The 57,671-nt window shown below is 71.7% G+C and carries 46 protein-coding genes and 1 pseudogene (1 of these 47 running past the window's edge); 22 read left to right on the top strand and 25 right to left on the bottom strand.

Going from position 1 to position 57,671, the window contains the following annotated elements:
• Together DT019_RS30365 and DT019_RS30360 are read left to right on the top strand one after the other, a co-directional pair.
• Window positions 1–784, top strand: partial view of a sensor histidine kinase gene (locus DT019_RS30365; protein ID WP_223279838.1) — the 3' portion only. It extends 653 nt beyond the left edge of the window; the window shows 784 of its 1,437 coding nt (coding positions 654–1,437); the start codon falls outside the window, past its left edge; it ends in the stop codon at window positions 782–784.
• A gap of 231 nt (window positions 785–1,015) precedes the next feature.
• On the top strand, window positions 1,016–1,717 hold the full coding sequence (locus DT019_RS30360; RefSeq protein WP_114040164.1) for a hypothetical protein: 702 nt from the start codon (window positions 1,016–1,018) through the stop codon (window positions 1,715–1,717).
• 51 nt (window positions 1,718–1,768) lie between these two features.
• Here the strand turns inward: DT019_RS30360 and DT019_RS30355 are convergent, their stop codons facing one another.
• From DT019_RS30355 to DT019_RS30320, 8 genes are all read right to left on the bottom strand, one after another.
• Window positions 1,769–2,827 carry a class I SAM-dependent methyltransferase gene (locus DT019_RS30355; RefSeq protein ID WP_114040163.1) on the bottom strand — a complete coding sequence of 353 codons (1,059 nt, stop codon included), beginning with the start codon at window positions 2,825–2,827 and terminating at the stop codon, window positions 1,769–1,771.
• Between the two features lie 45 nt (window positions 2,828–2,872).
• A complete protein-coding gene (locus tag DT019_RS30350) occupies window positions 2,873–4,069 on the bottom strand; it encodes a glycosyltransferase (RefSeq protein WP_114040162.1) in 1,197 nt (398 codons plus the stop codon).
• A complete protein-coding gene (locus tag DT019_RS30345) occupies window positions 4,066–4,923 on the bottom strand; it encodes an alpha/beta fold hydrolase (RefSeq protein WP_114040161.1) in 858 nt (285 codons plus the stop codon). The genes DT019_RS30350 and DT019_RS30345 overlap by 4 nt, the downstream gene beginning before the upstream one ends.
• On the bottom strand, window positions 4,914–5,267 hold the full coding sequence (locus tag DT019_RS30340; RefSeq protein ID WP_114040160.1) for a phosphopantetheine-binding protein: 354 nt from the start codon (window positions 5,265–5,267) through the stop codon (window positions 4,914–4,916). The genes DT019_RS30345 and DT019_RS30340 overlap by 10 nt, the downstream gene beginning before the upstream one ends.
• Window positions 5,264–9,685: a beta-ketoacyl synthase N-terminal-like domain-containing protein gene (locus tag DT019_RS30335; RefSeq protein ID WP_411292753.1), complete on the bottom strand. Its 4,422-nt coding sequence runs from the start codon at window positions 9,683–9,685 to the stop codon at window positions 5,264–5,266. The genes DT019_RS30340 and DT019_RS30335 overlap by 4 nt, the downstream gene beginning before the upstream one ends.
• Window positions 9,686–9,752: 67 nt before the next feature.
• Window positions 9,753–16,595, bottom strand: coding sequence for a type I polyketide synthase (locus DT019_RS30330; RefSeq protein ID WP_114040251.1), 6,843 nt, complete (start codon window positions 16,593–16,595; stop codon window positions 9,753–9,755).
• Between the two features lie 557 nt (window positions 16,596–17,152).
• On the bottom strand, window positions 17,153–18,460 hold the full coding sequence (locus DT019_RS30325) for a lanthionine synthetase C family protein (RefSeq protein WP_114040159.1): 1,308 nt from the start codon (window positions 18,458–18,460) through the stop codon (window positions 17,153–17,155).
• A complete protein-coding gene (locus DT019_RS30320; RefSeq protein ID WP_189390069.1) occupies window positions 18,457–21,567 on the bottom strand; it encodes a lantibiotic dehydratase in 3,111 nt (1,036 codons plus the stop codon). Before DT019_RS30320 ends, DT019_RS30325 begins: the two co-directional genes overlap by 4 nt.
• 243 nt (window positions 21,568–21,810) lie before the next feature.
• On the opposite strand from DT019_RS30320, the gene DT019_RS39860 reads away from it, so the two are divergent.
• Together DT019_RS39860 and DT019_RS30315 are read left to right on the top strand one after the other, a co-directional pair.
• Window positions 21,811–21,951: a hypothetical protein gene (locus tag DT019_RS39860; RefSeq protein WP_189390067.1), complete on the top strand. Its 141-nt coding sequence runs from the start codon at window positions 21,811–21,813 to the stop codon at window positions 21,949–21,951.
• Between the two features lie 602 nt (window positions 21,952–22,553).
• The gene (locus DT019_RS30315; RefSeq protein ID WP_114040157.1) at window positions 22,554–23,216 is read left to right on the top strand and encodes a zinc ribbon domain-containing protein; all 663 of its coding nucleotides are present in this window, start codon (window positions 22,554–22,556) and stop codon (window positions 23,214–23,216) included.
• 40 nt (window positions 23,217–23,256) lie between these two features.
• Here the strand turns inward: DT019_RS30315 and DT019_RS30310 are convergent, their stop codons facing one another.
• From DT019_RS30310 to DT019_RS30285, 6 genes are all read right to left on the bottom strand, one after another.
• Entirely contained in the window at window positions 23,257–24,114 is an 858-nt protein-coding gene (locus DT019_RS30310; protein WP_114040156.1) for an ArsR/SmtB family transcription factor, read from the bottom strand.
• A 214-nt stretch (window positions 24,115–24,328) separates the two neighbouring features.
• On the bottom strand, window positions 24,329–26,836 hold the full coding sequence (locus tag DT019_RS30305) for an acyl-CoA reductase (protein ID WP_189390065.1): 2,508 nt from the start codon (window positions 26,834–26,836) through the stop codon (window positions 24,329–24,331).
• Complete coding sequence (locus DT019_RS30300; RefSeq protein ID WP_114040155.1) at window positions 26,833–27,990, bottom strand: acyl-protein synthase; 1,158 nt, start codon at window positions 27,988–27,990, stop codon at window positions 26,833–26,835. Before DT019_RS30300 ends, DT019_RS30305 begins: the two co-directional genes overlap by 4 nt.
• A complete protein-coding gene (locus tag DT019_RS30295; RefSeq protein WP_114040154.1) occupies window positions 27,987–29,123 on the bottom strand; it encodes a GNAT family N-acetyltransferase in 1,137 nt (378 codons plus the stop codon). Before DT019_RS30295 ends, DT019_RS30300 begins: the two co-directional genes overlap by 4 nt.
• The gene (locus DT019_RS30290) at window positions 29,120–30,430 is read right to left on the bottom strand and encodes an MFS transporter (protein ID WP_114040153.1); all 1,311 of its coding nucleotides are present in this window, start codon (window positions 30,428–30,430) and stop codon (window positions 29,120–29,122) included. Before DT019_RS30290 ends, DT019_RS30295 begins: the two co-directional genes overlap by 4 nt.
• On the bottom strand, window positions 30,427–31,698 hold the full coding sequence (locus tag DT019_RS30285; RefSeq protein ID WP_114040152.1) for a phenylacetate--CoA ligase family protein: 1,272 nt from the start codon (window positions 31,696–31,698) through the stop codon (window positions 30,427–30,429). The genes DT019_RS30290 and DT019_RS30285 overlap by 4 nt, the downstream gene beginning before the upstream one ends.
• A 503-nt stretch (window positions 31,699–32,201) precedes the next feature.
• On the opposite strand from DT019_RS30285, the gene DT019_RS30280 reads away from it, so the two are divergent.
• The 3 genes from DT019_RS30280 to DT019_RS30270 all read left to right on the top strand — a co-directional run bounded on the left by DT019_RS30280 (window position 32,202) and on the right by DT019_RS30270 (window position 33,995).
• Complete coding sequence (locus DT019_RS30280) at window positions 32,202–32,630, top strand: ASCH domain-containing protein (protein ID WP_114040151.1); 429 nt, start codon at window positions 32,202–32,204, stop codon at window positions 32,628–32,630.
• Between the two features lie 210 nt (window positions 32,631–32,840).
• Entirely contained in the window at window positions 32,841–33,398 is a 558-nt protein-coding gene (locus DT019_RS30275; RefSeq protein ID WP_114040150.1) for a hypothetical protein, read from the top strand.
• A gap of 162 nt (window positions 33,399–33,560) precedes the next feature.
• A complete protein-coding gene (locus tag DT019_RS30270) occupies window positions 33,561–33,995 on the top strand; it encodes a hypothetical protein (protein WP_114040149.1) in 435 nt (144 codons plus the stop codon).
• Window positions 33,996–34,178: 183 nt separating this feature from the next.
• Here the strand turns inward: DT019_RS30270 and DT019_RS30265 are convergent, their stop codons facing one another.
• Both DT019_RS30265 and DT019_RS30260 read right to left on the bottom strand, forming a co-directional pair.
• Window positions 34,179–34,400: a hypothetical protein gene (locus DT019_RS30265; protein WP_114040148.1), complete on the bottom strand. Its 222-nt coding sequence runs from the start codon at window positions 34,398–34,400 to the stop codon at window positions 34,179–34,181.
• A gap of 254 nt (window positions 34,401–34,654) precedes the next feature.
• Entirely contained in the window at window positions 34,655–35,575 is a 921-nt protein-coding gene (locus DT019_RS30260; protein WP_114040147.1) for an NADP-dependent oxidoreductase, read from the bottom strand.
• Between the two features lie 83 nt (window positions 35,576–35,658).
• On the opposite strand from DT019_RS30260, the gene DT019_RS30255 reads away from it, so the two are divergent.
• The 4 genes from DT019_RS30255 (at window position 35,659) to DT019_RS30240 (ending at window position 37,196) form a co-directional block, all read left to right on the top strand.
• Window positions 35,659–36,228: a TetR/AcrR family transcriptional regulator gene (locus DT019_RS30255; RefSeq protein WP_114040146.1), complete on the top strand. Its 570-nt coding sequence runs from the start codon at window positions 35,659–35,661 to the stop codon at window positions 36,226–36,228.
• 275 nt (window positions 36,229–36,503) lie between these two features.
• Window positions 36,504–36,737, top strand: a complete 234-nt coding sequence (locus tag DT019_RS30250) for a hypothetical protein (protein ID WP_114040145.1) — start codon at window positions 36,504–36,506, stop codon at window positions 36,735–36,737.
• On the top strand, window positions 36,734–36,961 hold the full coding sequence (locus DT019_RS30245) for a hypothetical protein (protein WP_114040144.1): 228 nt from the start codon (window positions 36,734–36,736) through the stop codon (window positions 36,959–36,961). The genes DT019_RS30250 and DT019_RS30245 overlap by 4 nt, the downstream gene beginning before the upstream one ends.
• Window position 36,962: 1 nt before the next feature.
• On the top strand, window positions 36,963–37,196 hold the full coding sequence (locus DT019_RS30240; RefSeq protein WP_114040143.1) for a hypothetical protein: 234 nt from the start codon (window positions 36,963–36,965) through the stop codon (window positions 37,194–37,196).
• Between the two features lie 434 nt (window positions 37,197–37,630).
• Here DT019_RS30240 and DT019_RS30235 read toward each other — a convergent pair.
• Window positions 37,631–38,287 (bottom strand): annotated as a pseudogene (locus DT019_RS30235) (response regulator); the annotation flags it as partial.
• A gap of 33 nt (window positions 38,288–38,320) precedes the next feature.
• Window positions 38,321–39,502 (bottom strand): sensor histidine kinase, encoded by a 1,182-nt coding sequence (locus DT019_RS30230; protein ID WP_114040141.1) that lies wholly within the window; start codon window positions 39,500–39,502, stop codon window positions 38,321–38,323.
• 254 nt (window positions 39,503–39,756) lie between these two features.
• Between DT019_RS30230 and DT019_RS30225 the strand changes: the two genes are divergently transcribed.
• The 6 genes from DT019_RS30225 to DT019_RS30200 all read left to right on the top strand — a co-directional run bounded on the left by DT019_RS30225 (window position 39,757) and on the right by DT019_RS30200 (window position 43,102).
• Window positions 39,757–40,173, top strand: a complete 417-nt coding sequence (locus tag DT019_RS30225; protein ID WP_114040140.1) for a DUF2690 domain-containing protein — start codon at window positions 39,757–39,759, stop codon at window positions 40,171–40,173.
• Window positions 40,174–40,252: 79 nt separating this feature from the next.
• Entirely contained in the window at window positions 40,253–40,651 is a 399-nt protein-coding gene (locus tag DT019_RS30220) for a hypothetical protein (RefSeq protein ID WP_114040139.1), read from the top strand.
• A 149-nt stretch (window positions 40,652–40,800) separates the two neighbouring features.
• Complete coding sequence (locus tag DT019_RS30215; protein WP_223279836.1) at window positions 40,801–41,538, top strand: peptidoglycan-binding protein; 738 nt, start codon at window positions 40,801–40,803, stop codon at window positions 41,536–41,538.
• Window positions 41,539–41,733: 195 nt separating this feature from the next.
• Window positions 41,734–42,249 carry a hypothetical protein gene (locus DT019_RS30210; RefSeq protein ID WP_114040138.1) on the top strand — a complete coding sequence of 172 codons (516 nt, stop codon included), beginning with the start codon at window positions 41,734–41,736 and terminating at the stop codon, window positions 42,247–42,249.
• Window positions 42,250–42,329: 80 nt separating this feature from the next.
• Complete coding sequence (locus DT019_RS30205; protein ID WP_114040137.1) at window positions 42,330–42,734, top strand: DUF2690 domain-containing protein; 405 nt, start codon at window positions 42,330–42,332, stop codon at window positions 42,732–42,734.
• Window positions 42,734–43,102 (top strand): hypothetical protein, encoded by a 369-nt coding sequence (locus DT019_RS30200; RefSeq protein ID WP_114040136.1) that lies wholly within the window; start codon window positions 42,734–42,736, stop codon window positions 43,100–43,102. Before DT019_RS30205 ends, DT019_RS30200 begins: the two co-directional genes overlap by 1 nt.
• 52 nt (window positions 43,103–43,154) lie before the next feature.
• Here DT019_RS30200 and DT019_RS30195 read toward each other — a convergent pair whose 3' ends face one another.
• The 3 genes from DT019_RS30195 to DT019_RS30185 form a co-directional block, all read right to left on the bottom strand.
• Window positions 43,155–44,105, bottom strand: a complete 951-nt coding sequence (locus tag DT019_RS30195; protein ID WP_223279835.1) for a hypothetical protein — start codon at window positions 44,103–44,105, stop codon at window positions 43,155–43,157.
• 215 nt (window positions 44,106–44,320) lie between these two features.
• Complete coding sequence (locus DT019_RS30190) at window positions 44,321–44,860, bottom strand: GNAT family N-acetyltransferase (protein ID WP_114040134.1); 540 nt, start codon at window positions 44,858–44,860, stop codon at window positions 44,321–44,323.
• A 118-nt stretch (window positions 44,861–44,978) separates the two neighbouring features.
• The gene (locus DT019_RS30185) at window positions 44,979–45,944 is read right to left on the bottom strand and encodes an Lrp/AsnC family transcriptional regulator (protein ID WP_114040133.1); all 966 of its coding nucleotides are present in this window, start codon (window positions 45,942–45,944) and stop codon (window positions 44,979–44,981) included.
• Between the two features lie 116 nt (window positions 45,945–46,060).
• Between DT019_RS30185 and DT019_RS30180 the strand changes: the two genes are divergently transcribed.
• Both DT019_RS30180 and DT019_RS30175 read left to right on the top strand, forming a co-directional pair.
• Entirely contained in the window at window positions 46,061–47,497 is a 1,437-nt protein-coding gene (locus DT019_RS30180; protein WP_114040132.1) for an FAD-dependent monooxygenase, read from the top strand.
• A 138-nt stretch (window positions 47,498–47,635) separates the two neighbouring features.
• Window positions 47,636–48,502: a tetratricopeptide repeat protein gene (locus tag DT019_RS30175; protein WP_114040131.1), complete on the top strand. Its 867-nt coding sequence runs from the start codon at window positions 47,636–47,638 to the stop codon at window positions 48,500–48,502.
• Window positions 48,503–48,702: 200 nt separating this feature from the next.
• Here DT019_RS30175 and DT019_RS30170 read toward each other — a convergent pair whose 3' ends face one another.
• The 3 genes from DT019_RS30170 to DT019_RS30160 all read right to left on the bottom strand — a co-directional run bounded on the left by DT019_RS30170 (window position 48,703) and on the right by DT019_RS30160 (window position 53,047).
• Window positions 48,703–50,415, bottom strand: coding sequence for a S53 family peptidase (locus tag DT019_RS30170; RefSeq protein WP_223279834.1), 1,713 nt, complete (start codon window positions 50,413–50,415; stop codon window positions 48,703–48,705).
• Between the two features lie 796 nt (window positions 50,416–51,211).
• Window positions 51,212–52,195 (bottom strand): phosphotransferase family protein, encoded by a 984-nt coding sequence (locus DT019_RS30165; protein WP_114040130.1) that lies wholly within the window; start codon window positions 52,193–52,195, stop codon window positions 51,212–51,214.
• 237 nt (window positions 52,196–52,432) lie between these two features.
• On the bottom strand, window positions 52,433–53,047 hold the full coding sequence (locus DT019_RS30160) for an isochorismatase family protein (protein ID WP_114040129.1): 615 nt from the start codon (window positions 53,045–53,047) through the stop codon (window positions 52,433–52,435).
• A gap of 144 nt (window positions 53,048–53,191) precedes the next feature.
• Here DT019_RS30160 and DT019_RS30155 point away from each other — a divergent pair, with 144 nt between their 5' ends.
• Window positions 53,192–53,689 carry a CGNR zinc finger domain-containing protein gene (locus tag DT019_RS30155; protein ID WP_114040128.1) on the top strand — a complete coding sequence of 166 codons (498 nt, stop codon included), beginning with the start codon at window positions 53,192–53,194 and terminating at the stop codon, window positions 53,687–53,689.
• 887 nt (window positions 53,690–54,576) lie between these two features.
• Window positions 54,577–55,344, top strand: coding sequence for a hypothetical protein (locus DT019_RS30145; protein ID WP_147267363.1), 768 nt, complete (start codon window positions 54,577–54,579; stop codon window positions 55,342–55,344).
• A 163-nt stretch (window positions 55,345–55,507) separates the two neighbouring features.
• On the opposite strand, the gene DT019_RS30140 is transcribed toward DT019_RS30145, so the two are convergent.
• Window positions 55,508–56,215 (bottom strand): hypothetical protein, encoded by a 708-nt coding sequence (locus DT019_RS30140; protein ID WP_223279848.1) that lies wholly within the window; start codon window positions 56,213–56,215, stop codon window positions 55,508–55,510.
• A 1,022-nt stretch (window positions 56,216–57,237) separates the two neighbouring features.
• Here DT019_RS30140 and DT019_RS39855 point away from each other — a divergent pair.
• Window positions 57,238–57,414, top strand: coding sequence for a DUF6381 family protein (locus tag DT019_RS39855; protein ID WP_189390063.1), 177 nt, complete (start codon window positions 57,238–57,240; stop codon window positions 57,412–57,414).
• Window positions 57,415–57,671 lie beyond the last annotated feature (257 nt).

The raw sequence follows: 57,671 nt of genomic DNA, 5'->3' as shown, positions 1-57,671 counted from the left end.
CGAGGTCGCCGAGATCAGCGACCGCGATCTGCGCCGCCGGGTACCCGTGCCACCGAGTCAGGACGAGATCGCCCGGCTCGCCGCCACGATGAACACCACCCTGGACCGTCTCGAAGCGTCCGTGGTCCGCCAGCGCCAGTTCATCGCCGACGCCTCGCACGAACTGCGCAGCCCGATCACCGTGCTCCGTACGCAACTCGAGGTGGCCCAGGCACATCCAGACCCCGCCCTGTGGGGCGAGCTCGTCAGCGGGGCCCTGGAGGACACCGTACGACTCCAGGACCTGGCCTCCGACCTGTTGCTGCTCGCCCGGCTCGACACCGAGCAGGCGCCCCCTTCCGACGCGGTCGACCTCACGGACGTCGTCCGGGAAGCGGCCCGTACACGCAAGCTGGACCGGGTCCCCGTGGACACCGACATCGCACCGCACGTCACCGTGCGCGGCAGCGCGCTGCGGCTGGCTCGGCTCGTCACCAACCTGCTCGACAACGCACAACGGCACGCCGATCACCGCGTCCTGCTCTCCCTGCGCGTGGACAAGGCCCGGGGCACCGCGGTGCTGGAAGTCGGCGACGACGGCCCCGGCATCCCGCCCGCCGACCGAGAGCGGGTCTTCGAGCGCTTCACACGGCTCGACGACGCCCGCAGCCGCGACCAGGGCGGCTCCGGCCTCGGCCTGGCCATCGCCCGCGACATCGCCACCCAACTGGGCGGCTCCCTCCACGTCGAGGACGCCGGACCGGGAGCCCACCTCCTGGCCCGCCTCCCCCTGGACACCTCCTGACCCGTTGCCCGGAGCCGCGACGGAGCGTGCGCCCTGCGCACCATGGGTCCTCCGGTCACACCTGCGCCCGATGACTTTCGGAGGTCGTACGGGGGCCGTCCGCCGAGGCCGACCCCAACTCACGGCGGTGACAAGGAGTTCGGGTCGGTGCCTGCCCCTGGGCGGAACCACCGACAGGGACGCCTGCGTCATCCAGGAGACGCATGGTGTTGTCGACGACAGGGGAGAGCAATGGCACTGTTCGGGCGAGGGAAGCGGCACAGCACGGTCTCCGGTGCGAGCTGCCCCGATCACCATCCGTGCAGCAAGCTCGCCGACATCCCCATACAGGAGCTGGACTCCCGGCTCCGGCTGGTGGTCACCCCGGTCGCCGATCTCGGCTCGGACTCGGTCACCGCTCAGCTCGGCGGGGGCCTGGCCGCGCTCCTGGTGGCGATGGGGGCGCCCGGCACCTCCGCCGCCGCCATTCCCGCCCACTTCACACCGCGCTGGAACACCACGCCCCCCGATCTGCTCGTCCGCGCGCTGGGCAACATGAAACGCGACCGCCTGGCGATCGAGGACGTGGCGGGCCAGAGCGGCGGGCCCTCCCTGTATGTCGTGACCGGCCAGGACGGCCTGCCGGGTGCGGCACACGTCCTGCGCCTGGAGGAGGTGCTGGGACAGAAGCTGCCGCACGGCGCGCTCGTCGCGATGCCGAGCAACAACCGCTTCTACGCCGTGCCGATCCTCGGCGGCGACGCCCTGGGCCTGCTCGATCCCCTGGTCTCCGCGGTCCGGGGCCTGGCGGAGCAAGGAGCTGTGCTGAGTCAGGATGTGTTCTGGCTGGACGGCGGCCGGCTGGACCCGCTCAACGCCTCGTTCAAGGACGGCGAGTTGCGCTTCTTCCCGTCGGACGCGTTCAAGCAGCTGCTGCCGCGGTTGCGTGGCTAGCGCGCCCGCTGACGCCCTCGACGGGACAGGGCGGGCCTGCGGCTTCGACGCTCACCCGTCGCGGCGGGCGATCACCCGGTAGGCGTTGGAGAAGCGGGTCCGCCGCGCCAGCGGGCTGATCAGCTGGTCGAGGACGTACACCGCGATCAGCACCGGCAGCGCCGCCCACACCAGCGCGAGGCGAAGGGCGCGGGCGGCGCGGCCCGGGCGACGGGGCCACCAGGGTGCGTCGTCGCGCGGCAGCAGCCGGTCGAACAGGAACCAGGTGGCGCACACCAGGTCGGCCGGGATGTGGGCGTCGCGGCGCTCGGCCACCTCGATGGTGAAGCCGAGCTCGCGCAGCCGTCGGCACAGATTGCCCATCGGGACCATGTTCAGGTGCTGGGGCTGGAACCAGGGCAGCCAGAGCCGGCCGAGCAGCCGTCCCGACAGCGACTCGGGGTCGGGCACCTCTATCAGGAGGTGGCCGCCGGGCTTCAACGCCGTGTGGGCGGCGGCGAGTTCGCGGTGCGGGTCGAGCGTGTGCTCCAGGTAGTGGAACATGCTGACCGCGTCGTATCGGCCCGCCATGTCGTCGGCGAGGTCCACGAACAGCCCCCGGTGGGCTTCCTGGACGCGGCCCTCCTTGGCGGCTCGCTCGACTCCCTCGCTCATGTCGAGCCCGTCGAAGTCGGTGTCGGGCAGCACCTCCTTGGCGGTGGCGCAGAAGTGGCCCAGTGAGGTGCCGACGTCCAGCCAGCGGCGGGGCAGGGCGACGCGCCGCAGGGCCCGGGCGCTGCGGCGGAACCGCTTCTTGCTGCCGTTGCCCTCGAACATCTTGGCGGTCGTCTCGGCGCCGAGCCCGTCGTAGAAGTCCCGGTAGTAGAAGTCCAGGCCCTGCTGGCTCAGCCTCGGGTTCTGGAAGATGTGGCCGCAGTCGCGGCACTGGTCGAGGACGAACTCGCCCGGCTTGCCCTGGATGAGGTCCGTGGTGCGGAACTTGCCGCGCAGCCGGGTGCCCCCGCACCAGGGGCAGTCGGTGCGGGCCGGCAGGAAGAAACGGCCCGTGCCGCGGGCCAGTTCGGCCCGGTACGAGGGCCGGAGCTGGGCGATCCGTTCACTGTCGGGCATGTGCGTGCCTCTCTGTGGGGGCTCGGTCGGGGCGGGGCGGGGGCGTCATCGCGGGCGCCCGGGGAGGGGCGCGGCGGCGGCCAGCTTTTCCAGATGTGTGGCGGCGACCGCCTCGCCGCCGGCGGCACGGAAGGCGTCCCGGACGCGGCGGGCGGCGTCCCGGTAACCCGGCTCGGTCACCACCGTGTCCAGAGCCGCGCCGATCTGCTCGCGGCCGGCCCGCGCGAACTTCACCCTCAACCCGGCCCCGGCGCCCACCACTTGGGCCGCCACGACCGGCTGGTCGTCCCTGATCGGGGCGACCACCAGGGGCACGCCGTGCCACAGCGCCTCGGTGACGGTGTTGTGTCCCGCGTGGCAGACGACCGCCGTCATCCGCTCCAGGACGGCGACCTGCGGCAGCTCGGCCCTGACCAGCACATCGGGCCCCGGGGGCTGCGACCCGAGCAGTCCGCCGGGGTCGCACACCACCGCCCGCAGCCGTCCGGCGCGCGAGCGGACCGCCGCGACGGTCTCGGCGAGGAAGCGGCCGCCCGCGTCGATGTTGGCCGTACCCAGCGTGACCAGGACCGACGGCGTCCCCGGCGCCAGGTCCAGCCACCGCCAGGGGAAGTCCCCGGCGGCGGAACGCCGGGCGGCCAGTGCCGGTCCGACGAAGCGCAGCTCCGTCTCCGGTGCGGTGTACGGGCCGGTCAGCTCGGGGGTGGTGAAGGCGAGGGTGAGCGCCGGTGAGAAACGCGGGTCGTGGGTGGCGGCCGGATCGCCGATGCGCTCCCGCAGCTCCCGCAGCAGTCCGATGAGCCAGCCGCGCACCCCCGGCATGGCGGCCATGCTCTCGGTGAGTTCGGCCGACGTGGTCGAGGAGGTCGCGAACGGCACGCCGAGCCGCTCCGCCACCAGGGCGCCCGCCACGGTCTGCTGGTCGGCCACCACCACGTCCGGCCCGAAGGCGGTGATCGCCGCCGCCACGCCGGGCGCCATCGCCTCGGCGAGCGGTCCGAGGAAGTCGGCCCACAGGAATTTCAGGGCCGCGAGGCCGCGCAGGTGGGGCGGCCGTCCCGCGAGGTGGTCGGGCCCGGCGCACACGTAGACCCGGGGCCGCTCCCCCACCAGCCGCTCGATGATCCCGGGCCGTCCCGCCCAGGCCACCTCGTGGCCGCGCGCGGTCAGTTCGGCGGCGACGGCGGCCGCCGGGTTGATGTGGCCGGTCAGCGGCGGCACGACGAACAGGAAGCGGCTCACCGGACCGGCCTCGGACCGCTGGGCTCAGGCGCGGTCGCGGCGTGCTCGCGTATCCAGTCCAGGGCGAGCCGCCCCACCTCGTCGGAGGCTTCGACCAGGACCGAGTGCTTCTGCCCGGGCACCACGGCGACCGAGCAGTGCGGCAGCAGTGACCGCAGCCGGGCGGATTCCGCGGCCACCAGGCCCTCCTGCCCGTTGACCAGGAGCACCGGGCAGCGGACTCCGCCGAGCTGTTCGTCGGTGAGCACCCGCCCGGTGGGCATGTCCTCGGCGATGGTGGTGGAGCGTACGAGCCGGGCGGCGGCCCGGCCGAGCCTGCGGATGTGCGCGTCGTGGCGGGCGTCTCCGGTGCGGGTCGAGGAGAGCGTCCCGTACTGCTCGGTGAACCACACCAGCGCCTCGTCGTCCCCCATGCCGCCGGCGTGACGCAGGGCGGACGTCATAGTGTGCGACCAGGCCCGGCTGGCGGGACCCGACTCGACCACGGTGACGGTGGCGACGCGTTCGGGCCGGTGCACGACGAAGTCGAGGGCGACCGTGCCGCCGAAGGAGTTGCCGACGAGGTGGACGGGGTGGGTGATGCCCAGTTCGTCGAGCAGCGCGTCGAGATCGGCGGTGAAGTGCTCCAGGGCGTACCCGCTGGGCGGGCGTTCGCTGCGGCCGTGTCCGCGCAGGTCGTACATGACGGCGTCGAACCCGGCCTCCGCGAACCGGGGGCCGAGAGTGAAGTAGTAGCTGGCGAGGCTGTCGATGAAGGCGCCGTGGACGAACACCGCGGTCGCACAGGGCCGTTGACGGGGCGGGCGCAGCCGCTGGACGTGCAGTCCGATGCCGTTCGCGCGGATCATGACCATGGGGCCGCTCCCGGTTGCGGGGCGGCGCCGAGCCGGTGCAGCACATGGTCGACGAGCCGTCCGACGGACAGCCCGATGACCTCGTCGATCTCCAGAGAGGCCACGAACTCGGCGAAGTTGACCTGGTCTCCGTACCGCTTCTGCAGGTGGCCGGACAGCACGACCAGGTCGATGCTCTCCAGTTCCAGGTCGTCGCCGAACAGGGTCTCGGGGCGGATGTCGGCCGGGTCGGGGGCGTAGTCCCCGAGCACCTCCACGATCAGCCCGGCGATCTCGGCCAGGACCCTCTCCCCGTCCGGTGGCGGAAGAGGGGCGGGGCCGGAGGGCCGTTCGCTGGTGGTCACTGAGTGCTCTCCTTGAGGATCGTCGCGGACGTGGTCCAGGCCACGACATGGGTGGGGTCGACGAGGGTGCAACGAACGTGGTGGCGGCGGCCGTCGACGGTGACGGTGAGGGCATCGGGAGCCGCCGCGGTGACCTCGAAGGCGTGCGGCCGCCCGCCGAACCCGGTGCCCTCCGCCTTGGCGGCCGCCTCCTTGGCCGCCCAGAACCGGGTGAACCACAGCGCCTCGCGATCCCCGGCTCCGGCGGCGACGAGCCTGCCGAGGAGGGCGAGTTCGCGGGGGCCGAGGGCGACGCGGTGGGTCTGGGGGGTGCGGTCGGCGACTTCTTCGATGTCGATGCCGACGCCGTTCGCGTACGGGCTGTGCCCCGGTGGACGGACGAGGGCGACCGCGAGGTCCCCGCGGTGGGCGAGGGAAAGGTCCAGCGGTGGGAGGGTGCGTCCGTGCAGCCCCACCGCCCGGGGCCGCCCCGACTCCTCGTTCACGATCTCGATCTCGGCCGGGAACACCGCGCCCTCGCCGCGCTCCCACAGCCATCGCCGGACCGCGTCCTTGGCGGCGATCCGGCCGAGCAGCCACTGGCGCCGTCCGCGCGGCGGGTGTGCCTCGTAGGCCTCGCGTTCGGCCCGGCCCAATTGCATGCGCATCAGCAGGTCGCGTGAGGCCAGGTCGGGCCACGCGTCGCGCAACAGGCACCAGCCGCCGGGCTGCGCCTCGGCGAGAGCGCGGTGTTCCGGGTAGCCGCCGGACCTGCGCGCGTCGAGCCCGGAGAACCGCCGGTCGCGCCAGCCCGAGAGTTCCGCCCACACCGTCCCGTCGGGCTGGGTGAGCCGGGCATCCGCGAGAAGGGTGTCCTCGGTGAGCGACGTGATGACGGCATGGCAGTCGAGTCGCGTGCCGGGGGGCGGGGGCGGCCCGTGGAAGACGACACGCTCGATGGCGACCGGGAAGATCACGGTCCGGGTGGGGTGGGTCGACATCAGCCAGTAGCCGAGGAGTTGGCCCACGTTGTCGAGGAGCGCGCCCGGCGCGGACGGCGTGGTGATGGTGCCCCGGACGTGGCCGGGCCCGATCCCGCGCAGCGCGGTGACGCCCCGGAAGGCGGGACCGTGGAACATCCACCGGTCCTCGTACAGCTGGGTCGCCGCGATGTCGGGCGCGCGTTCGTCGGCCGCGTCGAGGGGCGGCGCGGGCGACGGGGCCAGGTAGGCGGGGGCGAGCTCAATGGTCGCGTGGGCGTACGGCCCGAACGCGACCGTCCATCGGCCCAAGCCCTGCGGCCGGGCGGTGAGGGTCACCTCCACCTCCGGGATGGCGTTGACCCACTTCTCCAGCCGCAGGCCGTGCACCGCGACCGCGCGCTGTCCGGGCACCGCACGCTCGGCGGCGGCCATCAGGTGGTGCAGGACGGTGGTGGCGGGGACCACCGGATGCCGGTCGGCGGGGTCGGGCCAGCCGGGCCGCTGCGGGAAGAAGCAGTGGTCAAGGAGGTAGGGCATGGTGGCGGTGGAGACGTGCAGTCGGCCGCCGTGCTCGGCGCGCGGGGCGGCACGGTCGGGTTCGGCAGGCGCCGCCCCCGCAGGGACCGCCGCCGCCTTCGGAGCCCGCACCCCCTCCAATACGGCCGTGACGCTGTCCACCGTCTCCCGCATCAGCGCGTCCAGCTCCGCTGCGGCGGGGTGACTCCGGGTCAGCTCATCACTCAACAGGCCTGTGGGGCTGAGGCTTTGGGGCGATGCCTCTGCGCCGACGCGCAGCTCCTCACGTAACTCCTCCAGGCGGTGGGGAGCGAGAGGGATCAGCGCGGCCGTCAGGTCGAGGGGGATCGGGGCGGCGGAAGCGCGCGGCCGGTCCGGCCGGGCGGGCGTGAGCGCCAACCCCTCGGTCCACAGCCCGGTCTCCACCCGCAACAGTTGTGCGAGTCCGCCGCGTAGGGGTGAGTTGGCGGCGAGTGTGAGGTGGTCGCGGTCCTTGAGGGTGTCGTCGAGCAGCGAGGTCAGACGTCCTGTGCCCACCTGGACGAAGGCGCGGAAGCCCGCCGCGTACAGCGCGTCGACGAGCGGCCGGAACCGTACCGGCTCCAGGAGATGGCGCACGAACAGGGCGCGCACCTCGTCGGGGTCGGCGGGGAACGGGGCCGCCGTCGTACCGGACCAGACCGGCACCCGCTGCGGAAGGATCTCCGCCGCGTCCACACCCCGCTTCATGGGGCCCAGATAGGGGGCGAGCATCGGCGTGTGGAAGCCGGAGCGGAACGGAAGCAGTTGGCAGATCACGTGCTCGGCCCGGAGCTTCGCCGCGAACTCCTCGACGGGCTGTTCCGGGCCGCACACCATCGACTGGCTGGGCGAGTTGTCGTGCGAGAGGACGAGATCCGGCCAGTCGGCCAGCACCTCGCTCACCCGGGCCGCCGGGGCGCCGATCGCCGCGAACGCCAGCCCCGGCACCCGCAGCGAGTCGGGGTCGAAGGAGGCGAAGAAGTCGTCCGCCCTGTCGGCCGCGAACATGCCGCCCGCGATCATCGCCGCCCACTCTCCGACGCTGTGCCCGGCGACCCCGTCGGGCCGGACGCCGAGCGCGCGCAGGGCCTCGTCGAGGACCCGGCCGACGCGGAGCACGCCGAGGCCGTGCCGGGCGACATCGGTCGCCTCGGTGTACGCACGGCCCGGCAGCCGCAGCCCGTAGTGTTCGGCCACCTCGTCCACCCGAGGGGCGAACTCGGCCTCCAGGCCGGGGAAGACGAACGCCACCTTGCCCCCACCGGCCGGCCCGAGGAGCGGATACGGGGCGAACCACACATCGCTGCGGCCGCGCCACGGACGACCCTGGGCCACCGCCCGGCGTGCGAGTCCCAGCCGCTTGGCGGTCGGATCGACGATGCCGAGGCGGGCAGCCGGGATGCGGGAAAGGTCCTGCGGGTACGTGGCGGCGCCCCGTGCCCGTACCGCCGTGTCGTCCGCCTCCAGGAGCCGCGCCAGGCCCTCGGCGGTGCGGGCGCTCAGGCGCAGCACCCGCTCCGGTTCGCGCACGGCCGCCCGGCGCGGAGCGGCCACGGCGCCCGGGGCCTGCTCCAGGACCACGTGCGCGTTGATCCCGCCGAATCCGAACGCGTTGACGGCGGCCCGGCGCAGCGGCCCCTCCCAGGGGCGGGCGAGTGCCGCCGGGCGGAACCGGGTGCGGGCGAGCGCGGGGTGCGGCTCGTCGCAGTGCAGGGTCGGCAGCAGGGTCGCGTGGTGCACGGCGAGGGCGGCCTTCACCAGCCCGGCGACGCCCGCGGCGGGCATGCAGTGGCCGATCATCGATTTCACCGAGCCGATGACGGCCGGGTCTGCTGCGCCGGTGGCCGCCCCGAACACCTCGGCCAATGTGGCGAGTTCGGCCGCGTCGCCCGCGGGAGTGCCGGTGCCGTGCGCCTCCAGGAGGCCGAGGGAGCCGGGGGCGCGCGGGTCGAGGCCCGCTGCTCGCCAGGCCTGCCGGACCGCACGCGTCTGGCCGCCCGGATCGGGGTTCATCAGCCCGGCGGCGCGGCCGTCGCCCGCGACGCCGGTGCCCCGGATCACCGCGTACACCCGGTCGCCGTCACGTTCGGCGTCCGCGAGCCGCTTGAGGACGACGACACCCGTGCCCTCTCCGATGAGGATGCCGTCGGCCGCCGCGTGGAAGGGGCGGCTGCGCTGACTCGGCGAGAGGGCGCGCAGCTGGGTGAAGACGCTCCACAGGGTGATGTCGTGGCAGTGGTGCACCCCGCCCGCGAGCATCATGTCGCAGCGGCCCGCGGCCAGTTCGCCCACCGCCTGGTCGACGGCGATCAGTGAGGACGCGCAGGCCGCGTCCACGGTGTACGCGGGGCCCCGCAGGTCGAGCCGGTTGGCGATGCGGGACGCCGCGAGATTGGGGACGAGTCCAATGGCCGACTCCGGGTGCTCGGGCCCCAGCGTTTCGGTGAACGCGGCCCGGACCCGGTCGAGTTGGTCCGGGCCGAGGTGGGGCATGAGTTCGCCCAGGGTGCGCGTCAACTGGTGGGCGGTACGCACCCGTTGGTCGAGGCGGGCGAGGCCCGGAGTGAGGTATCCGCCCCGGCCCAGGACCACCCCGATCCGGCCGCGCTCGGGCAGCCGTTCCTCGCCTCCCGCGTCCGCGATCGCCCGGGCCGCGACGGAGAGCGCGATGAGCTGGTCGGGTTCGGTGCCCGCGACCGAGTGGGGCATGACGCCGTGGCGGGTGGCGTCGATCTCGGCGAGGCCGTCGACGAAGCCGCCGCGCCGGCAGTAGATCCGGTCGACGCCGCCCCGGGCGCCGGGCTGGTAGTAGACCGGGTCCCAGCGCCCCTCGGGCACCTCGCCGACGGCGTCCACACCGTCGACGAGGTTGCGCCAGTAGGCCTCCAGGTCCTTGGCGCCGGGCAACAGGACGGCCATGCCGACGATGGCGACCGGAATCTGACGCTCCCTCAGGTCTGCCGGGGACGGTGTCTGCTCGGCCACGTCACTGGTCCGATGCCGTGTAGACGACGGACGTGGCCGACTCGTCGCCCCAGGCCAGCTCCCGCAGCAGGGCCAGCGCGCCCTCCTCGCGGTCGATGAGGGCCACTCCGCGCCGGGCGTACTGGCGGGCGAGGTGCGGGGTGACCATGCCGCCGTGCGCTCCGGACGGCGCCCACGGCCCCCAGTGCACGGTCAGCGCCCGGCGACCGGTGCGCCGCGCCCATTGCTCGCCGACGTGCGCGAGCGCGTCGTTGGCGGCGGCGTAGTCGCTCTGCCCCCGGTTGCCGAGTACGGCCGAGACGCTGCCGAACAACACGGCCGACCGGGGGCCGTGGGGCAGTTGGGCCGCGGCGTCGAGCAGGGCGCGGGCGCCGTCCACCTTCGTCGCGTACACGCGCCGGAACGACTCGGGGTCCTTCTCTTCCATGAGCCGGTCCTCGATCACGCCCGCCGCGTACACCACCACATCGATGCGGCCCTGCTCCGCCTGGATCTCCTTGACGGCCTGAGCCACGGCCGCCGCGTCGCACATGTCGGCGACGCGGTACGCGGCGGGGCTGCCGAGCTGCTCCAACCGTTCGAGGGTGTGGGCGACTTCACGGCCCGCGAGGACGTTCTTGACCTCGCGCTCGATCGCCGCGGGGGTCGGCTCGCCCCGGGCGGAGAACAGTGCCCGCAGGGCGGTCGCGTCGGCGGCGCCCGCGAGCTCCGGGTCCTCGGGTCCGGCGGGCAGCGGAGTGCGGCCGAGGAGCTCGATCCGGCAACGGGAGGCCGCCGCGAGTGCCAGGGCGACGTCCGCGGTGATCCCGCGTGCCCCTCCGGCGAGCACGACCACGGAGTCCGGGTCGAGCCCGAGCGCGGCGGCTTCGGCCGCTCCGTCCCCGGCGGGCCCCGCCCCGGTGCGCGCCAGGCGGCCGAGGCCGCGCTCCACGAGCGTGTACCCGTACCGGCCCGCCTCGGTGCGCACGACGACGGGGACACGGTCCTCGGCGTACAGCTCCGCCAGCAGGAAGTCGGCCTGCCGGGCCGCGGTGGCCGCCGGATCGAGGTCGACGACGCGGGCGGCGATGGCACCGTACTCCCGCTCGATGGTCCGGAACAGCCCGTGCAGTCCCGCCCCCGCGTCCGCTCCGCCGCCGGGCACGGTCCTGCCGCAGATCAGCCAACGGGGTGCGAGGCGCAGGGTGGTGCGGAAGACCTCGAAGGCTCCGGGGAGCAGCGCCGCGCCGCCGTCGGTGGAGTCCTCAGCGGCCATGGCCCCCAGGTGGAAGACCCCGTCGAAGGGGCCGTCGGCCGCCTCGAGCCGCCGGTCGGTGTCGTACGTGACGGCCTGCGCGCCCCTGTCGACCAGCCGGGTCGTGAGCTCGTCGGCGGTGGCGCCGCCGCCGAGCAGGGCGAAGCGCCTGCCGTGCAGGTCCGCGTCCGGCGGGACGACCGGCAGGCCAAGGGGGATCGGCTCCAGAAGGCAGCGGCGCGGGGCCACGCCCTGGATGGGCTCGCTCTCGGGCCCGGACGGAGCCGGGTCGGCCGACTCGGGCACGGCGGTCGCCGTTTCCGGCCCGGCCGGACTCTCGTGCCGCGTGATCCATGCCGTGATCGCGGCTACCGTACGGGCCCGGGACAGCTCCTCCATCTCCACGTCGTCGAAGGTCCGGGTCCCCGCGAGACGGCGGGCCAGCTCTCCGACGATCTCGGTGCGCTTGATGGAGTCGATGCTCAGGTCCGCTTCGAGGTCCAGATCGGGTTCGATCATGTCGGCCGGGTAGCCGGTCCGTTCGCTGATGACGGCAAGCACGGCCTGTTCGATGTCGACGGCGACCGGCCGCGCGGGCAGGGCCTGCGAAGTCTCCTCGGCCACGGCCGCCGCCGGGGCTGTTTCCGCAGGCCGTGGGAGAGCGGGCACCTGTGGCGGGGAGGCGGCTCCGCCCGCGGCTCCCAAGTGGGTGAGCAGGACGTCCCGTTGGGCCGCGACCAGTTCGCGGGTCGTGCGCAGGAAGTCCGCGATGAGTTCGCCGTCGTCGTGCCGGGAGCCGCTGTCGGGTGTCACTGTGGTCGTCTCCAGACTGACCCGTCGGGCCGGTTTGAGGGCCCCGGGCAGCAGCTCGCCGGAGCGGGTGCGAACGAGGTGGCCGTCCACGGTCCAGCCGGGCGGCTCCGGTCGCTCCGTCATCGCGCCCCGGCCTTGGAGGAGCCGTCCGGCGCGTACCGGCACACCCGCCACCGCGAGCTGCGCCAGGCATTCCAGCAGGCCGCGCAGCCCGGCTCCGGGGCGCGGCTCGCAGGCGACCGCCCGGTGCGGGCGGTCGCCCAGGATCTGGCCGACGAGGCCGGTCAGGACCGTCCCCGGGCCCGCTTCGACGAAGATGCGCGCCCCGGCGGCATACATCGCCTCGACCTGTTCGGCGAAACGCACCGGGGACCCGATCTGCGCGGCCAGTTCGGCCCGGACACCGTCGGGCCGGTCCGGGTAGACGGCGGCCGTGCGGTTGGCCCAGACCGGGAACTCCGGCGCCCTGACCGGGTGCCGGGCCAGGACCGGGGCGAACCGCTCGCCCGCGCCCGCCACCAGCGGGCTGTGGAAGGCGCAGGCGACCGGGATGCGCCGCACGCTGTGGCCCGCGCCCCGGAGCTGCTCCAGCGCCTCTTCCACCAGGGCGGTGGGACCGGAGACGATGGTCTGCCGGGGGCCGTTGCGGTTGGCGGCCACGACCCTGTCGCCCAGCCCGGCCTCGGTGAGGACGCGCTCCACGTCGTCGGCGGCGGCCGTGACCGCGGCCATCGTCCCGGGGTCGGCACCGAGCGAATCCAGGATCGCCCCGGCCCGGTGGGCGCTCAGGTCGAGCAGCGCGTGCGGGGTCAGGGCTCCGGCCGCCGCCAGGGCCACCAGCTCCCCGTAGGAGTGCCCGCCCGCCATGTCGGGATGTACACCTGCCCACTCCAGCACCTGAGAGAGGGTCAAATCCACTATTCCAAGGGATGGTTGGGCCATGCGCGTGTCCTGGAGTGCCCGCTGCCGGCGCTCGGCCGCACCGGGCTCGAACGCTTGGGGCGGATAGAGCGCGGATGCGTACGCGCCGCCCTTCCGCACCAGGTGCGCGGCCTCCGGGAACGCGACAAGGAGCTCGCCGAGCATGCCGGGGCGCTGGCTGCCCTGACCGGGGAAGAGAAAGGCGACCTTGGGCTCGTCGGCTTCGGACCCGCCGGATTCGTTCCCGTCCCTTCCCCGCCCCCCTTCCACGGTGAGGGGAAGCCTGCCTGACGCGCCCCCGCCCGCGGCGTACACCCCTCTCCCCCGCTCCCCGTCAGCCGCCTTCCGCAACAGCGCCCGCAGGTCGTCCACGCTCTCGGCGACGACCGCGATGCGCACCGGACCCGGCCGGGTCGCAGCGCGCCTGGCCGCCACCAGCGCGGCGTCCCGCAGCCGCAGGCGCGCGCCCGGGTCGTCCAGCTCGCCCAGCAGCCACCGCGCCTCCCGTCCGGCCGCGGCGCCGTCCGCGCCCCGGAACAGGAACAGCTCGGCCGGCCACGCCTCGTAGCCCTGGGCCGGGGGCGCCGCGGCGCCGTGGGCCGTGAGCACCGCGTGGAAGTTGGTGCCGCCGAAGCCGAACGCGCTGACCCCCGCGATCCGTTCGGCCGCCGGGGCCGCCCAGGGCCGGGCCTCGGCGTGGAAGGCGAAGGGGCTGGTGGCGGAGTCCCAGGCTGCGTTGGGTTCCTGGATGTGGAGGGTGGGCGGGGCGATCCCGGTGTGCAGGGCCATGGCTGCCTTGATCAAGCCCGCCAGCCCCGCCGCGCACTTGGTGTGACCCAGCTGGGACTTGACGGAGCCGAGCACGCAGCCGCCCGGGGCCGCCCCTGCCTCGGTGAACACGGCTGTCAGCGTGGCCAGTTCGGTACGGTCGCCGACCACGGTCCCGGTGCCGTGCGCCTCGACCAGGCCGACCCGGGCGGGCGAGACCCCGGCCACCCGGTAGGCCCGCTCCAGCGCCGCGCGCTGGCCCTCGGGGCGGGGCGCGGTGAGCCCGAGGGAGCGGCCGTCGCTCGCGCTGCCGATCCCCTTGACCACGGCGTACACGCGATCGCCGTCCCGCTCGGCGTCGGCCAGCCGCTTCAGCGCCACGCAGGCCACCCCTTCGCCGAGCACCGTGCCGTCGGCGGAGGCGTCGAACGTACGGGAGCGCCCGTTCGAGGAGAGGGCGCGCACAGAGGAGAAGAGGAGGTAGTCGTTGATGCCGTTGTGCAGGTCGGCGCCGCCGCAGAGCACCATCTCGCTGGTGCCGGAGGCGAGTTCCTTGCAGGCGACGTCCAGTGCGGCGAGCGAGGAGGCGCAGGCCGCGTCGACGGTGTAGTTCGCGCCGCCCAGGTCGAGGCGGTTGGCGATCCGGCCCGCGATGACGTTGGCGAGCATGCCGGGGAAGGAGTCCTCGGTGAGCTGGGGCAGCTGCTCCTCAAGGGCGGGCGGTATCTCCCCCAGGTAGGCGGGCAGGACGGTGCGCAAGGTCGTCGCGCCGGACAGGTCGCTGCCGGATTCGGCCCCGAAGACCACCGACGTACGGGAACGGTCGAAGGGCCGCTCGCCGTACCCGGCGTCCTCCAGCGCCCGCCGGGCCGCTTCGAGGGCGAGCAGCTGTACGGGCTCGATGCTGCCGAGCGACGCGGGCGGGATGCCGTACGCGAAGGGGTCGAAGGGGATCGGCGGCAGGAAGCCTCCCCACCGCGACGCGGTAGTTCCGGCGCGCTCGCCCGTGGCGTCGTGGTAGATCTCCGGGTCCCAGCGGTCGGCGGGGACTTCGGTGACCGCGTCGACGCCGCCCACGATGTTCGCCCAGTACGTCGCCAGATCGGGGGCCTGGGGGAACATGCAGGCCATGCCCACCACGGCGATGTCGAGCGGCTGCGGGGCAGGCTCTTCGGCGATGTCCCCGGCGGCGCCCGGCGTCCCGGCCAGCTCGACCGCTCGCCGCTCGGCGAAGGCCTCGGCGCCGCGGCTCACGGCGTCGTGCAGCGCGCCGACGGTCGTGGTCTCCGAGCGCAGCACGGCCACCTCTCCGGCCATGAACATCCCTGCGTCGAGCTGGCGTTGCTCGGACACGGGCCGCAGCGCGTCACCCTCGCGCTCCACGCCCTTGCTGGCGATCCGCAGCCGCCCGAGGTTCAGGCGTTCCAGCTCCTCCCAGGCCTGGCGGTCGGACATGCCGTCGGCGTGCAGACGCGCGCGGGCGGCGGCGTAGTCGGCGGTGTACGGGCTGGCGACGCAGCGCGTGGCGTGGCCCGGGGCGCTCTCCAGGAGCGCGGTGGCCCCGGCGGCGATCACCTGGCGCTGGAAGACCGGCTGGATCGCGCCGCACCCGACCGCCTCGGCCGTGAAGAGATAGGCGGTCCCCATCAGGGCGCCGACCGCGACGCCGCGTGCGGCGAGCGGGGCGGCGAGCGCGGCGGCCATGGCCGCGGAGCGCTCGTCGTGGATGCCGCCCGCGAGCAGGACCTCGAAGCCGCCCGGCGCACCGGGCGCGCGCGCCAGGTACCCCTCGACCACCGCCAACTGCGCCTCCCAGAGCGGAAAGCTGTTGCGCGGTCCGACATGTCCGCCGCATTCGGCACCCTCGAAGACAAATCTGCGCATGCCCATGTCAATGAACTGCGTGAGCAGCGCGGCCGACGGCACATGCAGGAACGTCTTGATGCCGGACGCCTCCAGGTCGGCCGCCTGGGCGGGGCGGCCGCCGGCGATGATCGCGTGCGTGGGACGGACCGCTCGTACGGCCGCCAGTTGTTCTGCTCTGATCCTGCTGTCCGCGAAACCGAGGATGCCTACGCCCCAGGGGTGTTCGCCCAGTTCACGACGGGTCCGTTCGAGCAGGGTGCGGCTCTGCTCGCCATCGGACAGCGCGAGGGCCAGCATCGGCAGTGCCCCCTCGCGCGCGACGGCCGCGGCGAACCCGGCCCGGTCGCTGACCCGGGTCATCGGGCCCTGCACGAGGGGCAGGCGGGTGCCGAGAGCCTCCGCCATCGCAGAGCCCGCCGCCAGGACCCCGACACCGGCCGCGTCACCGACGGCAGCCAGAATGGCCTCGCGCACTCCGCGCACGGCACCGGCCACGGTCCCCCACCGCTCGGCGAACCGCGCGGCGAGGAACCCGTCCTGGCCGACGGGGAGTTGCAGCCCGGTGCGGGCATTGCGCAGCGCCCGGACACCGTCGACGACCCGTGTCTCGGACCCGTCCATCGCGCGCAGCGCGGCCGCCGCCTCGTCCCCGATCCCGGACTCCTCGAGCAGGGCGAGCTGAGTGTCGAGGACGACCCCGGCCGCGCCGCCGACCACCGCGGCCGCCGCCGTGCGCGGGCCGATGCCCCCGCAGGCCCACACCGGCAGGTCGCATGCGGGGTCGGCGAGCAGCGCCTGGAGGAGCACGAACGTGCTCAGATCGCCGCTGCGCCCGCCACACTCGCTGCCGCGCGCCACGAGCCCGTACGCACCGTCCGCCGCCGCCCGGCGCGCCTCCTCCCGGCCTCCCACCTCCACCAATACCCGGCATCCAGCGCCGAGTTGGCGCGCTTTCCAGTCCGCGCCGGCCGCGAGCACGACCACCGGAGGGAGGGCGCCGTCGCACCCCTCGGCGACCTCCTCCGGTGTCAGCGCGCAGGACGGCCCGACACGGACGGCGAACGGGCCCCGCGTCCAGCGCCGTACCCGCGCGAGCGCTTCCCTGGCACGACGGTCACCCGCCCCGAGATCCAGCACTCCGAGTCCGCCGGCCCGGCACACCGCGGCGACCGGACGCGGGTCGGGCAGTCCTAACGGGCTCAATCCGATGACAAGTTCAGGGTTCGGCGCTACGGGCGTCATGAACACTCCGAATCAAACCGGTGGAGCTGTGAGGGGGGTTACGGCAGCAGCGAGCCCCGGACGGCCTGGGCGGACCGTCGGGCGGCGTCGGGCCGCGGGCGAAGCTCGTACCACTGCCGGGACGTGCGCTGATGCGGGGTCTTGCGCTGCCGATGCGGGGACGTGGGGAACGGGGAGGTGCGCTGCCGGTGCGGGGGACATGCGCTGGTACGGGTCATGCCGGTGCCGGGAAGTGCGGGGCGCGGGATCACGCGGGGGTCGACCCTACCGATAGCGAGGAGCGGCTGCCAGGGCGCCTTCCGCCCCGTCGCGTGCCGCCGCACCGCTCCCGCTCGTCCCGATTCCCCACGGTCCTTCCGCGCTTCCATGACGTCCCGATATATCTGACGTCCCGTCATATTGCAATCGTAGCAGCGCAGTTGAATGCGGAGGGAACGTCGTTGCACCGGCAGGAGGGCACATAGTCCCGCTCAGGTGATACCGCTACTTCCTGTGACTGCGGGAAGGGCCCTTGCTCCGGCGTGACCCGCGGCACCAGGGGCCCCGCTCTCCGGCCCTCAGCAGAGCAGCAGCGCCGCCTGCCACGGCAGTTCGCCGAGCTGCGCCTCCGGGTTCGTCGCGAAGTCCAGGGCGAGTGCGGCACCTGCCGCGCCGTCGAGGAAGCCGGGGCGGTGCACAACGGCAGCACTGGCGGTGGACGAGGCGGGCCAGAGGAAGGGGTGCGCCAGTTCGGCGGCACTCGCCAGGAGCTGGGACAACTTCGGTATGTGCACGATCAGTTCGGCTCCGCCGGGTTCGCGGGACATCAACGTCACGATCGTGGTGAACCCCGCCAGGCCGTGGCAGAGCGTGGGATCGCCGAAGGCTGCGGCTCCGCCCGGCCGGTCGCAGACGGCGGCCACCGCGGCCACCGCCTGGCGGTTCCATTCGGGCTCCTTCAGCGCCAGGGCGGCCAGTTGCAGGGCGCGGGCCACGCCGGGCGTGCCATAGCACCAGCCGGTGCGGGCCTCGGCCAGGTCCGGGCGCGTGCCGGACGCGGCTTCCACCTCGGCCAGCAGCGGGACGACGTTGGGCCAGCCGGTGCCGTCGGGGCTGCGGCGGGCGAGCAGCCATTCCGCGATGGTACGGATGGCCTGCTCCTGGCCCGGCACCCGCACGCCCGCACGGTGGGCGAGGGACAGCAGCGCGAGCGGGCCCGGTATGCCGTGCGCGAGGCCGACGTTGAAGTGGCCGCCGGGGAGCCCGTCCGGTTCGCTGATCAGGATGGGGTCGCCGGTCCACCAGCCCGGCACGAGCCGGCCGTCCGGCACCGTGACCGGGCGGGTGAGCGCCACGAGGTGCGCGAGGAGCAGTTCCGTGGTGCTCCGGTGTTCGGGCCCGGCTGCCAGGAGCAGACGGCCGAGGCCGGAGAGCCCGGCCACCACGTCGTAGCCGGACATCCGCGCCCCGGCCGTCCCCGCCGCGACCCGGGGCGCGTCCTCCTCGACCAGCCTGCGCGCCAACAGGGCTGCCTGGGTGTCCAGTTGGGCGAGCAGGGCCGCGTACTCGCCCGGCCGGGTGATGGCGGTCCGGGCGGCGAAGGCGACGGCGGGCAGCCCCGCGTACAGCCCCTCCCGCGCGGGCCGGCGGACCCCGGTGACCGCCGCTGTCAGATGGGCGTGCGCGGCCTTCGCGTACTCGGGTTCGTCGTGGGCCAGTGCCGCGAAGAGCAGTCCCACTCCTGCGTGGCCGTCCGCGAGGGACTGGGGATGCCACAGGGAGCGGGTCTCGGCCAGCTCGGGCGTCTCGGCGGCCATCACGCGCGCGGCCAGTGCGACGGGATCGGCCAGGCGCTCGGCGAGGCTCGCGACGAGGTTCTCGGTCATGCTCGGGCCCTTTCCCGGTCGAGGTGCGCCTGGACCGCGCCACGGGCCACGGCCAGGGCCTGTGCCTCGGCCGTGCGGTCCGTGCCCAGGCGGCGGTTGCAGTGCATGTGGACGAGGGAGGCGAGCACCGCGTCCGGGGAGACGCTCAGCGTGCCCCGCCGCTCCTCCGCTCGCACGTGCCGTCCGAAGCCCTCCAGCGCCGCATGGTGTGGCTGCGCCACCGGGTCCAGCAGACCGTCCGGGGTGATCCGGGCGAGCGCTTCCCGCCGGCGCGCCGCGAACGCCTTGTGGTGCTGCTCCCGCTTGGGGTACGTCGCGGTGAGCCGGCGCCGCCAGTCGCCGCCGTAGCCCCGGTGAAAGGCCCGCACCAGCTCGGTCACGTCGTACGCGGTGGACAGGATCGGGTCGTGCGTGGGGGCCGCCAGCCGCTCCAGCACCAGCTGGCTGTCGGCGTGGAAGACCGCCTCGGCCGCGTCGAGCAGCGCCGGGCCGCCGTAGCGCTCGGTCTCGGGTGCGTAGCTGTCCAGGCGCAGGCCCCGGGCCATACCGTCTGCGGAAAGTTGTCCGGCCAGGTCGTGCAGGCGGGGCAGGACGACGCCGTTCAGCAACGCCGGGTCGCCGTGCAGCCGCAGCCGCAGATGCGGGTCCGGATCCGCGTACCGGATGAAGAACCAGCGATCTACGCCTCCTGGTCCGACGGGCGGGGTCTGCAGCTCGCTCAGGAAGTGGCGCAACGGCCCGGTCAGGAGCTCGTCCTGGCGTTCCGCGGAGGAGTAGAGGGTCGCGTACAGCCAGGGACCGCCGGGCGGGATTTCGCCGGTGCCGCGCCGCACCGCCGGGCGGGCGGTGCGTACGGGTGCCGCGGGAGCTGGCTGACGGGGCATCAGGGTGACCACGGCCTCGACCTCATGGGCGCCGCCGGGACCATGGAGCCAGCCGCTGTCCGTGGCGTGATCCAGGGGCAGCTCGTGCACCACGGCCACGCCCGCACGCTCGCACTCCCGGCGCAGGATCTCCTGGTGCGCCGGGACGGCGAGGTTGAGCGGAATGCGGTGGTCGCCGATGGTGAGCTGGACATGGTCGGGCACCTGCCACAGGGTCCGCCACTCGCCGAGGGGCGGACCGGCCGCGTCCAGTCGCCAGCGGGCCGGGCTCAGGACGGTGCGGCCGGTGCGTACGGCGGGCAAGAACGGCAGGTCTTCCGCGGGACCCCACTCCCACAGCCGCACCTGTCTGCGACTGAACGCCGCGGCTTCGACGAGGAAGCGCACCGCGTTGGGCGCGGCCAGTTCGCGGTTGAGCACGTGGAGCGCCGACGGGGCCAGCTCGCGCCCGAGTTCCATGGAGACGATGCGGAAGCCCTCGGAGTCGGCGCAGACCGCGATGTCGTCGAGCGTGAGGTCCGTGACGCCCGGCGCGGCGGGGCCGGGGTGGGCGCCGACGACCAGGCGACCCTCCAGCCAGGTCGGCACCTTGGCGACATTGGCGTGCCGGTGGTGCGAGGCCTGGTGGTGGACCTGGACGGGCAGCCGTCCGGTGCTCTCGCGCGCGGCTCGCACGGTGCGCCGCATCTCCTCGGTCTGCGCGGGCGGGAAGAGGTGGGCGAAGCGGCCCATGAGACCGCCGGAGGCGGTGGCCGCGCCGCCCAGTACGAGCGTGAAGTCGCCCCGGTCCACCGCGGCGGCGGACTCCGCGGCCACGCGTACGACGAGTTCGAGGGCGGGCGGCCGCACGGTGTCGGTGGACTCGTCCCGGTCTGCCGCCTCGAATCGGCTCAGCAGGTTCTCGTCCAGGACGACCTCGCGCGCTCCGCGCGCCTGGGCCTCCGCCGCGAGGCCCAGCAGCAGACGCCGGCGTACGGCGCCGAGGGAGGCGGGTCCCGGAACGGGGCGGTGACTCGGGGGCAGGCGGTATCCGGCCGGTGCGCCGAGGCCGATGTCGGGATCGAGGAGTTCCTTGACGGACACATGGCGCCCGAGACCGTACCGTTCCACGAAATCCTGGTGGTAGGCGGCCAGGCGGCCCTCGCCCGGGGGCGACAGGCGCCACAGCACGGTGCCCGCGCGCTCCAACTCCTCGGCCACCGCATGAGAGAGCACCACGCTGCCCTCAAGGCGCAGATCCACTTGGACGGCGTGTGCCGACGGGCCCGAGCGTCCTGCGGTGGCCTCCCCGCTCGGGGCCGGGCCGGGGCCTCCCGTCGCACACTCAAGTGCCGTGCGCCAGGCCGCTTTTCCCTCCCCGAGCGGGGTGTGACGGTACTCGGCCAGAGAAGCGCGCAGGTCGGCGATCCACCGGGCGGCGGGCGTGGCGGGCGGGAGCAGCGCCTCGACGTGGGCCAGTGGATCGGGCGCGTCCAGCGGTGGGCGCAGTTCCGTCAGCAGCACCTCGGCCCCGATCAGCTGCGCCACGAGGCCCGCCACGGCGCCTTCGGGCGCGCCGGGGAAGCGCGCTTCGACGTCCCGGATCAGGTCACCGCAGCGGACAGGGCGGGCCGCTGCCTCGACCACGGCACGTACCACCGGCGTGTGGCGCAGCGTCCGCGATGTGGGTCCGCTGCTCCCCGGGGAGGTGTCGGAGCCGACGGCGGTCGAGGCCGGGGCGAACGGCAGGACCAGGCGCCCGCCGCGCACGAAGCACAGGCCGTTGGCCACCACGCTCAACCCCACGTGGACAGCGGGGTCGCGCTCCCACTCGGCGATCAGCCCCGCCAGCCAGCCGGCGTCGGGACGCACCGCCCGGTGCCCCCCGCCGGTGAGCTCTCCCTTGGTGGCCGCGCCGAACGAGCCCCACAGCACCCCCGCGAGCAGGCCGAACGGGGTGGGCCGCGAGGAGGCCCTGAGCAGATAGCGGGTCACGGCCCGATGGGCCTTGCGGAGATCGGAGGCGGCCACCGCCGTGTCCGCGAGGACCGCGTCGACGGTGCGGGCGAGCGAGGGGCTGGAGACCTCCAGCGCCTCCCGGAACCGTGCGTCGGCGAGCATCTCCCCCAGGTGGGCGCGGAGTTCATCGGGCTCCGCGCCGGTCGCCTCCGGCCGGTCCCGCACCCCGTCCCGCCAGGTGGCGCGGACGCTCGACCGGGCCAGAATCGGCGCCCTCAGCAGCACTCCATCCGCGCACCGAAACACCGGATCCACGCCTTGGCCACGCCGCATCTCTGCCACGCCCCCTTACTCGATGCCCCATGAAACGGACTCAATAATTCCCGGTTTCTCACCCCGGTAATGCCGCCACACTAACCAGGATGCACCTCGCCCGTAACCCCTTGACTTCGGTTTCGGTGCCTGCCTAGATTCCGCTCAAGTCGCCGAATGGCGGCGAATCAACAGGATCCACAGGGAGGAATTTCCATGTCCGAAAACATGACGGACCTCTTCGACATCGACCTCACCGAGACCGCCCTCCAGGACGTCGAGTCCGAGAGCGGCACGGGCGCCATTTCCGGCGGGGAGTCCTGCTTCCGCACCTGCACCACCTGCGCGCTCTGCTGATCCAGACCGACTGAAGGGCCGGTTCCGGAGGGACACTTGTCCGCCGGGACCGGCCCCGGGGTCCGTGTGGCCGGTTCCAGACATTCGCGTTCTGGACCCGTCGCCCAGTGGAGCAGTGCCGAGGGCAACAGAAATTGCCCTTTCGAGCACGGGGCACCGGATCGGCCGGGCACGAACAGCGCAGCTCTGACAGCACCATTGACGCGGTGAAATCCTTCGATGACACTTCTTGGCACGGCGGCCGTGACCATGCGGATTCATGAGCAGACACATGGAATCATGAGAGAGCACTGCGCCGATTTTTCTGCCGAATAGGCTTGCGAGCGCGCGACCGACAGACCGCCCTACCCCCCTTTCGAGTTTCCCTGCGCTCTTTGGGGAATTGCCGCTGTGCTGGCGCGCACGACCGCGCCGTGCACCGCCCCCGCCGACGACCCGTTCAGCGGCGCATCAGTACATCGCGTGACAGAACTCGCCCGGCCCTGCAACGATTTGGTCGTCCGATGACGGTTCCCCGTGGGAGAGCGGGCGCGGTGAAACCAGAGCCCGCGCCCCCGCGTCTCACAGCGGGTCCGGTCACGACCACTCGGGGGGCGAGTGCCATGAGTTCCGAGATCTACTTCTCCAACAACTACCGTGACCTGTGCGAGCAGCACGGCACCGGAGCGGGCTTCCAGTTCGAGTTCCACTGCTCGCGCTGCTTCGACACCTGGCGGTCGCCGTTCGAGAACTTCACCGCGGGCCGCATGGCGGGCTGGCTGTCCCGAGGGGTCACCGCCGCCTGGAGCGTGATCGGCGGGCGGGCGGGCAACGGCGTGTCGAGCGCCGCCGACGGGCTCGCGGGCGCCAGCTGGGGCGGCGCCCGCGACGCGGCCTTCCAAAGGGCGGTCGACACGGCGCGGGGCCACTTCAACCGCTGCGGACGGTGCAGCAGTTACGTGTGCGGCCGCTGCTGGAATCCGGAGCACGGCCTGTGTCTGCACTGCGCCCCCGACACGGCGGCGGAGGCCGAGGCGGCTCGGAGGCAGGGCATCAACGACATGGCGTCAGGCCAGGCCTACGCCCAGGGGCGGGTCCAGGGGGAGGCCTACGATCCCACCACCGCACGGCAGCTGGTGTGCCCGCAGTGCCGGGCCGAGACCCGCGGCGCGGCGTTCTGTGGCGGCTGCGGCCACCGCCTCGCCCAGCCGACGCACTGCGCCTCCTGTCAAGCCGTGGTCCCGGACCACTCGGTCTTCTGCCCGTCCTGCGGCACCAAGCGCTGACCGCGGCCGCCCGGGCCCTGCCCGCCGGGAAGTCTCCCGATCACAGCCCGTTGGGTGACTCCGGCTGCGCCAAGCGGTAGCCCAGCGGTGTCGCGACATGCTGGACGGCCTGTCCTCTGCGCAGGGTTCGGATCAGACCGGCGCGGCGCAGGACGGAGGCGTGTCGACTGGCCGCGGCGTTGGACACACCGAGCAGCGCGGCCAGTTGCCGCCCTGTGACACCCCCCGACGTGACGATGCCTTCGAGTGCCTCCGCCCTACCGGTGCCGAGCAGGGACCGAAGCGCCGCCGTGTGCCCCGGTTCGGTTCGCGGGGCAGATCCCGCGGGGATCCGGACGGTCAGGTCCCCGCTCTCGGGCTCGGCCAGGGTGACCCGCCTGCTGAGGGCCACCGCCTGGATGTGCAGCGAGCCCTGACCGAGTTCGAGGTCGGCGTCGAAGACCGTCGGTAGTTCCAGGACACCGCGGCGGAACCGGATACCGTGTCCGAGTTCCTTGAGCATCACCGACGCGCCGCCGCCGACATAGATCTGGGACAGATCGGCGGCCCGGGTCGCGACCGCGGACCGGATGCCTGAGCGATGCGGCTCAATCGCCGTGCCGCGCAGCTGGTCGATGGCGTTCGCCAGGACGCCGCGGGCCCGCTCGTCGCCCTCGGCCAGGGCTTTGGTGAAGGGCGTGGGGCTGCGGCGGGCGAACAGGTCGGCAAGGTACAGGCTGCTGACGCCCTCGGCGAGGTCCGGCTGGAGGCTGCGCGAGTAGAGCTGCGCCAGCGGCCCCTGAGGGAGCCTGCCGCGGGCGTGGGCCCCACCGGCTGCCGTCAGTTCGGCACCGAAGTCCGGGAGGGAGCAGACCCGGACGCGGCCCAGTCCCTCGGATCCCAGGTGAATCCGTATCAAGGTTGGCCCCCTGTGCGCTTGACGTCCCCATCAGGGCTTTTGCGCGTGCATGTCGAAAGCTACCGCTGAATGCGCGCAACCGAAAAGATGCGTACGCACCACGGCGGGGCCCGGACGGGGGTCGGGCCACGCCACGGTGCACTGGCGACCGCCGCCCGCCGCCCCCCACGTGCGGGCAACGGCGCCCAGGGCTGTCAGCCCTGGGCACGCGTGCCTACCGCCTGCGGTCCACCACCGCCCGCAGCTTCCCGCTCGTCGCCGTACGGTCCAGATCGGCCCCGTCCCGCACCTCCACCGCGAAGTCCAGCAGCCCTTCGTCCACGGCCGAGCGGACCTCCGGGTACTCGGCGAGGAACGCGGCGCGCGCCACCTCCGGGTCGGGGGCCAGGGAGCGCTCCATGCGGAGGGTCAGGCATTCCCTGGCGGACCCCGCCGTCAGGACGGCCTGGAGCTCGCCGCTGTAACGCAGGCGCTCCTCTGCGATGCCCACGAGCCGCCGGTAGTTGAGGAAGTACGTCGCCACACGCATCACTTCGCCGAGACGGCCGAGCAGTTCGAAGCGTGGGGAGCGGTTGCCGCAGGGGCAGTCGCCGGTCAGGAGGCGACCGAGGTCGCCGATGACGTAGCGGTCGAGGTGCTGTCCTCGGCGGGCCCGGGTGGTGAAGACGAGCCGGCCGGTCTCCCCCGGCGCCACCGGGCGGTCGGCGTCGACGGCGACGATCTCCAGGGTGTGCAGGTCGGCGTGGAGGTGGTGGACGCTGCCGCCGCTCTCGACGCACTGGTAGCCGAGCGGGCCCAGGTCGGTGCTGCCGTAGGTGATGGAGTGGACGACCTCGATGCCGAAGGTCTCGGTGAGGGTGCGGCGCTGCTCCTCGGTGAAGTGCTCGCCCCCGTAGAAGATCTTGCGTATGCCGCCGTAGGAGCGCAGCAGGTCCGCTTCTTCGTGCAGGAGCTGCCACAGGTAGGAGGGCATGCCGAAGAGGGTGTCGACCTCGTACGCGACGATCATCTCGGCGGTGGCGCGGTGGTCGGCTCCGGCGGCCATCGGCATCTGCACGCCGCCGAGGCGTTCGAGGATGGAGAAGAAGCTGATGAACCCGCCGTACATGCCGCCGCAGTAGAAGAGGTTGGCGGTGCGGTCCAGGGCTGGGTCGTAGCCCGCCGCGAGCAGGCCGCGGGCGGCGGCGTGCATCTGCGCGTCGTAGTCGTCATAGCTGAACAGGGACAGGGCGGGCGTGCCGGTGCTGCCTCCGCTGCGGAAGTACAGCTCGGCATCGCGCCGTTCGACATCCCGGTTGAGTTCCTGGACGGCGGCCTTGTCGAGCAGCGGCCCGGTCGGTGCGGGGAAGGCGGGCTGCCGCAGGAGGTCGTCAAGGCACGCGGTGGTGGAGAAGCGGGCGTCGGCCTGGACGGCGACGCGGCGGCTGTAGCGCTGCAGGGCGTACACACCGTCGTGCGGCTCGCCCACATAGCCGGAGGTCATGGCGCCGACCGGGGTGACCCGGGTGGCGCCGGCGGCCAGGACGGCAGTCGAGAGTTCGGCGATGTCGGCGCGGCTGCCCGCGATCCCCGCGGTCTGCAGATACCGGCGCATGGGCCGCAGCGTGGCGATGACGTTCTTGCGCGGCAGCGGCTTGACCCAGACGCTGCGGTGCAGCGGGGACGCGGTGAGTGCGGGGCGCGTGTCGGCCATGACGCGCCAGCTGCCGTCGGGGGCGGCCAGGACGCGGGTCAGACCGAGGTGTTCCTCCAGGCGGGCGAGGTGCTCGGTGGTGGTGAGCTCGGCGTACTCGGCCGGGTCCAACTCGCTCTCCACGGGCGCCGGTTGAGCGGCCAGCGCGAGGGTGAGGCGGTCGGCGACGGCGTACAGATCGTCCGGTTCCTCGGTGTCGAGGTAGACGACCTGGGGGCTTGAGCACGCCTGCTGCTCGAAGACGCAGATGTCCTCGGCCAGCGCGTTCAGGGTCGCCTCGTCGGCCCACGCGTCCCGGGTCAGGTACGCGAAGGAGATCTTGTGTCCCCACTCCACCAGACGGCAGCCGGCCGGGACATGGGCGGCCACCCCCTCCACAGCCGCCTCGCCTCCCCACACGGCAACGGCATCGGCCGGGGCACACATCAGGCGCAGCCAGTTGGCGCGCGAGGAGGAGAAGCGCAGCACGATGACCCGCTCGGCCAGGGCGCCGCTCGGGTCGAACGCGGCGAGCTCGGCCAGCAGGTGCTGCGCGAGGAGAGTGTCGGCGCTGCTGGTCTTGAGGATGTTGACGTTGCCCGCGAGCAGTCCCTCGATCAGGCTGAGCGGGGCGACGGTGGCCGCGTTGCCAGGGGCGATGTGGGCGACCAGGCCGACCGGCGCCCACGCCTCGTACACCGTCTCCTTGGCGTCGGGGCGGCTGAGCCGCTGCGGGGCGGTGCCGCCCAGCTCGCGGCGGAGCTTGCGGGTGAGCGCGTCGCGGCCCAGGAAGGCGGCGAGCTCGGCGAGCAGTTCCTCGGCGTCGCCGGGCAGGTGCGGAGCCAGCCGTTCCCGTACGGGGTGGCCGGGGTCGCGCAGGGCGTTCGCGAGTGCGTCGCAGGCGGCCAGGACGGTCTCGGTGTCCAGCGGGGTGGCGAGCGCGGCCTCGACGGTGGCGGGCAGGGTGGCGAGGCGCCGTGCGGCCTCGTCGTCGCCGATGAAGGCGCCCTGCCAGTAGTGGTGGTTCGTCCGGTTCTCGGCCTCGGTCATGACATTCCCTTCATCAGTTCGGCGGCGGCCACGGCACAGCTCTTGTTGCGGCTCACCCCGGCACGCCCGTGGATGGTGAACCAGTCGGTGTCCAGTTCGCAGCCGCACTCCTCGCCCGGGTGCAGCGAGGCGAGGTCGCCCATGACGACGCTCTGCGCCGGCACGGAGGTGATGTACGGGGACACCAGGTGCAGGTAGCCCCGCTCTCCGTACCCGAGGGGCTCCAGGGTGCGGGTGGAGCGGATGAACACCCGCGACCAGACGGGCGCGTGGAGGTTGTGGTGCGAGCACTCGATGTACGGGACGCAGTGCTCCACCGAGCCGAAGGTGTCGCGGATCCGCTCGGAGGGGATGCCGAGCTGTTCGGTGACACGGGCGTACAGCTCGTGCTTGCCGATCTGCTGGTCGGTGTGGCCCTTCCAGCCGCCGCCGAGGATGATCAGGGAGTTCTCGGGGAGTTGGAGCGGCGGCAGACCCATCGCGCGCATCCGCTCCAGGGTGAACCAGAGGAAGGCGGGGAAGCCGAGGATGCGTACGGGAGCGTCGTCCTCGGCGAAGCGGCGCAGCGCGGCGACACAGCCGAAGGGGTCGAACTCGTGCCCGTTGCCGGTGGCGCGCAGGGCGTACTCGACCTGGCGGGCCGGAGCGAAGTCGCACAGGTAGTTGTCGGTGAACGCGGTGCCCAGCTTGAGGTCGCGGGCGGGCTCGTAGCTGTAGAGCAGATAGTTGACCGGCTGGTCGGGGGTGATCCAGCCGTTGCGCTCGAAGATGCGGGCGACCATGCGCTGGGCGGACCGGATGGTCCACTCGTCGAAGAACATCTGCGACTTCTGGCCGGTGGTGCCCGAGGAGGTCAGATGCAGATGGACGTCGTCCTGGGGGATGGAGAGGACCTCGTGGCGCTTAAAGAAGTTCGCGTGCACCAGCGGCGCACCGTACGGCGTGTCCTGTCGCTCACCGTCGTACAGGCTCCGGAAGAACGGGGAGCGCTCGCGGTGCCAGGCGTTGCTCTGCGCCATGGCGGCGGCGAACAGGTCGTCCTCGGCCGGTCCGCAGGCGTAGGGCTCGGTCAGGTCGCAGAGCTGCTGGACCTGGGCCAGCGCCGTGGCGTCCGGGACGTCGACGGGGGCGAGATGGGGGTTCGAGGGGGTCATGAGGCAACCTCACGGGAGGGCAGATAGGTCGACGCCCAGGCCGACACATAGGAATCGAGGAAGGGTTGCAGCGGTGGGTCGACGACGACACCGCGGAAGTCGATGTGCTCGGTGGTCCGGGACATCACGACGTAGTCGTGGAAGCCGTCGCCGTCCCGGCGCATCGCGGGATACAGCGCCCCGGCGATGAAGCCCTGGGCGCCGAACGCCGAGAGCGCGGCGTGGTGTTCCAGCGGCACCAGCGCCTCGACGTATCCGGCACCGGCCCGGGTCAGGGTCCGGGTGACCGACTCCAGCCAGCCCGCGGCGAACGCCGGGTCGGGGTGGGCGGTGACCAGCGCGCAGTACCCGCCGGTGCGGTTGAGGTACGCGTACACCTCGAAATCGCCGTCGTCCGGGGTGAGCAGGATGTTGGGCGTGTGCAACGGGTAGAACCAGCGGCCCGGTTCGGGAAAGCGCTCGTGGAAGCGGCGGCGGACGAACGCCGGAGCCTCGACGATCTCCAGCGGAGCCGGTACTGCCCCGGCGGGCGCGGGCCGCGGCGCGGTCGGCCGGGTGTCGGCGTAGCTGATCCCGAGGCTGTCCTCGACGGTGCGCAGCAGGGGTGCGAGCGAGGCGGGCACCTCGGCGACGGGCACGCGGCGGTCGAACACGCCCGGGGAGTGACGCGCGTAGAGCGCGAGGCTTTCGCGGCTGCTGAGATCCACGGCGTTGGGCAGGATGCCCAACGGGCGGAAGCCGTTGCGGGCCACGACGCGCTGCGGTCCGGCGCTGACCGTGCGGACCGTGGCGTACACCGAGTCGAGCTTCCCCGCGCCCAGCGTGCGGGCGCACAGGGCCTCGGTGAGCTGTCCGGCGAGGCCCGAGCCGCGCTGGTCGGGGTGGACGGCGAGCCCTTCGAGACGGCCGATGCGGCTGCCCGCCTCGCCGTGGACCGCGGCCGACCCGGCGAGCGCGCCGGTGCGGGCGCAGCGGGCCACGAGCCAGAGGGTGTGCGGGTCCTGGATGAGCCGGGACATCTCGGCGGGATCCGTGCCGAGGGCGGTGGGGTAGTGCGGCCCGTACACGGCGTAGTAGAGCTGGCGCAGGTCGGCGATGTCGGCAGGGGTGGCCCGCTCGATGGTGGCGGTCATCGCGTGCCTCCGGTGGCGGCCGGTTCCGGCGTGCTGCTGCCGCCAGTTGACGAGTCGTCAGAATCGGTGGCCGTCGTCGGGCGGTCGCCCAGCAGGCCCAGGAAGACGGCCGCGGGCAGCAGCCCGGCCGCCTGGATCAGGCACAGCGTCTGGGCGGACAGGTGGTCGCCGAGGAGGCCGAAGAGCAGCGAGGCGAGCGGGAAGGTCGCGCCGAGAACGGCCTGCATGACAGCGAAGAACGCGGGCTTGTCGGCAGCGGGTACGAGCCGCTGGAACAGGGCCACGAAGCGGACGCCGATCACCCCCACACACCAGCCGGTCACCAGCAGCGAGCCGGCGATGACCGGCCGCGCGGCGACCAGGCCGGGCACGGCGAGGACGAAGGCCATCATGGCGAGGCAGAGGGAGCCGACCACGGTGGGCCGCCCCGGTACGCGCGCGCCGGTGAACGAGCCGATGAGCGTGCCCGCGCCGAGCGATCCCTCCAGGAGCGCCACCGTGCTGCCGTCGCCGTGCAGCACCGAGGCCGTGTACAGCGGCATCACGACGAAGACGGCGGTGGTGAAGAGGTTGGCCGCGGCGAAGCAGAGCAGGATCGCGCGCACCTGGGGCAGCGCGCCCAGGATCTGACGCAGCGTCCGCCGCGCTGCCACTCCCCCGGCCCCCTCGGCTGCGGCGTCGGCGGTGGAATCGGCCGTACGGAAGCGTGCGGTCGTGATGAGCAGTGCGGCGGCCGCATAAGCGGCGGCGCAGCCGACGGCGAGTCCGGCCACCCCGGCCTTGTCCACGATGAGGGCGCCGAGCAGGGCGCCGCCCAGGCTCGCCAGGGACTGGGTGGACAGTTCGAAGCCGGTCGCGGCCTCGATGTCCTCGTCGTCCACGAGCTCGGGCACGGAGGTGGTCAGGCAGGGGTCGAAGAACGCCTGGCAGGTGGCGAGGGCGAGGGTCGCCGCATACGCCGCCGCGATGGGCAGGTCGCTCGCGCAGGCCCAGATCGCCAGAGCTGTCGCGACGGCTCCCGCGCCCCCCGCGGCGGCGCGCAGCAGCGAACGGTGGGCCCAGCGGGCGATGGTGCGGGCGACCAGGGGCGCCAGCGCGACGGCGGGCAGGGTGCTGACCGCCATGAACAGCCCTGAGGCGAGGCCGCCCGCGCTGGACGCGGCGTAGGCGATGAGCCACCAGGAGATGCCCACCTGGAACATGCGCACCGCGGCCTGGGTGCACACCTGGCCCAGCCATACGGCGCCGAAGGCGCGGTTGCGCAGGACGAGCGGGAGGCGGCGGCCGGTGATCGTCGGGGTGGTCATGCGGTCGGCCTCTCGTCGATCACGCGGACGAGCTTGCCGGAGCGGGGGTTGACCACCAGGTCGCGGTGGCGCGCCCATTCGACGCGGAGCGGGTGGACGAACCCGGCGGCGACGCTGTCCGGGTAGAGCGGGCGGGCGTCGTTCAGCTCGGTGACCACGGCCTTGGCGAGCACTTCAAGGCCGGCCGGGTCGTCGTCGCCGGGGGCGGTGGCCAGGCGCAGCACGAGTCCGTCGCGGCCCTCCCAGCGGCGTACGACGAGTTGCATGCCCATGACGCGGCCTTCGGTGTCGGCCTCGGCGACGGCTGCCTGGGCGTCCTGCGCGTACAGCGAGACGGGGCCCACGCGCACGCCTTCCTCGGCGCGGCCGAGGATGCGGAAGACTCCGCCTTCGACGTCGGTCCACTCCGCGCGGTCCCCGGCGGGGTAGCGGATGACCGGCATGAGGCGCCGGAAGAGCTGGGTGACGACGACGCGTCCGGCCCGGCCGGTATCACGGATCGGCTCGCCGGTCGTCTCGTCGAGGATCTCGACGACGGTGTGCGGGGTGAACGCGCGGTGGGTGCGCGGATCCGGGCCCGGCACCGGCCGGCCGAGGAGGCCGCCGTCCACGCTGGCGTAGCCGAGCGAGCGGGGTTCGGCGTTGGGGAAGGCGGCCGCGAGCAGTCGGCGCTGGTCGTCGAAGAGAGCCTCGCCGCCGAAGAACAGCAGCTCCACGGCGGGCAGTTGACGGCCCAGGGACACCAGGTGCTCGGCGAGCCGGCACAGCGTGGTGGGGGTGCCCGCCACGACCTGCGCGGCGAAGTCCTCAAGGGTGGGAACCGTCGACTCGAGCGGAGCGCCGCCGCCGATGGGCAGCCGTACGTTGGCGACGGGAGCGTGCGCGAGCGAGTCCAGGATGAACAGGAAGCTGGCGTAGAGCTCACCGGCGTAGAAGAGGTCGGCCACTCGGTGCCCGGGGCGCAGACCCGCGTCGACGAGCCCGGCACCGAAGGCGGTGACGAACTCCTGCCACTCCTCGCGGGTGTAGCAGGAGAACTTCGGCGCGCCCGTGGTGCCACCGGTCTTGAACACGACGGCCTCGCCGAGCGGAGCGGTCAGGACACGGTTGTCGCGCAGGGTGTTGGCAGCCCAGAACGCGGCCTGGTCCACCACCGGAAGGTCGGTGAGGCGGTCGACCTCGGGCGGCAGGTCCGCGTAGAGATCCGCGTAGAAAGGAGAGTGGTCGCGGGCGAAGCGTATGAGGTCCGAAACCTGATGGACGGGCATGCGGCGTTTTCCTAAAGAGAGGTGGAGACAGAAGAAGGCGCGGGGATGGTGAGCCAGCAGACCGGGTCGCCCCCAGACCCACCTGCTTCACCGTTCAACATTCCTTGGGGCACGCGCTGTTGACGCACCCCGGGCAGCATCGACCCCCCGCCCCCCGCTGGTCCACATCATGGAACACAGTTGACACAGCGCCAAATCGAGTGCCGCCTTCGAGACCCCTGCTGGCCAAAAACAATGCCCTTGGATACGTGGGTCTCAGTGCATGAACAGTGAACTTTCGAAGGTCAACCCGCCATCCCGTCCGGAGTCGCCCAGCACCGGCCCGGACGCCGTCGGGCCCGGCCCAGCGGGGCGAGTTGAGTCGGCGACCCCATGTGATGTCTTGCTCGTACTTGCCCGCTGTGGTCTTGCTCGTACTTGCCCGCCGCGCGCTTGCGTCACTGGCAGCGCGCGGCGGGCGCGACGGCCTTGATCAACGCGGCCGGGCTTCGTACGCTCACCCGATGGGACATGACGATCTTCCGACGCTTGAACTCGCCTTCCCGGGTCCGGAACGTGACCGCGGTCTGGCCGCGATTCGCAGCGGTGAGAAGACCGCGCTCACGGGCCTTCTGGAGATCTACGAGCACGCTGGAGAACCAGTACCGCAGGTCGGTCAGAGGTACTCGGTGCTCGATTCAGCGGGTCGGCGAGATGTGACGATCGAACTCGTCGACGTGCGGGTCGTCCCCATGAAGGACGTCGACGACGACTTCGCGCGGGCAGAGGGGCGCGGTTATTCCGATGCGGCCGAGTGGAAATCGGCCCACGAGGAGTTCTTCCAGAGCCAGGGAGTAAACGCATATCTGGGCCGCACGCCCGCCATTGACGGTGACACGCTCGTTGTTGCCCAACGTTTCCGGGTGGTTGAGACCGACTCCTCCGATCAGTGACCTCCCACGCAGCTCTTGTGCCACCGACCGTCCGGCCCGCCGCGCGACGGCGCGGCCGTCCAGCAGGGCAATCGGCTCCAATAGCGGCACCGGCCATCGCTCCGACCAGGCTGGCCCCGCCCGGCTGAGCGCTGATGGATGAGATGTTGATGGTCCCGGACCCAGCGGGCAGGATGAGCGTCCGAGACCGTGCGCGGACCAGGGGGAACGATGGGCATGGCACTCCGCTCGAGCAGCCTCCTGACAGGCGAGGAGGTGCGACTCGTCAAGAAGGCGAACGCCGTGGTGCGTGTTGCCGAGGCCGGACTTACGCGCTTCTCCCACGATCAGGCGATGTGGATGATCGGAATGCACGGGTCGGAGGCGATCGGCGGCCAGCTGCACGTGACCAACTACCGGCTCGTCTTCTGCTCACATTTCTTCAATCGCGCCACCGGGCGGTTCAGCATCTTCCTGCCCGCCATCTCCGCGGTGCGCGACACCTCTTGGGGTATCAGGAGGCAGATCGAGGTCTCCACAGGAACACACCGGTTCACGTTCATCGTGTGGGGAATCCCCGCGCTGATGGCCGCGATCGAGGACCTCCGCCGGCACTGGACCTCTGAGGAGGTGGCCTGGCTCGCCGAAACCGCGACGGCGGAACGCGCCAAGCTGGGCGAAGGATTGGTCCCGCGCCGGAGTCAAGCCTTCAGCCCGAACACGAGCCCTCTTGCCTTCGTGGGAGCAGCGGGGCTGATGGAGCTCCTAGAACTCTCCCGGCCCGCTTGAGACCCGGGCAAGGCCAGCACCACTGGCTCCTGCAAGAGGGCAGAGGGCACCCGTCGCCACGGGAGTGCGCACGCGTCATCCGCGGACGATGACGTTTGTCATGCGGAGTCGGTGCCCGCAGGCACTGCTGACGAGCAGGGGCGCGGACGTAATTTTTGGGGCATGGAGATCACGAAGAACACCGAGTCCCCCGCCCGTCGCACCGAGTGGAGCCTGTCCCTGCTTGGCGGCCTCAAGCACCGCGGCGCCTTCCAGGCACGGGAGCGCACCGTGCACGTCGCCGCCGTCGGCGGGGCCAAGCTCGACCACACCGAAGCGACCCTCCCGGCCGGTTCGACCCGCCTGGTGAAGGCGGCTCTGGTCGGCGGCGCGGAGCTCACCTACCCCGAGGGAGCCTCCGCCGAGGTCGACGCCTTCTCCGTGTTCGGCGGGGTCGACCTGACGGTTCCGGCCGGTACGGCGGTCGAGGTCAGCGGGTTCTCCCTGCTCGGCGGTCGCAGCCGCGGCCTGGAGGGCGAGCCCGGTGGCGCGGTGGTCTCGGTGCGCGCGTACTCGCTCGTCGGCGGCGTCAAGGTACGCCAGGACTCCTTGCGCTGACGGTCACCGGCACGAAGAACGGCGCCCCCTCTCCTCTTCCTGAGGCGAGCAGCACTCAAAGTCCGATACGGCGGTGTGTACGAAGCTGGCGGTGTGTACGAAACTCCCGCCGCGTGTCGCGTTCTTCGGGAAGTTGCCCCGAGGGGCCGCTCGGCCGGACGGTGCCGGCGCGCCGGGATCGAGTCAGCTCCGGTTGCGCGGATGGTTGCGCGCCGCGCGCTCGTTGCCTCGCTTGTAGTTCCCCGTCCAACGCGCCATCACCAACTGAGGATCACCGGCCTCGCACTCGGCGAGAAACTGCTCGGCCCGACTGCCGCGCAGCGTACTGGCGGCCCGGTTGTGATGAAGGATCAGGACGGTTCCGTCGGGGCGCACGTCATAGCTGAAACCATGAGGAGAAGGCATGGACGGACCATGCCGCCCCTGCACTTCCCCAGCAACAGGTTTTTCGCCCGCGCTGCTGCCTCCTTTGAGGGGCAAGCCCGGTGCCCCGCTGATGTCGGGTGCTCACTGCGCGAGCCCCGGCCCTCGCACGCTCTCAATGATCACGGCATAGCCGGAGACCATCGCCAACCGCACACGACCTCGTCAAGCTGCGGGCTGCACGGCCTATACCGCTTGGCCGTTGGCCCTGACCGCTGATTCCACCTTGCGCCGATTCACAGGGCGATCACGATCTTGCCGTGCACATGCCTCTCGGCCTGTGTCGTCACGGCTTCGCGAATCCGCTCGATGGGGAAGGTGGCCGCGATCGGCACCGTGATCTCGCCCGCATGGATGGCGTCGGTGATCCGTTCCAGAGTGCCGGGGGCCGCGTCGAGCGCGCCCGCCACGTGCACGCCGGGAGGCGGGGCAGGGCCGTCGGCCACGACGGAGATCCGCTCCGGTGCCACGCCGAGTTCGAGCGCGGTCTCCGCCGTCTCCCGTCCGAACAGGTCGGTCGCGGCGGTGATCCCCTCAGGTGCCAGGGCCCGCACCCGGTCCGCCAGGCCGGGGCCATATGCCACGGGTTCGGCGCCGAGCCCGCGCAGGAATCCGAATGTGCCCTCGGAGGCGGTGCCGAGCACCCGGGCGCCCGCAAGCCTCGCCAGCTGCACGGCGAAGATGCCCACGCCGCCCGCCGCCCCGCCGATCAGTGCAGTGTCCCCGGCACTGAGCCCGATCGCGGCGAGCGCGGCGGCGGCCGTCAGACCGGACACCGGAAGCGTGGCGGCCACTTCGTCGCCGACACCGTCCGGGGTGGGCCACAGGTGTGCCCCGGGCGACTTGACCAGCACGAAACCGGCGACGGACCGGCCGATCGCAGCCCCGAACACCCGATCCCCGGTGGCGAATCCCTCGACTTCGGCACCCACCTCGTCCACCACTCCGGCGAAGTCGCTGCCGAACCCGGCCGGCAAGGTGATGCCGAAGCGCGCCGCCATGTCGGGCTGCGAGGTGATCTGCCAATCCATCGGATTCAGCCCGGCGGCAGTGACCCGCACGCGAACCTCGTCCGGTGCGGCGTGCGGCTCGGGTATCTCCTGCACTTCGAGTACTTCGGGACCGCCAAAACGCGTGTAACGGACAGCTCTGCTCATCGGTGACCTCTCCCGGACAGTGATGGGACTTGGTCTCATCGACCGTACACGAGTGATGGGACCAAGTCCCGTAGACTGCCTCCATGGCTCGTTGGCAACCCGATGCACCAGGACGACTCGCCGCCGCGGCCCTCGACCTCTTCGAGGAGCAGGGCTACGAGAACACGACCGTGATCGAGATCGCGGAGCGCGCGGGACTCACGAAGAGCACGTTCTTCCGGTACTTCCCGGACAAGCGCGAAGTGCTCTTCGGCGGGGGCACGGTGAATGACCTGCTCGTCGAAGGGCTCACTTCGGCGCCGCCGACGGCCGGGCCGCTCGACGCGGTGGCACACGCCCTCGACGCGCTCGGCCGGACGTTCTTCACCCTCGACCGCCGCGAGTTCAGCGCCCGACGCCAGTCCGTACTGAACGCCCATACGGAACTGCGTGAGCGCGAAGCCCTCAAAAGGATCGACCTCACCGCCTCGATGGTCGAGGCCCTCAACCGCCGCGGGGTCCCCCACCTGCCCGCACGCGTGACCGCTCAACTGGGCGCGCTCGTCTGGGAGCTCGCCTACGATCGGTGGATCGAGCCCAACAACAGCGAGGACTTCGGCCCGCTGGCACGCCAAGCCCTCGCCGAGGTACGCGCGGCCGGAGCCCTGCGCTAAGGCTCGCCCCCGAGGACCGCCCCCTGGGGGCAGCCTCTGTCGGCGAACTGAGGGCCTGAAACCCGTGCGCCGCATGCGCAAGGAAACTCCGGCCGCGGGCTCACCCATCGCTTCGGACCCGTCACAGCCGGTCGGCCAGTGCGGAGCACTCCATTTTCTGACCCCACTCGGGACCGATCCCGCCCCTCGGCCGAGCCGACGGTAGGCGATCGCCCCGAGATGGTGGGCGTGTCTGAGCGTGCGCACTGATTCGAACACGTGGTCTAATTTCAGTCATGGCGCGAACCTTTCCCCATGACCTTGTCCAGCTGCAGCGCGACTGGAATCGCACGTACGAGGCGCTGGCCTGCGCGCCGTTCCGTACGGTGCTGCGTCGGCGGCTGCGGGTGCTGTCCTGCCGGATCGCCGGCCACCCGTACTGGAGCAGGGCAGGCCGCTCTTCGGCCGCGCGTACGGAGTTGCGTCGGCAGGCGCGCGCCGCCCAAGAGCGGGAGACGAGAGCGGCATGAGGGGGCTTGACGGGCTGACCCCACGCCAGGAGGAGATCGTGCGGTGCGCCCGCCGGTGGGTGGCCGAGTACGGCGAGGCCCCGTCCGTGCGGGAGCTCGGCGAGGCGGTCGGCCTCTCCAGCAGCGGCTCGATCGCCTACCAGCTGCGCCGGATGCGGGAGGCCGGGGTGGTGGTCGAGACGCGCGGCCGCCGCAGCGACCGCTGCCCGCACTGTGGGCGCTGACATGAAGGGGGAGAGACCGGCGGCGTACCGGGTGACCCTGCGTTTCGTGCCGGACGGCCCGGTCGTCACGGGCGACTGGGCCGACCTGGCCACGGCCGAACGTGTCTGGCGCGCTCACATCGGGAGCTACGGCAGCCACCCCACGGCGAGCATCACCTTGACCCACCAGCTCCTCGACGGCAGCTGGCGGACCGTGGCGGTCTGGACACGAGACAGCGGCGAACAGCGGAGGTAGCGAGGGCGCTCCGGCAGAGCCGACATCGCGAACATCCGCCGGGGCTCTCCCGGTGGCGCCCGCACCCGAGCGTCCAAACTCGACATCCAGGTGGGCCGCCGGGCGTGACACGGAGACCGTCGCCCAGACCCCTTTGTGCCCCACTCCGCCGATTCAGCTGTTGGGCCCGGTCACTGCGCGGGCGCGATCCCGGAGAAGGGGTTCGGAAAGTCCTTCAGGGACGGCTGACCGGAGTAAGTGGAGCCGTGGCGTGGCCTGTTCGCGCGGGTGCCGGCATCCTGCGGGGCCGCGTTCGGCGATGCTGCCGCGTCCCTCCCGACAGGGGGCGCTGTGAACGGGTCTTCGGCCGTCGGCCGGGGTGATGGCGCGGCGGGGCTCGGGGCTACGCCGCTCGCCTCGGGTCCGGCGCCGGGTTCACGACGGCTTCGGCCCCTTCCCGGCACCACCAGACCGGCCTCGTACGCGACGGCGACCGCCTGAGCGCGGCTGCGCAGCCTCAGTTTGGTCATGGTGCGGTGCAGGTGGGTCTTGACGGTGGCTTCGCTGACGACGAGCTCCACGGCGATCTCGTCATTGGTGAGCCCCTTGGCCACCAGTTGCAGCACGTCCCGCTCGCGACTGGTGAGCTGGGACAGCCCGGGGTGGTCGAGGCGGGGCTCGTCGGGGCGCAGGGTGTAGGCCTCGATGAGGCGGCGGGTCACCGCCGGGGCGAAGAGCATGTCCCCGGCGGCAATGGTCGTGACGGCGGAGATGAGCCGTTCCGGCGGGGTGTCCTTCAGGAGGAATCCACTCGCCCCGGCGCGGAGAGCCGCGTACACGTACTCGTCGACATCGAAGGTCGTCAGGACAATGATGCGCGGAGGTGCCACGGGGTCCCCGGCCAGGATGCGTTGGGCTGCCGTGATGCCGTCGATGCCCGGCAGCCGGATGTCCATGAGGATCACGTCGGGACGGTGGGCCCGCGCCGCGGCCACCGCCGATTCGCCGTCCGAGGCCTCCGTGACCGCGTCGAACCCGGGTGCGGCACGCAGCAGAGCGGCGATGCCCGCCCGGATGAGGTCCTGGTCGTCGACAACTAGCACATTGGTCACGGTCGTCCCCCTCGAATGCCGTCACGGACAGGCTCATGCGTCTTCCGGGGGCGCCGAGCTGGTCGGAAGGGAGAGGCGGACTTCGAATCCCCCTTCACTCAGCGGCCCGGTGGACAGCCTGCCGCCGCAGATCCTCACGCGTTCTCTCATACCGATCAAGCCATGTCCCGGCCCTCGGGAGGCGATGGCCGGTTTCCCTGTGCCCCCGTCGTCGCGCACCAGAATGCTCAACTCGTCCTTGCCGTAGGCGATATGCACCTCCACTCGTGCCGATTCCGCATGTTTGACCACATTGGTGAGGGCCTCCTGGAGGACCCGGTAGGCGCACACCTCCAGACCCGGATCGAGCCTGCGCGCCATCCCCGTCGTCCGGATTTCGACAGTCACCCCTACCGCCTCGATTCGCTGGGCGAGTTCCCCGACGCGGCTGAGTTCCGGCAGCGGGCCCAGCGGCGCGGCCGAGTCGTCGTGCGTCTCGCTGTCGACCCGGAGCACCGTGAGCAGCCGCCGCAGATCGTGCAGCGCCTCACGGCTGGCACCCGCGATCGTGGACAGCGCCGAGCGGGCGGTGACCGGGTCCGAGGCGAAGACATACTCGGCGAGCCCAGCCTGGACCGAGATCACCGACATGTGGTGGGCCACCACGTCGTGCAATTCGCGCGCGATGCGCAGCCGCTCGTCGATCACAGCGCGCCGCGCCTGCTCGCGCTGCTCGTGCGCCAGCGCCTCGGTCAAACGCCTCAACTCGCGGTTGCGCAAGGCCAGTTCGCGCTGGCCGCGGCCGAACAGAAGACAGACGGAGGGGACGAGCAGGGCCTGGCCGACAGTCAACGGCAGCCCCAGATGACCCGCGAACCCGCTCTGCAGCACGACCGCGGCAGCGAGCGCGGCGCCGGCCGCGGCCACCCGCGCGGGACACCGGGCGGCCACGCCCACCAGGGCGACGACCACCGCCCACCAGTTGACCGACGGCTGGTACCCGACCGCCAGGAACAGCGAGTACGCGAGGCAGCAACCGACCAAGGTGGTCACCGGCAGGGCGCGTCGCACGGCGATGGGCAGCGCGACGAGGCAGGTGAGCAGATACGCCCGCGCGTCGAACGGATTCCAGCCCGGGGGCTGGTACTCCGTGCCCGCCACGCAGCCGCTCACGGCGACGCCGAGGCACAGCGCACTGTCGAAGAGCGCCTGGCGCAGGCGCGGTGTCGGTCTCATCGCAGGAACGTAAGCAGGATGCGACGCGGCAGTCGTCCAACCTGCGGTTGATCTGCTCGGCCGTCCGCCGGGCCGGGCGGACCATGTCACCCCCTGGTTGCATCCGGCCTCAACCGTGCGGTCGAGAGCGGTGCGCGGGTCAACTGCCCGGTGTACACGCGGGCGAGCAGAGTTCCAACCGGTAGTGGACGTCCCGGCGTACCGCCCCCTCCTAGTCTTCGGGCCGTTGGATCCGCGACGGAGAGGAAGAACCCGTGAAACGCATAGTCGGCGCGCTCCTGGCCACAACGGCCCTCCTGGGGGGCGGAGTCGTGGCCGCAGCTCCGGCATCGGCCGCGACCAGCTGCTACGGCAGCAGTTGCAACGGCCTCGACCCCAACAAGACCACCTGTGCCAACGACGCGAAGACCGTCGAGGTCGGCAACGGCAGCGGCAACATCCAGTTGCGCTACAGCCCGTCCTGCCGAGCCGCCTGGGCGCGCCTCCAAACGAGCCGGGGCCCCGGCTCCATCGAGGTCAACAACGACCGGGGCGACCGCTACACGGCGTCCGTTCCCAGGTCGGGCAGCGTCAACGTGTACACCCGCATGGTCAACGACAAGGGCATCACCTCCAACGCGATCTACACCTACAACGGCGGCAAGAGCTGGGACGCCACCGTGCGCTACTGACCGGCCCCGCAGCCCCGTTCGCTGCCCACCCAGCAGCGCTCCGTCGTCCCTCACCCCGAACGAGACAGGAGTTGGAAGCATGCCCACGCCCTTCGTCCCCCACGGCCGAGCGCTGACCGGGGCGGCCGCAGCGGGTCTCCTGCTGGCCCTCTCGGCCTCCGGGAGCGCCCTCGCCGCCCCCGCCAACGCGACGTACTCCTACACGAGTTCCGTCGACGCCAACAGCAGCCTGCGGATCGGCCCCTCGACCACGCTCCAGCGGGTGGGCATCACCACGGCGAAGGACCCCGTCCAGATCGACTGCTACTACCACGGCACGGACGTCAACTCCGGCGGACACCACACCGACGTGTGGTACCGCATGAGCCGCGTCACCGACCCTCGGCTCGGTACGCGCTACGACGCCTGGTCCTGGGGCGGCAACGTCAACACGCCGCACGACCCGCCGGCGGGCATGCCCGAGTGCCACTACGAGTAAGACCACGGTCACCACCTCGGCATTGATCAACACCGGGTCAGGGGTGTGTCGCCACGCCCCGGAATCTGCGTCCCGCAGCGCCGGACACGTCGCGGCAGAACACCCCTGCACCCCACCGACACCCGTTTTTGTTCCTCAAGGAGCCCTGTGTGAGAGCGATTTCCCCTGTCCGAATACCGGCCCTCGTCACCGCGGTGACCGCGGCGGCCCTGCTCGTCCCCGCCCTGGGCACCTCGCATGCGTACGCCCTCGACCAGGTCCGCGCCGAGCAGGCCAACCTGGCGGGCCTCGGCTACCTGGCGCCGAGCGGAGTCGACGGATCCGACGGCCCGGCCACGCACACCGCCCTCAAGGGCTTCCAGCGGGACAACGGCCTGGACGAGGACGGCACGTACGGGGAGCGCAGCGAACTGGCCCTGCACCGCCAAGTCCAGGCCGTACAGACCAAGGCCGGCGTGACGGCCGACGGATCCTTCGGGGCCGGGACGAAGTCAGCCGTCCAGCACTGGCAGAGCGCCCACGGGCTCAACGCCGACGGCGTCGCCGGGGCCGCGACGATGTCCTCGATGGGCGTGGCGCGCACGGCCCGCATCATGGCGCAGAAGCAGTTCTCCACCCACGGCTGGAGCGTCTCCGCGCAGTTCGACTGCCTGAACAGCCTCTGGGTCGGCGAAAGCAACTGGAGGGTGTACGCCACCAATCCGAGCAGCGGCGCCTACGGCATCCCTCAGGCGCTGCCCGGGACCAAGATGTCGACCGCCGGAGCCGACTGGAAGACCAACCCCGCCACCCAGATCAAGTGGGGCCTCAAATACATCGGCGACCGCTACGGGACCCCCTGCAACGCCTACAGCACGTGGAAGTCCCGCTCCCCGCACTGGTACTGAGCGCTCCACGGGACAGGGAACGTCCGTCTGCGCACCCCGGGAGCCGGTCGCCCATCGAGGGCACGTACGCCCCGCGCACTGCGTCAGGACGGCCGGATCGACCCGTGCGCCCCTCGCGTCCCGCTCGTACCCTCCTGTGCGACCCCTCGGGGAGATCCCTCCTCACCTCCGCCTTGCCACGGAAGGAAGTCACCCATGCCCAGCGTACGCAGCCTGTCCCTGACCGCCGGCGCCCTCGGCGCGGCCGTCGTACTGGCCCTGCCCGGCAACGCCTTCGCCGTCACCAAGCTCTCCCAGTCGGAGGCGGCGTCGCAGTTGCGGGCCGCCGGAATCACCTGGTCCTCCAGCGGCAACTGCACCACCCGCTCGAACTCCTCGTGCACGTCGTTCGACCAGATCAACCAGGCCACCGTGACCGGCCTCAAAACCCTCAAGAGCGCCAGCAAGTGCGCCATCAACGTCACCGGCGGCACCGAAGTGGGACACGCCTCCGGCACCTACAGCCACTACAACGGCTACAAGTCCGACATCAACCCCAACACCTGCGTCAGCAACTACATCACCCACAATCTCACGCACATCGCGACCCGCGGCGACGGGGCCGCCCGTTACCGGTCCTCTGCGGGCAACGTCTACGCACGCGAGAGCAACCACTGGGACATCGCCTGGTGCGGCGGCAGTGCGGCCTGCACCGCCGCGGCCAGCAGCTGATCACGCCCTGCCCCACATCCGGCGGGGCGCCGCGGCGCCCCGCCGGGACCACTCCCTCCCCACTGTCTGAGAGGTACGTCATGAAGCACCGCATCGCCGTGCTGCTGGGCACCGGAGCACTCCTGGCGACCGGCCTGGTCGCCGCGCCCAACGCCTCGGCGGCCACCAGCTGCCTGGGCGCCACCTGCAACGGCAAGAACCCCACCGCCACGACGTGCGCCAACGACGCCCGCACCGTGGCCGGAAATCAGGCTCCCATCGACGCAATGGAGCTGCGCTACAGCCCGTCGTGCCGGGCGGCCTGGGGCCGCTTCAAGATCAGCGCCCCGTCCGGCTCGAAGATCGAGATCAAGAACAGCCAGGGCAAGAAGTACACGACGTACGGCAGCGGCACGTTCTACAGCGTCATGATCAACGACAAGGACGTGAAGGCGTGGGCCTGCGGCTACTGGTCGGGCAACACCGTATGCACGAAGGACTACTGATGACCTTTCAGGTACGCGGCATCGTGGCGGTCGCGGGAGCGGTGGCGGCCGCCGCTGTCCTCCTTGCGCCCGCCTCCTCCGCCTCGGCGGCCACCTCATCGGGCTTCGACTGCGGCTACCCGTACGTCTGCTTCTACGTCGGGGAGGACGGCGTCGGGAAGTTCAAGGACATCACCTCGGGCTGGCAGACGCTGACCCGCAGCCGGGGCGCCGAGTACGTCGTCAATACGCGCCATGACGACGGCGCCCTGCTGCACTTCACCAACGGCCGAACCACCTGCGTCAAACCCGGAGCCACCCTTTACGCCCCGTCCATCGGCACCGTGGACAAGCTCCGCATCACCGATTCCGCCCAGTGCCGGGGCTGACGACGCCCACGTGAGGAGGAGCCTCGGGGCGGCCCGCACTCCTCGTGACGGATCAGTAGCCTCCCCCGTGGATGGCCCGCAGCCAGGGCTCTCTCACGGCGGGCAGCCGCGCGAGCGTGTACCGGAACGCCTTCCTGGACGGTTGCCATCGGCACTGCGGGTGCGGTGGCAACGGGTCGTCCCGCTCCACGCCCGTCGGCAGCCCGCCGACCACGGGCAGCCGGGCCCGGTGGGGCGGGAAGGCGAGTTCGGCCCAGAGCGCCGCGTCCATGGGCACCGGCACCGCACCGCCCCGCGGTTGCCACATCTCTCCGGTCTGGGGGTGAACGGGCACGAGCACCAGATCAGTTGCCGACTCACCGAATCCTGGCCCGCCCAGGCCCAGCCGCTTCACACCTCCCCCGGCGGGCGGGAGAGCGCCGAGTGCTCGGCCGAAGAGCTCGGCGACCGGCCCGGGCACCGCCTCGACCGGCGCGCCCCCGGCAGCCACCACCACATGAGCGAGCGCCACGCCCGCCGGGATGTCCTGGTACTCGCTCAAACGGTGCCACAGCGCGCCGGTGGCCAGCAGCTCCGCCCAATCCATGATCGGCCGCTCCGGCGGGGCGGGCAGCCGCACCACCTCCTGCGCGATCAGCCGGACGACTTGCCAGCACCCGCAATCGTCCATCCTCGTACCTACCGGCAGATCACAGCCCAGACAGGCGAGATTCGGCCCGTCCCTCCCGTCGATCCCCCTGCAGTAGCCACCGGCCCGTTCCAGGATCAGCCCGGTGGCGCGCATGTCGCCGGGCGCGAGGAGCACACTGCCGGGCGGTCCGTCGGGCAGCGCGCCGTACGGCGCGAAGTACCCCCGCTTCGCCGCCTCGCATGCTCCGACCTCGTCCCACTGCCGCCACGGCGGGCCGTACGGGGCGGGGTCGACCGCGTACGACCCGGACTCCAGCAGAGGCGGATGCAGCTCCTCCCAGTGGGTGCCGGCGAGGTGGACGGGCAACGCCACCTCCGACACCGCAGCCGTCAGGACCGCACCACAGCCCGCACACCCGAACACCGCCAAACCGTCCCCTCCCCCTGTCAAGCCCCTGCATCCCACCAAGCCGGAGGACCGTGGGGCAAAGGGTTTTCAGGGAGCGCGCCGTACGACACCTGAGTACAGGTTCGGACGGCGCCGCGGGCGCGGTGCACAACCCCTGCTCTGCGGGCGCCCGCCCACGATCATTGGGACGGCATGACCGGTGACCGCAGACCGAGCCACTGCTCGGCACCCCAGGCCTGGAACCGTTCCACCTCGGTGAACCCCAGCTTCGCCGCGAGGCGCATCGACCCCGCGTTGGCGGTCTGGGTCGCGAGCACCACCGGCTCGCCGGGAAGGACGCCGTCGAACCAGTCCAGCACCGCTCCACATGCTTCCGTGGCGTACCCGAAACCCCAGGCGCGCAGCAGGAACAGGTAGCCCAGATCGGCCTTCCCCACCGCAGCCGGGCGCCGGTGCTCCGTTGCCTTCCTGAGCAGGATCTGGCCGATCATCGCCCCGTCGAGTTCAACGACGAAGCTTCCGGGCCAGCGAGCGGGCACCTCCGGCATGTCGCGCTGGAGCTCGTCGCGCGGTCGGGGGCCGCCGAGGTATGTGTGCACCTCTGGCGAGGCCAACAGCTCGATGAAGGTCGCGCGGTCCCCGGCCTGGGACTCGCGGAGCACGAGCCGTTCGGTCCCTATCGGGGCAGGTGGCCAGGGGACGGGTCCGATTCCAGTCATGGCGGGCAACCTATCGCACGCCCATGAGACGGACCCGGACGCCCAAGTGGGCCCACGGTGACGGGATATGACAGCCGCGCGCACATCGCGGGATCGGGTCAGCGGGGCTGCTGGGCTGTTACGTCCGGTTCGCCGCCTGCTTGACGGACCTGATCACCGGCGCGGTTTCGAGGTGGGTGATGGCGGGGAGCGCGGCGACCCGGGTGGTCAGATACCGGTACAGCTCCCGCTGGTCCGCGCACACCACGCTCGCGTACAGGTTGGTCGGCCCGGTCGTGGCGGCGGCGAACGCGATCTCCGGATGGCCCGCCAGGGCCTGCCCGGCCTCCTCCAGGTGTGCGGGTGCGACCGAGAGCCAGAGCAGGGCTCGGGCGCGCATGCCGAACATGCGCCAGTCGACGTCGATGTCGAGGTAGAGCACGCCGTGTTCGCACAGCTCCGTCATCCGGCGCCGGACCGTCGACGGCGACCAGCCGGTCGCCTTGGCCAACTGCTCCAACCCGGCCCGACCATCGGTGGCGAGCACGGCGAGGAGCTTGCGGTCGCCGTCGTCGAGCCGCACCGGTCCCGGCCGGTGCGGCATCGGGGGCGGGCGCAGCCGCTCGATCGCCTCCGCGTCCAACGACCCGAGCTTGCCCACCAGGTTGTCCGGCCCTCCGTAGAAGGCGTGCAGCACGGAGTGCGCGGTCACGCCCTCCACGCGGGGGGTGCGCGGCAGTTTGGCCAGCAGCAGCGCCTCACTGTCCGCCTCGCTCTCGGCACGGACCACACAGGTCACCTCGGTCCCGCCGGACGTGAGGCTCACCCAGGACGTGTCGGGGCGCCCGGCCAGCGCCTCCGCGACCGGGAGGGAGGCTGCGGGCGCACAGCGCACCCGCAGGAACCACAGGACGGCGCCCAGCGCGGTGGAGTCCACCCCGCACAGCACCCGCACCACCCCGGCCGACCGCAACCGGGCGTACCGGCGGGCGATGGTGCGATCGGACACGCCCAGGGCTTCGGCGATGGCGCTGAACGGCGCGCGGCCGTCGATCTGCAGGGCATGGGCGAGCCGTCGATCCAGCTCGTCGAAGTCGGATTCCACCGGGCCGAGCCTACGCGACGTCAGATTCCTGCACAATCAACTCCCTTTCTGGCTAGGGCCGTTCGGTAGGCGCAGGGTTGTTTTCGTCCCGATCGACACACCCAAGGAGAGAGTCCATGGACACCGATGTACTCATCGTCGGCGCCGGCCCGACCGGCATGACGCTGGCCAACGAGTTCTTGATGACCGGAGTGTCGACCGTTCTGGTCGACAAGCTGCCCCAGCGCAGCGACCTGTCCAAAGCAGGCGGCGTGCAGTCTCGCACGCTGGAGGGGCTCGACCAACGCGGGCTGCTGGAGCCCTTGTTGGCCACCGGAGATCATCCCGTGACCACCGGCCACTTCGCCGGTGTCCCACTCCCGCACGATCCCGACCGGCACCGTCTGCCCTGGCGGGCCGTACCCCAGGTGGTGATCGAGGGGTTCTTCGAGCAGCACCTCGCCGCGCGCGGCCTCCACGCCCGCCGGAACCACGAACTGGTCGGCCTCGTCCAGGACGATGACCAGGTCACCGCGACCTTCGCCAACGGCGCCACCGTCCGCTCCCGTTACCTCGTCGCCGCCGACGGCGCCCACAGCACCGTGCGCTCGCTCCTGCGGGCCGCCTTCCCCGGTCAGCCCGGTACGTTGACCATCATCGCCGCCGACGTGCGACTGGAAGGCGCCGATCCCTCCACGTCGCACACCTGGAACGAGGACGGGCACTGGGCGGCGCTGTTCCCGCTCGGCACCGATCCCCAGGGCAGGCCGCTGCGCCGCCTGGTCCTCGGCGGGCCGGGCAGGTCGCTGCCCAGGGAGATCCCGGTCACCAAGGACGAGATCCGCCACGGACTGAGCACCGTGTTCGGATCGCGCGTGCAGCTGAGCGAACTGCGCTACGCCCGACGCATCACCAACGCGTCCCGGCAGGTCGAGCACTACCGGCACGGACGGGTGTTCCTCGCGGGCGACGCCGCCCACGTACACCTTCCGCTCGGCGCCCAGGGCATGAACACCGGCATACAGGACGCGTTCAACCTCGGTTGGAAGCTCGCCGCCGCCGTGCACGGCTGGGCACCGGAGAATCTGCTCGACACCTATCACGCGGAGCGGCATCCGGCCGGGGCCGCCGCGCTGCGCAACGTCCGCGCCCAGAGCCTGCTGATGGACTGGGCCGGCACCCGCGATCCCGAGGTGCTGGCCGCCCGGGAGACCTTCAGGGCCCTGGCCCAACTGCCGGACGTCCAGAACCATCTGGCCGACCTGATGTCCGGGATGGCCATCCGCTACCCCATGCCGGGCACCGGGCTCCACCCGCTCGTCGGCCGACCCGCACCGGACCTGGACCTCGGCCCGGTCCGCGTGCACGAACTGCTGCGGTCCGGCCGTGGCATCCTGCTGGACCCCGCCGACACCCATGCCAAGGTCGCCGACTCCTGGTCGGACCGGGTGGACCGGGCGGGCCAGGGCGCCGACACCGAGCCCATGCTCATCCGGCCGGACGGCTACGTGTGCTGGGCCGGCACGGACAACCCGGAACCGGCGCTCGCGCACTGGTTCGGCGAGCCCCGCTGAGCCGACCTCCTGCGTACGGCTCGGCGAACCCCACGCCGAGGTGACCTCCCGGCGCCAAGCCGGATGCACCGGGTCGTCGTCGGCCTTTCGCGTACACGTGCGAGACTCCTGGCCTCATCCCAGGGAGGGGCACGGAACGTGGAGAAGTCCGAGGCGAGGAAGATCGTCAAAGAGGCGCGGGAAGCGTGGGAGGCGCAGGAGTGGCTGCGCTCCGCCGAGCTGTACGAGCAGGTCCTCGCACACTATCCGGACGAGAAACCCAGCGCGGTGTGGTGGTACGACGCGGCTCTGGCCCACAAGTTCCTGCGGAACTGGGCGAAGGCCTACGAGCTGGGCCGCGAGGCCGCCGCCCGGTCGCCACGCGGCGAGCAGGATCCGGCGTTCTGGAACCTGGGCATCGCCGCCACCATCCAGGGCGACTGGGCGACCGCCCGCGACGCGTGGGAGGGCTTCGGAATCCCCATGCCGGAGGGCACGGGGGAGATCAACGCCTCCTTCGGGCCCGCATGCGTGCGGCTGGACACCGGCGGAGAGCGGGAGGTGGTGTGGATTCAGCGCCTCTGCCCGACGCGCGGGCGCGTGATGAACGTACCGGCGACCGAGGGCCGCCGCTTCGGGGAGATCGTCGTCCACGATGGAGAGCCCACGGGCGAGCGGACGTTCAACGGTCAAAGCGTCTCGGTCTTCGACGAGTTGCTGCTCCTGCAGGCCTCCGAGCTGCCGACCCTGCGGGTCAGCGTGAACGCGGCCGCGCCATCCGATGTGCAGGCGCTGGTGGATTCCTTCTTCGCCCGGGACTACGGCGCCGAGCCGGCGAGCAGCTTTCACATGCTGTGCGCCTGCTGCAGCACGGGCCGCGTTGACTGGGACACCTCCAGCACGCCGACCCACGGCGGCTCGCAGAAGGTCTGGCTGGCCGCCCCCGAGGCAGAGGCGCGCCGCCTGCTGGAGGAGTGGGCGGCAGCGGCCGGACGTACCTGGGGCGGCCTGCAAAAGGCGAATTAGCGGTCCTGGATGTCAGCGGCTGCCCACCACGATGGCGGCGACGGTCGGTACGAGTTCATGGCACGCGATGTGGCTCGCCCCGCGGTCGTGCTGGGCACCTCGGGGAGCCGAAGCGCCGTGCCACGGACAACGGGCCCCTCCCCCGCCTTCGGTGGGAAAGGGGCCCGCGGGCGCCACTGGCGTCACACGTCAGCCTGGCGTCAGGAGACGGTCACGTCGTCGTAGTAGGTGTAGGTCTCGTCACCCGCGTAGTCGTCGTCCTTGCTGGTGAGCGTGAGGGTGTAGCTGTGGCCCGCGGTCAGGGAGCCGGAGACGGTCTTCCAACCGGCGCCGTTGGTGCAGGTCTTGGGCAGGACCGTCGCCGTGGTGCCCGTCGTGTTGTCCTTGAGCGTCGCGGTGGCCCAGTCGTAGGTGACCGTGTCGGGGCAGGTCATGTCGTAGGCGAAGGACACCTTGGAGCTGCCGGCCGGCGCGGTGAAGGTCTGGGCGATGGAGGAGGTGTTGGTCGGGCTGGTCGAGCCGACCAGGGCGCCGTAGCTGCCGGTGTGGGCGGCGTCGGTGCTGGCGGTGGCGGAGCCGGTGGCGGTCCAGCCGCTCAGGTCACCCGTCTCGAAGGTGCCGTTGGCCAGCGCGCTGCCGCCGGTACCACCGCCGGTGCTGCCACCGGTGGCGAAGGCCGTGGTGCCGTTCGGGGTGCCGAGACCGGTCGGGCCGTCGTAGCCGGTGCCCGCGGTGCACAGGTAGCTCGGCGAGCAGGTGCCGTTGCTGCCCGTGGTGACGTCGTTGAGCGCGCCGGTGTGCGCGTACGGGTACTTCGCCGGGTAGTCACCGGTGCCGGGCGTGCCGGCCAGCGCGTAGACGCCCGCGATGATCGGCGCGGAGGCGCTGGTGCCGCCGTACACGTTCCAGCCGCTGGCCTGGTAGCTGTCGTACACCGCGACACCGGTGGCCGGGTCGGCGACGGCCGACACGTCGGAGATGGCGCGCTTCGAGCAACCGCTGTCGGCCTGCCAGGTGGGCTTGGGGTCGTACGCCGAGCAGCCGGAGCCGGTGCCCTCGGTGCTGCTGGTGTGCCACACCGACTCGGACCAGCCACGGGCGCTGGAGTCGCGCTTGAGGGCGGTGCCGCCGACGGAGGTCACGTACTGGGAGGCCGCCGGGTACTCGGCGCCGTACGCGGAGTCGCCCGCCGAGACGGTGATCGCGACACCGGGGTGCTTGAAGTACTGGTTGTCAGCGGTGAGGTCGCTGGAGTCCTCGGCGCCGCCGTAGCTGTTGGACACGTACTTGGCGCCCTTGGCGACGGCGGTGTTGACCGCGGTGCCCAGGTCACTCATGTTGGCCGTGCTGGACTCGACCAGCAGGATGTGCGCGTTGGGGGCGATCGCCGAGACCATGTCGAGGTCCAGGGAGATTTCACCCGCCCAACCGGCGTCCGCCGTCGGGTAGTTGGTGCCACCGGTCTGGTCGACCTTGCTGAAGCAGCCGTTGGCCGTGGTGCAGGCGGGCAGGCCGTACTGGCTGCGGTAGGCGGCCAGGTCGGACTCGGCGTTCGGGTCGTCCTGGGCGTCGACGATGGCGATCGTTGCACCCGCACCGCCGTTCGCGGGCAGGTTGTACGCGCTCAGCAGGTCGGACGGACCATAACCGGACGGCACGGCGAGCGGCGAGACCGCGTTGACCGTGAGCGCGTGCGGCTGAACGATGTCGGTGCGAGCGAGCGCCTTGCAGGCCATCACGCGGTGCTTGGTGGGCTGCGAGCAGAGCCGCTTGACGTGGGGGGTGGTCGAGGCCGACGCGTCGGCGGCCTGGACCGAACCGGCCGCGACCAGGCCGGTGGTGGCGAAGGCCAGCGAGACGAGCCCGGTCAGGGCGGTCCGCTGCGCGGCTCTTGATATATGGGGGATACCCATGGGTGGGGGTGCCTCTCTCGTACCGGTCACGACGCGTCGATCGACGGGCGTGACCGCTCGGCTGGTCTTTGGCGAACGGCATACCGGGTCACGCCCTGAACAGACACTCGCCACCCCGCCGAAATATCCGCGTGAAGAGAGCAGCGAAAAGCAGCGCCGCGAATCGCCCAGGGGATTCCCCCTGGGCATGCGGTGGCCTTTTCGCGGGGAATTGCTCTCTCCGCAGACAGGGAAGTAAGCCCCCGGACCGAAACGCGAACCCCATTCATCTAACGAACTGTCACCACGGGCTGTGGTGTCACCGTTCGCCGGGCGGAAGCAAACCAGAGTTGATGAGCACCGGTCAACAGGTGTGACCTCGGGTTCGTTCACCCAACTCGTTACGGGGGTGTGAACGGGACGGACAGACCAGGGCCAGAGCAGGTAAATGCCTGGCGGCCCATTACTGACGACTGGATCGGAATTGGCCTGCACCTGGCCCGGCAAACAGAAATGCATGGTCTGATCTTGACCACTCATTGACCACTACGGCCAAGACGAACTCGCCAACCACGCCTATCAGAAGCGGCAGTTGGGGCGCCCCTGCTCGCTTCGCCGGATTACGGACGGAAGAGAGCAGCCCCTCACCCGCCCTGCCGCAGCGGCTCAAACGCCCGCATTCCAACCGAGCGATTTGTTGGCATTGCACGTCAACTTGTGTTCGTCCGGGCAGATTTCGCAGGCCGGGATGCGCGGCAGAACCCGGACTGGGCTCCGCCAAGGTTCTTCGTGGCGATCGCTGCGCCGACACCGGAATTCACCCGTAGCGCTCAAAGAGGGCCAGGACATACTCCTCGAGTCTGTCGGCCAGCAGGGCAGGAGTCAGATCCGAACGCCCCAGTTCGCGCCAGGGGACGGCAACCTTCTCGGCGTCGGGCGCGAACGCCAACGCGTCGAGCATGCGCCAGTACAGGTGCGCCGCGGCCCGATCCGCGAGCAGACCTCCGGCCGCGGCATACCGGTCGGCGAAGCTCATGCCCAGGGGAACGCCGTGGAGCAGAGCCAGGGCCGTCGAGCAGTGGGCCACATCCAGGTCGGCGGGACCCCACGAGGTCTCCACCCAGTCCACGACACCGCTGATCCGGATGTCGTCGCCGTCACCGTCGAAGAGAACATTGCCGGGGTGGAAGTCCCGGTGAAGGAAGCAAGCCTCGTAGGCGGGCGGCGGTTGCCGGATGACATCGACAGCGCGCCGCCACAGCTCCGGCCGCCCCGTGGACTCGGGAGGCGTCACTCGCTCCGACGAGGTCCACGGCTGCCACACCCGCGGCCTCGACTCGGCGGTGACCTCGACCTGGTGGATGCGAACCAACTGGTCGGCCAACAGATCGGCGCGTTGCTCAACTCGGTCGCCGTCCACACGGACGGTCCCGCGCAGCAGGGACATCAGCAGGGACGGGTGGTCGCAGCGGGTCGCCGCGGCGTCCACATCCACGAGCACGGCCGCGGGCACATCCGTCTCGCCGAGCAGGCGCAGGACCTCGGCCTCGCGCGCCAGCAGGCCCTCGGCGTGACGGACGTAGAAGGGCTTCACGAACGACCGCAACACCAGGCCACGGCGCCCGCCCGGACCGACGATGCTCAGCCGTCGCATCTCCGAGGTCCAGCCGCCCCGCAGCCGGGTGACTCCCTCGATACGTTCCCCGGCAGCGAGCCCCCTCACCACCCACGACCGCGTGCAGCCCCACCCTTGCGCCTCAAGCTCGCCACCGACACGGCCCGCGCCCTCGCCTTTGATCACGGGCGGAGGCTACCGGGCCACCCTGGGCGCACCCGCCCGGGGGCCGGGCCTCATGATCATCGCCGGACTGGCACGGGTGACACGCATCGCGCCGCTCCCCCTACCTCTCTATCTCAACGGGTCGCTCAGCAAAGGGCCTTGGAAGCCCCCGGCAGGTCTGCCTGCTGTCCCGGTACCTGGTGAACGCGGCACCTCGTCCGGCGCTCCCTCTCCACCGGCCCCGGAGACCTCAACCACTCAGCGCGGTACAGCGGCTTCGGCTTCCTCTGCGACGACCTGGTCAATGTTCTTGATGGAGGCAAATCGTCCGGCGAGCGCGAACAGAGTCCGCTCGATGACCGCCTCGGCGCTCAGAGTCCGCGGGTCGGCGAGGATCTCCTCGGGGGTGCGGCCGGCGGGTGCCTCCCAGTGAGGTATCGGGTTGGTGGCGGTGGCATCGACCACGAAGGTGACCCGATACCCCAGGTCTGCGGCGACCCGGGTGGTGGTCTCGCAGCACTGCTCGGTGCGGATGCCGCAGATGGCGAGGTCGCAAATGCCGCGTTCGGTGAGGATCTGCTGCAGGTTCGTCGTGGTGAACGCGTTGATGGACGTCTTGCGGATCTGCGGCTCGTCGGGGAGCGGCTCGCGCAGTCCCTGCTGGTAGGCGACCTGTCCGGACGACGGATCGAAGACCATGCCGGTGCCGGGCTCGGTGTGCAGGCACCAGATGACCAGGTCTCCCTGGGCTCGTGCGTGGTCCACGAGCCGGTTGACGTCGTCGACGATGTCCGGGTTGCTGACGGTCCTCCACAGCGGATGGTTGCGGAACGAGTCCTGGACATCAATGACGATGAGGGCGCGGGCAGTCATGGGCTCACTCCTGGAGAAGGGCACGCGGGAGGCACGTGCCGAAGGGACTTCAGTGCGGTACCTAATGGTGAAATGAAGCTACGACCGTTAAGTGACGGCGTCAAGGGCCTCCTAATGGATTCAGATCTCAGATATCATTAGGCTATGGATGCCGGAACCTCCCTCGCCCTCGAACTGGCCAACACCATCTACGCTGTCCGCGGCCGTCGACAGGACGGCCTGGACGCATGGCTGGACCAGCGTGGAGCCGACGCCGACCGGACCCGATTCACCGAACTCCGGGACGCCGTACGCACTTTGATCCAGGCGGCATCCGAGGGAGCGGGCTACCCACCCGAGGCACGGGCGATCGTCAACCAGGCCTCGGCCGCGGCGCCGTCGTGGCTCGAGCTCACCGACGAACCGGGGATCGAGGAGAAGTCGGCCCCAGCAGGGTCGGCCGCCGACATCGAGTTGGCTGCCGTCGCTCGCGACGCGATTGCCCTCCTCGCCGGTGAGCGCCGCGAAGCCCTGCGGCCATGCCAGGCCCCCGCGTGCCTCCAGTTCTTTCTCAAGGCCCACCCTCGACAGGAGTTCTGCGGACCGGCCTGCGGCAACCGCGCCCGCGTGGCCCGCCACTACGCACGCCACAAGGACCAATGAACCGCGCCGCCAAGTCACTGACCCGGCCCCTTCCCTGACGATGCCGCTCGCGCGCTGCTGGCCCGTCAGGACACAACTCTCGTGCCGCTCAAGGGATTTGCCGCGGAACGGCCAACGCGCATGATCTGCCTCCTACCTCACACGCACGATCGGCAGAGCCGGCCGAGTTCGACACCCGCACTGCGCACGGAGTGGCCAACGCCGGTCCCGGTGGGCCGGTCGAGGACCTGGTCATGTCCGGGCCGCAGGGCGATTCGCTCACGACCGATGCGGCGTTCCGCGGTACGGCCGCGCCCGGACGGCATGCGAGTCGCGGCCGGACTACCTGGCGAGGAGGCCGTGGCGGGCACGTCCCCGGCCGTGCGACCGCCCGCCGGACAGCCACTCGCCGTCCCCTCCCCGCCACCCATGTGGCCGAGCCCCACCCGGAGATCTCGGACAATCGCCGGTCCACTCCGAGGCCCTGCTGGAGCGGGCTTCGAAGGCTGCGAAAGCCGTTGCCGGAGCAGCGCCGAAGCGGGTTTCCTCCAGGTTTGACGCGCCCCGGCCCGGAGGTCGCAGGGGGCGGCGCACGCGCTCGGCGGCGGTCCGGCAGGAATGGCAGGGGTGGTGCCTGTCCGTTGTGATGGAACCCAGATGTGTGTACCAGACAGCACATACGGGCTGCCGCAGTGGTCTCTCAAGCAACTTCGGCAAAGGAACCTTTCATGGCATCTGCTCCCAGCCCCATATCGGACGAACCGGCTCCGATCGACACGGGCGACACGACCCATCTGACTCTGCTCCAAACCGCGGCCATGTCCCGGCCTCTGGATGAGGTCGCCTCCTTGGCGCACCTCCTCAACCAGACTGGTGAACGACCACGGCCAGGTGATGAGGCGCTCCACATGGCTGCCGTCTCGCGCCCGCTGGACGACGTGCGCCAGCTGATCTCTCTCCTCAAGAAGCCCCCGCACACGGACGACGAAGCCGATACGGCTCTGCGCGCGGCCGCGGCGGAACGGCCCATCGAAGAGGTGGCGGAGCTGATCAACAGCTTCCGCCCGGGGGCTGACGCATCCGTTGAGCGCGAGGCGCCGCATCAGGAGCCGCCTCCGCGTCCCTTCGGTCCGCAGTCCCCCGCGTCGCCGGACCAGGACGCGCCCAAGGCGGCGGCGATTCCGACCGGAGCCCCTCCGCCGCCGTCATCCGCGCCTGCGGTCGGCAGGCCTGCCCCCGAGGCAGCCCCGGCGACTGCGGGGGCGGCTAGAGTGCCGGCTCTGCGGTCCGTGCTTCGCTGGCCGGCCGCGGCCGCCCTGCTGATGATCGGCGTGATCCATCTGCCGACCGACATCACGGCCGCGCGGTCCGGAAACACGGCGGCGTACGCGTCCATGGGCATCGCGGCGATCTGTCTGATCCTGGCCTGCCTCCTGCCCCTGCACGACCCCGTCTGGGTCTGGGCGCTGGGCGCGGCCGCGGCCGTCGCCACCGCGGTGGTTCATGCGGTGGGCGCGCGGTTCACCTCCGTACACCTTCTGAGGGACAGCCTGGGCAGCTCGTTCACGGGCGCGACCACGCTCGCGGTTTTGTGCGCGGTGGTCACCGCCGGGCTGGCGGTGGCGGTATTGCTCCGCAAGTCGGACAGCGGGCAGCAGCCGACACGACCTGAGTGACCCACCGCGTTACTCGGTGGCCAGGGCCCGGATCCGCGTCATGGATCCGGGCTCGTCGGCATGTGAGCCCCCGCCGTGCGCGCCCGTTGAGCGGGCTGCCCGGTGGCCGGGCCGACTGCCGCGATGAGTCCGATGGTGCGCCCCGTTGCTGTTGCCGTGGTCCTCAGCCGATCCGGGGGAGGTTCCCGTGGTGCTGGAAGAGGGCTTCGGCCGTGGCCTTCATCAGCGTGAAGCGGGGGATGTCGGAGACCTGCCGGGACAGCGGCCGGCGGCGGCCGCCGCCGGTCACCTGGAACGCACCCTTGCGCACGCCCAGGTCCTCCACGAGGCCCCAGGAAAGACTGTCGCCCGCGACCTCGATCCGGTCCTGCGCCAAGGTGATGCCGCCGAAGACCTGCGGTTCTCCGCGTTGGACGGCTTGCAGCGTGCCAGGCAGCCTGGTCTCAGCGAGATGGGCGCACACCATCCGGCACAGCTCCGAGCAGGCATATGCCTGGGGAGGCCCGGACGTGTCGACCGGTGGCTTCTTCATCCGTCCGTCGTGGAAGGTACTCGCCAGCTTGAGTGACACACCATCAGTCCGCGTCAGCGTGTAGGAGTAGTCCGTATACGAGTACATGCCGTTCTGGTAATGCGCCGTCGTGGACTCGCGCCAGTCCCCGACATCGGCCCAGCGCATGGCCTCCGTTGGCGCACCCGGGTCCTGCCAGACCACACCCGCATAGAACACGTAGACCCGGCGCACACTCTTGCGGCGCAGACCGACCTTGATCGGGAAGGAGCTCTGCAACTCACCCAGGTCGTACCGGGCCGCCAGTTCCCTGGCGTCGTGGGTCAGGTCCGCCCATTCGCTGCTGCGGGGCAGGATCATGATCTCCAAGTGAACCTCCGTGGGACGGGGGGCAGGGGCCCCGGCCGGCGTCGTCCAAGACGTCGGCACGCGTCCACGCGGTTGCACCAAGCCTCCGGGCGGCTCGGGGGCGGCCGCGTCGACTTCACGGCCCGGTGCGTGCCGCAGGCACAGGAGGGCGGCTCCTGGCGGCGCGATGCGGGGGTACCAGAGGTTCGCGTTCAACCACGCGCACGGCGACGGCGGCGGCTGAGGGCATTCGCCAGATCAGTTCAAGGCTCTGGAAATCGTCCCGCCTGAATCGGCGTGGTCCACTCGTTCACGAGATGCCCAGAGCCTGCGAGAGCACCCGGCCCTCGGCACGGCCGCCCTCGCCTGCCGTGCCCGTCGTTTCACCGTGACACGCCCCGGCAAGCGCCACAACCCGCCGCGTCCCGTGCCCGCCGCCTCAGGGCCCGCCCCGGGGCGGCCTCTGTGCTCCGCCGGATGCTTTGGAGGCCCCCTTCAGGCGTCGCACCGCCCTTTCTCGGTGCTCCCGTACCGGCAGCGGCCGTAACCTCGGGGCGGCCCGGACGTTGAGTACAGCAACACGTGGAACCTCCCTCCCGCCTCCGGGCGGTTCGTGTTCATCGGCCCTGACGCCGTCCTCCCATCGGCGTCAGGGCCAACGCGCGTCCGGTGCCGGCGCCCGCGGGGCCCGAGTGGAGCAGGCCATCGAATCCTCCCGCCCGACGAAGCTCACCGTTTCCGCCGCCCTCTACTGGGCCCGCCCACCCGGCAGTTCAGGACACGTCAGGCTCTACGAGGCGCCCCTGCGAGCACCGCACGACAACTCCCGCGTCCTGACGTGCGGGCACAAGGCGCTACCGAGCGCGATCGGGACGCTGCGGGGCCCGCGGAGGCGCCGGGCCCCTCATCCGTCCCCACCTGCGTCCTCGGCCTCTCGGACACAGCCGTCACCGCCAGTAGCCGCTCGACGTGCACCACGTCCGTACGCCTGGTTCGCTGAGGGAACCCCTCCCCCGAAGCCCCCTGGAGTAGCCATGAGCACCACGGACGGACTCGGAGACCGCAGCGCCGCACAGGTGCTTGCCCAGGTGAAGGAGCTCGACGCCGCCGCCCTTCGCGCCCAAGACCCCGCGATACGCCAGGTCTTCCACGACAAGGCTCGCCGTCTCCAAGAGGAGAACGAGCGTCGCCACAACTCCGACGGTGACTGACTGCCCAACGCCCCGTCCGCACCTCGCCGGACCCCTCGTCGCCAACTCGCCGTTCCCGGCCTGTACGTGGGTCTCTTCCTCCCTCGACACAGACCGAGCGCGGCAGCGCAGGACAGCACGCCACAGAGCCTCACGCGTCGATGCGTGAGCGGTCCAGGGTGGCGGCGGAGCTGGTGATGAACTCCTTGCGGGGCGCGACCTCGTTGCCCATCAGGAGGTCGAAGACCTGCTCGGAGGCCTCCAGGTCACCGATGTTG

The organism is Streptomyces sp. SDr-06, assembly GCF_003324565.1.
Lineage (GTDB): Bacteria > Actinomycetota > Actinomycetes > Streptomycetales > Streptomycetaceae > Streptomyces.
Note: the sequence above shows the minus strand (reverse complement) of the source record. Positions and strands in the feature narration are given on the sequence as shown.

Bases quoted from the DNA above. Each gene is read 5' to 3' on its own strand.
- DT019_RS39855 (WP_189390063.1), top strand. From the start codon at position 57,238: ATGAGCACCACGGACGGACTCGGAGACCGCAGCGCCGCACAGGTGCTT.
- DT019_RS30240 (WP_114040143.1), top strand. From the start codon at position 36,963: ATGAAGGGGGAGAGACCGGCGGCGTACCGGGTGACCCTGCGTTTCGTG.
- DT019_RS30280 (WP_114040151.1), top strand. From the start codon at position 32,202: ATGGGACATGACGATCTTCCGACGCTTGAACTCGCCTTCCCGGGTCCG.
- DT019_RS30245 (WP_114040144.1), top strand. From the start codon at position 36,734: ATGAGGGGGCTTGACGGGCTGACCCCACGCCAGGAGGAGATCGTGCGG.
- DT019_RS30200 (WP_114040136.1), top strand. From the start codon at position 42,734: ATGACCTTTCAGGTACGCGGCATCGTGGCGGTCGCGGGAGCGGTGGCG.
- DT019_RS30255 (WP_114040146.1), top strand. From the start codon at position 35,659: ATGGCTCGTTGGCAACCCGATGCACCAGGACGACTCGCCGCCGCGGCC.
- DT019_RS30220 (WP_114040139.1), top strand. From the start codon at position 40,253: ATGCCCACGCCCTTCGTCCCCCACGGCCGAGCGCTGACCGGGGCGGCC.
- DT019_RS30315 (WP_114040157.1), top strand. From the start codon at position 22,554: ATGAGTTCCGAGATCTACTTCTCCAACAACTACCGTGACCTGTGCGAG.
- DT019_RS30265 (WP_114040148.1), bottom strand. From the start codon at position 34,400: ATGCCTTCTCCTCATGGTTTCAGCTATGACGTGCGCCCCGACGGAACC.
- DT019_RS30250 (WP_114040145.1), top strand. From the start codon at position 36,504: ATGGCGCGAACCTTTCCCCATGACCTTGTCCAGCTGCAGCGCGACTGG.
- DT019_RS30230 (WP_114040141.1), bottom strand. From the start codon at position 39,502: ATGAGACCGACACCGCGCCTGCGCCAGGCGCTCTTCGACAGTGCGCTG.
- DT019_RS30145 (WP_147267363.1), top strand. From the start codon at position 54,577: ATGGCTGCCGTCTCGCGCCCGCTGGACGACGTGCGCCAGCTGATCTCT.
- DT019_RS30170 (WP_223279834.1), bottom strand. From the start codon at position 50,415: ATGGGTATCCCCCATATATCAAGAGCCGCGCAGCGGACCGCCCTGACC.
- DT019_RS30205 (WP_114040137.1), top strand. From the start codon at position 42,330: ATGAAGCACCGCATCGCCGTGCTGCTGGGCACCGGAGCACTCCTGGCG.
- DT019_RS30285 (WP_114040152.1), bottom strand. From the start codon at position 31,698: ATGCCCGTCCATCAGGTTTCGGACCTCATACGCTTCGCCCGCGACCAC.
- DT019_RS30155 (WP_114040128.1), top strand. From the start codon at position 53,192: ATGGATGCCGGAACCTCCCTCGCCCTCGAACTGGCCAACACCATCTAC.
- DT019_RS30300 (WP_114040155.1), bottom strand. From the start codon at position 27,990: ATGACCCCCTCGAACCCCCATCTCGCCCCCGTCGACGTCCCGGACGCC.
- DT019_RS30335 (WP_411292753.1), bottom strand. From the start codon at position 9,685: ATGGCCGTCCTGTTGCCCGGCGCCAAGGACCTGGAGGCCTACTGGCGC.
- DT019_RS39860 (WP_189390067.1), top strand. From the start codon at position 21,811: ATGTCCGAAAACATGACGGACCTCTTCGACATCGACCTCACCGAGACC.
- DT019_RS30260 (WP_114040147.1), bottom strand. From the start codon at position 35,575: ATGAGCAGAGCTGTCCGTTACACGCGTTTTGGCGGTCCCGAAGTACTC.
- DT019_RS30270 (WP_114040149.1), top strand. From the start codon at position 33,561: ATGGAGATCACGAAGAACACCGAGTCCCCCGCCCGTCGCACCGAGTGG.
- DT019_RS30180 (WP_114040132.1), top strand. From the start codon at position 46,061: ATGGACACCGATGTACTCATCGTCGGCGCCGGCCCGACCGGCATGACG.
- DT019_RS30305 (WP_189390065.1), bottom strand. From the start codon at position 26,836: ATGACCGAGGCCGAGAACCGGACGAACCACCACTACTGGCAGGGCGCC.
- DT019_RS30190 (WP_114040134.1), bottom strand. From the start codon at position 44,860: ATGACTGGAATCGGACCCGTCCCCTGGCCACCTGCCCCGATAGGGACC.
- DT019_RS30275 (WP_114040150.1), top strand. From the start codon at position 32,841: ATGGGCATGGCACTCCGCTCGAGCAGCCTCCTGACAGGCGAGGAGGTG.
- DT019_RS30210 (WP_114040138.1), top strand. From the start codon at position 41,734: ATGCCCAGCGTACGCAGCCTGTCCCTGACCGCCGGCGCCCTCGGCGCG.
- DT019_RS30160 (WP_114040129.1), bottom strand. From the start codon at position 53,047: ATGACTGCCCGCGCCCTCATCGTCATTGATGTCCAGGACTCGTTCCGC.
- DT019_RS30355 (WP_114040163.1), bottom strand. From the start codon at position 2,827: ATGCCCGACAGTGAACGGATCGCCCAGCTCCGGCCCTCGTACCGGGCC.
- DT019_RS30140 (WP_223279848.1), bottom strand. From the start codon at position 56,215: ATGATCCTGCCCCGCAGCAGCGAATGGGCGGACCTGACCCACGACGCC.
- DT019_RS30360 (WP_114040164.1), top strand. From the start codon at position 1,016: ATGGCACTGTTCGGGCGAGGGAAGCGGCACAGCACGGTCTCCGGTGCG.
- DT019_RS30295 (WP_114040154.1), bottom strand. From the start codon at position 29,123: ATGACCGCCACCATCGAGCGGGCCACCCCTGCCGACATCGCCGACCTG.
- DT019_RS30290 (WP_114040153.1), bottom strand. From the start codon at position 30,430: ATGACCACCCCGACGATCACCGGCCGCCGCCTCCCGCTCGTCCTGCGC.
- DT019_RS30325 (WP_114040159.1), bottom strand. From the start codon at position 18,460: ATGACCGAGAACCTCGTCGCGAGCCTCGCCGAGCGCCTGGCCGATCCC.
- DT019_RS30345 (WP_114040161.1), bottom strand. From the start codon at position 4,923: ATGGTCATGATCCGCGCGAACGGCATCGGACTGCACGTCCAGCGGCTG.
- DT019_RS30330 (WP_114040251.1), bottom strand. From the start codon at position 16,595: ATGACGCCCGTAGCGCCGAACCCTGAACTTGTCATCGGATTGAGCCCG.